The 43606-nt window shown below is 67.5% G+C and carries 40 protein-coding genes, 1 rRNA gene and 1 pseudogene (1 of these 42 only partly in view); 18 read left to right on the forward strand and 24 right to left on the reverse strand.

All coding sequences use genetic code 11. The features are described 5' to 3' along the window. On the reverse strand, positions 1-1854 hold the start of the coding sequence (locus AC1DOM_RS10360; protein ID WP_498962928.1) for a TcdA/TcdB pore-forming domain-containing protein. 9024 nt of this gene lie to the left of the window's left edge; the window shows 1854 of its 10878 coding nt (coding positions 1-1854); it begins with the start codon at positions 1852-1854; its stop codon lies off the left edge, out of view. A 216-nt stretch (positions 1855-2070) separates the two neighbouring features. Between AC1DOM_RS10360 and AC1DOM_RS10365 the strand changes: the two genes are divergently transcribed. Next, entirely contained in the window at positions 2071-3732 is a 1662-nt protein-coding gene (locus AC1DOM_RS10365; RefSeq protein ID WP_498962930.1) for a tetratricopeptide repeat protein, read from the forward strand. Between the two features lie 3 nt (positions 3733-3735). Here the strand turns inward: AC1DOM_RS10365 and AC1DOM_RS10370 are convergent, their stop codons facing one another. Both AC1DOM_RS10370 and yihA read right to left on the reverse strand, forming a co-directional pair. Continuing rightward, positions 3736-5112 (reverse strand): glutamate--cysteine ligase, encoded by a 1377-nt coding sequence (locus tag AC1DOM_RS10370; RefSeq protein WP_498962931.1) that lies wholly within the window; start codon positions 5110-5112, stop codon positions 3736-3738. Positions 5113-5238: 126 nt separating this feature from the next. Next, positions 5239-5838 (reverse strand): ribosome biogenesis GTP-binding protein YihA/YsxC, encoded by a 600-nt coding sequence (yihA, locus tag AC1DOM_RS10375; RefSeq protein ID WP_498962933.1) that lies wholly within the window; start codon positions 5836-5838, stop codon positions 5239-5241. 155 nt (positions 5839-5993) lie between these two features. On the opposite strand from yihA, the gene AC1DOM_RS10380 reads away from it, so the two are divergent. The 6 genes from AC1DOM_RS10380 to AC1DOM_RS10405 all read left to right on the forward strand — a co-directional run bounded on the left by AC1DOM_RS10380 (position 5994) and on the right by AC1DOM_RS10405 (position 12542). Further along, positions 5994-6761 carry a c-type cytochrome gene (locus AC1DOM_RS10380; RefSeq protein WP_498962935.1) on the forward strand — a complete coding sequence of 256 codons (768 nt, stop codon included), beginning with the start codon at positions 5994-5996 and terminating at the stop codon, positions 6759-6761. Positions 6762-6870: 109 nt separating this feature from the next. Further along, positions 6871-7497: a thiol:disulfide interchange protein DsbA/DsbL gene (locus AC1DOM_RS10385; RefSeq protein WP_498962937.1), complete on the forward strand. Its 627-nt coding sequence runs from the start codon at positions 6871-6873 to the stop codon at positions 7495-7497. 61 nt (positions 7498-7558) lie between these two features. Next, positions 7559-8407: a thiol:disulfide interchange protein DsbA/DsbL gene (locus AC1DOM_RS10390; protein WP_498962939.1), complete on the forward strand. Its 849-nt coding sequence runs from the start codon at positions 7559-7561 to the stop codon at positions 8405-8407. 32 nt (positions 8408-8439) lie between these two features. Then, positions 8440-9177: an endonuclease/exonuclease/phosphatase family protein gene (locus AC1DOM_RS10395; protein ID WP_498963011.1), complete on the forward strand. Its 738-nt coding sequence runs from the start codon at positions 8440-8442 to the stop codon at positions 9175-9177. A gap of 112 nt (positions 9178-9289) precedes the next feature. Further along, on the forward strand, positions 9290-11305 hold the full coding sequence (locus AC1DOM_RS10400) for a lytic transglycosylase domain-containing protein (protein WP_498962941.1): 2016 nt from the start codon (positions 9290-9292) through the stop codon (positions 11303-11305). Between the two features lie 10 nt (positions 11306-11315). Next, complete coding sequence (locus AC1DOM_RS10405; RefSeq protein WP_498962943.1) at positions 11316-12542, forward strand: multifunctional CCA addition/repair protein; 1227 nt, start codon at positions 11316-11318, stop codon at positions 12540-12542. 7 nt (positions 12543-12549) lie between these two features. Here AC1DOM_RS10405 and AC1DOM_RS10410 read toward each other — a convergent pair whose 3' ends face one another. After that, a complete protein-coding gene (locus tag AC1DOM_RS10410; RefSeq protein WP_498962945.1) occupies positions 12550-12879 on the reverse strand; it encodes a VanZ family protein in 330 nt (109 codons plus the stop codon). Between the two features lie 71 nt (positions 12880-12950). Then, positions 12951-14168, reverse strand: coding sequence for a class I SAM-dependent methyltransferase (locus AC1DOM_RS10415; RefSeq protein ID WP_498962948.1), 1218 nt, complete (start codon positions 14166-14168; stop codon positions 12951-12953). A 41-nt stretch (positions 14169-14209) separates the two neighbouring features. Here AC1DOM_RS10415 and AC1DOM_RS10420 point away from each other — a divergent pair, with 41 nt between their 5' ends. Beyond that, a complete protein-coding gene (locus tag AC1DOM_RS10420; protein ID WP_498962950.1) occupies positions 14210-14950 on the forward strand; it encodes a pteridine reductase in 741 nt (246 codons plus the stop codon). On the opposite strand, the gene folK is transcribed toward AC1DOM_RS10420, so the two are convergent. From folK to tsaD, 3 genes are read right to left on the reverse strand one after another with little or no spacing between them, the layout of a single operon-like run. After that, complete coding sequence (folK, locus tag AC1DOM_RS10425; RefSeq protein WP_498962952.1) at positions 14947-15429, reverse strand: 2-amino-4-hydroxy-6-hydroxymethyldihydropteridine diphosphokinase; 483 nt, start codon at positions 15427-15429, stop codon at positions 14947-14949. The genes AC1DOM_RS10420 and folK overlap by 4 nt on opposite strands. Further along, positions 15426-15782 (reverse strand): dihydroneopterin aldolase, encoded by a 357-nt coding sequence (gene folB, locus AC1DOM_RS10430; RefSeq protein ID WP_498962954.1) that lies wholly within the window; start codon positions 15780-15782, stop codon positions 15426-15428. Before folB ends, folK begins: the two co-directional genes overlap by 4 nt. Beyond that, on the reverse strand, positions 15779-16819 hold the full coding sequence (tsaD, locus tag AC1DOM_RS10435) for a tRNA (adenosine(37)-N6)-threonylcarbamoyltransferase complex transferase subunit TsaD (RefSeq protein WP_498962956.1): 1041 nt from the start codon (positions 16817-16819) through the stop codon (positions 15779-15781). The genes folB and tsaD overlap by 4 nt, the downstream gene beginning before the upstream one ends. A 150-nt stretch (positions 16820-16969) precedes the next feature. Between tsaD and rpsU the strand changes: the two genes are divergently transcribed. The 3 genes from rpsU to dnaG all read left to right on the forward strand — a co-directional run bounded on the left by rpsU (position 16970) and on the right by dnaG (position 19529). Then, on the forward strand, positions 16970-17185 hold the full coding sequence (rpsU, locus tag AC1DOM_RS10440; protein WP_036170822.1) for a 30S ribosomal protein S21: 216 nt from the start codon (positions 16970-16972) through the stop codon (positions 17183-17185). Positions 17186-17327: 142 nt separating this feature from the next. Further along, positions 17328-17777 carry a GatB/YqeY domain-containing protein gene (locus AC1DOM_RS10445; protein ID WP_498962958.1) on the forward strand — a complete coding sequence of 150 codons (450 nt, stop codon included), beginning with the start codon at positions 17328-17330 and terminating at the stop codon, positions 17775-17777. A gap of 24 nt (positions 17778-17801) precedes the next feature. Continuing rightward, complete coding sequence (dnaG, locus tag AC1DOM_RS10450; RefSeq protein WP_498962960.1) at positions 17802-19529, forward strand: DNA primase; 1728 nt, start codon at positions 17802-17804, stop codon at positions 19527-19529. Positions 19530-19535: 6 nt separating this feature from the next. On the opposite strand, the gene AC1DOM_RS10455 is transcribed toward dnaG, so the two are convergent. The 5 genes from AC1DOM_RS10455 to AC1DOM_RS10475 all read right to left on the reverse strand — a co-directional run bounded on the left by AC1DOM_RS10455 (position 19536) and on the right by AC1DOM_RS10475 (position 24333). Continuing rightward, the gene (locus tag AC1DOM_RS10455; protein ID WP_498962963.1) at positions 19536-20489 is read right to left on the reverse strand and encodes an FG-GAP repeat domain-containing protein; all 954 of its coding nucleotides are present in this window, start codon (positions 20487-20489) and stop codon (positions 19536-19538) included. Between the two features lie 452 nt (positions 20490-20941). Further along, positions 20942-21883, reverse strand: coding sequence for a heme o synthase (gene cyoE, locus AC1DOM_RS10460; protein WP_498962965.1), 942 nt, complete (start codon positions 21881-21883; stop codon positions 20942-20944). Between the two features lie 5 nt (positions 21884-21888). Beyond that, positions 21889-23046, reverse strand: a complete 1158-nt coding sequence (locus tag AC1DOM_RS10465; protein WP_498962966.1) for a COX15/CtaA family protein — start codon at positions 23044-23046, stop codon at positions 21889-21891. A 4-nt stretch (positions 23047-23050) separates the two neighbouring features. Then, positions 23051-23629 carry a redox-active disulfide-containing membrane protein gene (locus AC1DOM_RS10470; RefSeq protein WP_498962968.1) on the reverse strand — a complete coding sequence of 193 codons (579 nt, stop codon included), beginning with the start codon at positions 23627-23629 and terminating at the stop codon, positions 23051-23053. Next, positions 23626-24333: an SURF1 family protein gene (locus tag AC1DOM_RS10475; RefSeq protein WP_498962970.1), complete on the reverse strand. Its 708-nt coding sequence runs from the start codon at positions 24331-24333 to the stop codon at positions 23626-23628. Before AC1DOM_RS10475 ends, AC1DOM_RS10470 begins: the two co-directional genes overlap by 4 nt. A 75-nt stretch (positions 24334-24408) precedes the next feature. Here AC1DOM_RS10475 and AC1DOM_RS10480 point away from each other — a divergent pair, with 75 nt between their 5' ends. Beyond that, a complete protein-coding gene (locus tag AC1DOM_RS10480; protein ID WP_498962972.1) occupies positions 24409-24633 on the forward strand; it encodes a twin transmembrane helix small protein in 225 nt (74 codons plus the stop codon). A 76-nt stretch (positions 24634-24709) separates the two neighbouring features. On the opposite strand, the gene AC1DOM_RS10485 is transcribed toward AC1DOM_RS10480, so the two are convergent. The 6 genes from AC1DOM_RS10485 to AC1DOM_RS10510 form a co-directional block, all read right to left on the reverse strand. Further along, positions 24710-25591, reverse strand: coding sequence for a cytochrome c oxidase subunit 3 (locus tag AC1DOM_RS10485; RefSeq protein WP_498962974.1), 882 nt, complete (start codon positions 25589-25591; stop codon positions 24710-24712). A gap of 28 nt (positions 25592-25619) precedes the next feature. Continuing rightward, the gene (locus AC1DOM_RS10490) at positions 25620-26207 is read right to left on the reverse strand and encodes a cytochrome c oxidase assembly protein (protein WP_498962976.1); all 588 of its coding nucleotides are present in this window, start codon (positions 26205-26207) and stop codon (positions 25620-25622) included. Further along, complete coding sequence (locus AC1DOM_RS10495) at positions 26204-26344, reverse strand: hypothetical protein (RefSeq protein WP_498962978.1); 141 nt, start codon at positions 26342-26344, stop codon at positions 26204-26206. The genes AC1DOM_RS10490 and AC1DOM_RS10495 overlap by 4 nt, the downstream gene beginning before the upstream one ends. Before the next feature lie 27 nt (positions 26345-26371). After that, positions 26372-27997, reverse strand: coding sequence for a cytochrome c oxidase subunit I (gene ctaD / locus AC1DOM_RS10500; RefSeq protein ID WP_498962980.1), 1626 nt, complete (start codon positions 27995-27997; stop codon positions 26372-26374). Between the two features lie 59 nt (positions 27998-28056). Then, complete coding sequence (gene coxB, locus AC1DOM_RS10505) at positions 28057-28971, reverse strand: cytochrome c oxidase subunit II (protein WP_498963013.1); 915 nt, start codon at positions 28969-28971, stop codon at positions 28057-28059. A 101-nt stretch (positions 28972-29072) separates the two neighbouring features. After that, positions 29073-29552: a DUF2244 domain-containing protein gene (locus AC1DOM_RS10510; RefSeq protein ID WP_498962982.1), complete on the reverse strand. Its 480-nt coding sequence runs from the start codon at positions 29550-29552 to the stop codon at positions 29073-29075. A 135-nt stretch (positions 29553-29687) separates the two neighbouring features. Between AC1DOM_RS10510 and putA the strand changes: the two genes are divergently transcribed. After that, positions 29688-32906, forward strand: coding sequence for a bifunctional proline dehydrogenase/L-glutamate gamma-semialdehyde dehydrogenase PutA (gene putA / locus AC1DOM_RS10515; protein WP_498962984.1), 3219 nt, complete (start codon positions 29688-29690; stop codon positions 32904-32906). 70 nt (positions 32907-32976) lie between these two features. On the opposite strand, the gene AC1DOM_RS10520 is transcribed toward putA, so the two are convergent. Continuing rightward, a complete protein-coding gene (locus AC1DOM_RS10520; protein ID WP_498962986.1) occupies positions 32977-34365 on the reverse strand; it encodes an OmpP1/FadL family transporter in 1389 nt (462 codons plus the stop codon). Between the two features lie 207 nt (positions 34366-34572). Between AC1DOM_RS10520 and AC1DOM_RS10525 the strand changes: the two genes are divergently transcribed. Then, entirely contained in the window at positions 34573-35265 is a 693-nt protein-coding gene (locus AC1DOM_RS10525; protein WP_498962988.1) for a rhomboid family intramembrane serine protease, read from the forward strand. On the opposite strand, the pseudogene AC1DOM_RS10530 reads toward AC1DOM_RS10525, so the two are convergent. The 3 genes and pseudogenes from AC1DOM_RS10530 to gpmI form a co-directional block, all read right to left on the reverse strand. Further along, positions 35151-36648: pseudogene (locus AC1DOM_RS10530) on the reverse strand (S41 family peptidase); the annotation flags it as partial. The gene AC1DOM_RS10525 and the pseudogene AC1DOM_RS10530 sit on opposite strands and share 115 nt — an antisense overlap. Positions 36649-36745: 97 nt before the next feature. Beyond that, on the reverse strand, positions 36746-37975 hold the full coding sequence (locus AC1DOM_RS10535; RefSeq protein WP_498962990.1) for a murein hydrolase activator EnvC family protein: 1230 nt from the start codon (positions 37973-37975) through the stop codon (positions 36746-36748). 11 nt (positions 37976-37986) lie between these two features. Next, the gene (gpmI, locus tag AC1DOM_RS10540) at positions 37987-39528 is read right to left on the reverse strand and encodes a 2,3-bisphosphoglycerate-independent phosphoglycerate mutase (protein WP_498962992.1); all 1542 of its coding nucleotides are present in this window, start codon (positions 39526-39528) and stop codon (positions 37987-37989) included. Positions 39529-39641: 113 nt separating this feature from the next. Between gpmI and AC1DOM_RS10545 the strand changes: the two genes are divergently transcribed. The 4 genes from AC1DOM_RS10545 (at position 39642) to AC1DOM_RS10560 (ending at position 43327) form a co-directional block, all read left to right on the forward strand. After that, entirely contained in the window at positions 39642-40325 is a 684-nt protein-coding gene (locus tag AC1DOM_RS10545; protein WP_498962994.1) for a DUF4097 family beta strand repeat-containing protein, read from the forward strand. Between the two features lie 84 nt (positions 40326-40409). Beyond that, a complete protein-coding gene (locus tag AC1DOM_RS10550) occupies positions 40410-42140 on the forward strand; it encodes a M28 family metallopeptidase (protein ID WP_498962996.1) in 1731 nt (576 codons plus the stop codon). A 25-nt stretch (positions 42141-42165) separates the two neighbouring features. Further along, positions 42166-42585 (forward strand): MAPEG family protein, encoded by a 420-nt coding sequence (locus tag AC1DOM_RS10555; protein WP_498962998.1) that lies wholly within the window; start codon positions 42166-42168, stop codon positions 42583-42585. Between the two features lie 22 nt (positions 42586-42607). After that, positions 42608-43327: a 2OG-Fe dioxygenase family protein gene (locus tag AC1DOM_RS10560; RefSeq protein ID WP_498963015.1), complete on the forward strand. Its 720-nt coding sequence runs from the start codon at positions 42608-42610 to the stop codon at positions 43325-43327. An 81-nt stretch (positions 43328-43408) separates the two neighbouring features. Here AC1DOM_RS10560 and rrf read toward each other — a convergent pair. Next, positions 43409-43521 (reverse strand): 5S ribosomal RNA (rrf, locus tag AC1DOM_RS10565). Between the last annotated feature and the right edge of the window lie 85 nt (positions 43522-43606).

A 43606-nucleotide genomic window follows, 5' to 3' on the forward strand; every position in this document is an offset into this window, starting at 1 on the left:
CGGGTCGAGCCGTGGCGCCAGGCCCGGCGCGGGCGTCACGTTGACGACGGCACCTGCTGCAGTCACGTGCGCCAGCCCCGGTGCTGCAATGGCCGGCCCCGTCGCCTGGGCGATCCATGCCGGCGTCCGTCCGGGTGCGGCGGGCACGAGCGGCCCGCCCGCATGCCGTACCAATGGCAATGGCCGCACACCCTCGACCTGGATCCGCTGGAGCTCGTTGAGATCCAGGTTCTCGAAGAACGTGTCCCCCGCCGAGTCGTATTCCAGTGTCGTCGTGAGCAGGCGCGACTCGTAGGCCCAGCCGCGCGGATCGCCGAATGCATCGCTGAGCACGAACCAGGCGCTGATGTTTTCCGGGCCGCCCTGGAACGTCACCACGGTCGCGTTGTGGACCGAAACATGGTCCACATGGATGCCATTGCGCCGCAATGCGCGGACCAGCGCCTGCGCATAGTCCACTTCGTCCTGCCCCAGGTTGCCCGCACTGCCTGCTTCGTAGTCGGCCTGGCAGCGCACGCCACAGGCAAGAAGATGCAAGTGCGTGATCCGCGGCATCTGCCCCCTGGCGATCACCGGTGCGATGTCGAGTTCGGGGTGCGTTGCGATCAGCGCGGCGAGTTGCCCCGGATGCAAGTTCCCGACGGTGTAGCCACCGTTGGGATGCACGCCACCGTGCGCCGAGACGGTCAATTCCACCAGGCCCGTATGCAGCGCTTGCTCTCCGCGCTGGTCGGGAAACGGGACTCCGTGCGAGAACGCCGAAATGCCTTGATCGATGACCGCCTGGCGCATCTGCGCATCGTTCATCCAGGCCGTCGTCGCCGCGAACCTGTTCACGACGTTGTCCGGCACCACGACCAGTGCCGAACGGTCCGGGTTGGTGTGGTGCTCGATCGTCGCTTGATCCTCCACGACGCCTGTCAACACCAACCGGAGTTGTGCGTCGTACGCCTGGACGTTGGCGAAATCGCCCATGCTGTAACGCGGTGGCGTGCCTGGCGCGAAGACGTGCGGAACCGGCCGGCCGTCGGGCCCGAAACTGCTGGTCCCTTCGAAGTTCGCGTTCGGCAGCGTGGAGAGAACGCCGGGAATGTTGCCGATCGGCACATAGTGGAGATGCGGATCTTCGGCGAGCGTTGTCGGCAGCTTGAGGGGCGCCGCATTCGGGGATCTGGGCAGGCGATCCATCCGGTCGACGTACCGCGTGTGATACGTCGGGTCGACGCGCTCGGTGACGCGAGGGTCCAGCAACGGGTTGCGATAGACGTTGACGCGATTGAACACGGCTTCGAACATCGGCAGTTCCACGGATTCATCGAGGCCGTGGCCGATCAGGATGATGTTGCGCACGCCCTGCAAGTGCGCGTCCAGGAACGTCGTGCCCTGGATCGCTGCCGTCAGGTACGCCGTTTCGGGGGCGCCGGTCCATGGGAATCCCGCATACAACGGGGTCACGTTGCGCATCGCGGCGTGCACTTCCGTGGGAAGCGCATGCTTTGGCGCAATGAGCGTCTGGCCCGGCGCAATGCGCGCAAGGGCGACGACACGCACGTTCTGCGAATCGACGAACGCCATGAACCTGACGAAGTTGTCGAAACGTTCCCGCGCTTCGGGCAGCAGGCTGTTCTTCTGGTCGTCTTCGACGTGCTTCAGCACGACCACGGTATCGTGCGGCGACTGGCGCAGCAGTGCTTCGAGCGTCGGATAGTTCGTCGGGTTCGCCGGCTTGGTCGGCAGGATGTCGGCCTGGCCGAGCGTGGCGTGTGCCAGGCCGCCTCCCGCGCCGATGGCGCCGATCACGGTCAGTCCGGCGAAGAGCAGCGCGACGGTGATGCACTGGAGAGGGAACCGCATGCGGGCGTGGACGGCCCGCAGGGCGCGCGCGAATCGGTCGGCGGTCGATGACATGGCAGATCCGTCTGCAAGTAAGGCGGCCATGATCGGAATTCGACGGCCGTCCACCGACGGCGAAAGCTCTTCCGCAGCTGGATGAATCCGAGCCCTGCACTCGCGACCTGTCGGCGTCAGCTCTTGCGTTCTCCCTCGTGACCCGACAGCAGGATCCCGACCATGCGTCCCTCGCTCGTTGCCGCGCTCTCGGCCGCTTTCGCCGCCACCGCACTCCTCGCCGCTTGCGAAGCGCCGGCACCTCGCGCCGACACGGCGGCGGCGCCCGCACCGCCGCTGTTCGAAACCTTCGGCGAGTTGCATCGCGACATCGCCACGCCCGTGCCCGGCGCACAGCGTTACTTCGACCAGGGTTTGCGGCTCGCCTACGGCTTCAACCACGAAGCGGCGGGTCGTGCGTTCGCCGAAGCGGCGCGCCTGGATCCGCAATGCGCGATCTGCGTGTGGGGGCAAGCGCTCGTGCTCGGGCCGAACATCAACCTGCCGATGCAGCCCGACGTCGTACCGCAAGCCGCTGCGCTCGCGAAGAAGGCGCTGTCGCTGTCCGACAACGCGAAGCCCGCCGACCGCGCGTTGATCGAAGCGTTGGTGAAGCGCTACGCCGATCCCGCGCCCGCCGATCGCGCGCCGCTCGACAAGGCGTACGCGGATGCGATGGCGAATGTCGTCGCGCAGTTTCCCGACGACGACGATGCGCAAGCCATGTATGCCGAAGCGTTGATGGACCTCACGCCCTGGAATTACTGGACGGCCGGCAAGCCGAACGCGGATACGCCGAAGATCCTCGGCGCGATCGAGACGGTGCTAAAGCGCAATCCGAAGCACATCGGCGCGATCCACTACTACATCCACGCGGTCGAAGCCTCCGACGATCCCGGTCGCGCCGAGGCGCTCGCCGACACGCTGGGCGGCCTCGCGCCCGGCTCTGGGCACCTGGTGCACATGCCCGCGCACATCTACATCCGCACGGGCCGCTACAACGACGCGACGCTCGCCAATTTCCGCGCCTCCACCGCCGACAAGGATTTCCTCGCGGTGTGCAGGGGCACCAACGGCATGTATCCGCTCGGTTACGTGCCGCACAACTGGCACTTCGCCACGCTGAGCGCGGGGCTGATGGGATCGCGCACGCTCGCCACGCAGGCCTCGGACCAGACCGCGCAGCACGCGGACATGGAGAAACTGGACGCGCTCAACTTCATGCAGCACTTCGTCGTCGTACCGATGCAGACACAAGTGCGATTCGGAGAATGGGATGCGATCCTCGCGCGCACGCAATCGCCGGCGCCGCAGCCCTATCCCACCGGCATCTGGCATTTCGCGCGCGGCATGGCGCAGTTGCGCAAGGGCAATACGGCCGAAGCGCAGCGCGAACTCGCGGCGCTGCAAACACTCGCGGACGATCCTGCGATGGCCAAGCTGATGCTCGGCACCACGAATTACGCCGGCGATTTACTGAAAGTCGGCGCCGGCGTGCTGCAGGGTGAGATCGCCTCGTCGCAGGGCAAACACGATCAAGCCATCGCAGCATTGCGCAAGGCCGGGGAGATCGAAGACAAGCTGACCTACAACGAACCCGCGGATTGGCCGCTGCCTGTCAGCAATTATCTCGGCGCGGCGTTGTTGAAAGCCAAACGCCCGGCCGATGCGGAGAAAGCGTTCGAAAACGACCTGCAGAAATTCCCGAAGAATGGCTGGGGCCTGTATGGTTTGGCGCAGGCGCAGGACGCGATGGGCGACAAACAGGCCGCGGCGGAAACGCGCAAACAGTTCCAGGCAGCGTGGCAGTGGGCCGATACGCCGTTGCAAGCCGCGGTGTTCTGACCCTCAGTACTGGAACTCGGAAAACACGCGGTCGATGTTGCCGGCCCACGGGCCTTCGTAAAGCGCGAGCTTGCGTTCGGCCGGCGTCTGGTTGGCTTCCGCGCTTTCGATCAGCGGATCGAGGAAGACGCGCTCGTCCACGCCGCTCTTGTTGCGGCGATCGCGGCGCGCGAGGCCCGCGGCGGAAATCTTCAGCACTTCGATCGCCAGCTCGCGCACGGTCGCCTGCGACTTGCCCAGGCGCGCGGGCAACTTCAACGCATGCTTCGGCACGCCGTCGCGCAAGGCGTGGCGTTCTTCGCGCGAGTAGTCCTTGACCAGGTCCCAGGCCGCATCCAGCGACGCATCGTCGTACAGCAGGCCGACCCAGAACGCCGGCAACGCGCAGATGCGATTCCACGGGCCCGAATCGGCGCCGCGCATTTCCAGGTATTTCTTCAGCCGCACTTCCGGGAAGGCGGTGGTCATGTGGTCCGACCAGTCGCGCAGCGTGGGCAGCGCCCCCGGCGTGACATCCAGCTTGCCGTCCATGAACTTGCGGAAGGACTTGCCGGACGCATCGAGGTATTCGCCGTTGCGATAGACGAAGTACATCGGCACGTCGAGCAGATAGTCGGTGTAACGCTCGAAACCGAAGCCGTCTTCGAACACGAAGTCGAGCATGCCCGTGCGGTCGGGATCGGTGTCGGTCCAGATGTGCGAGCGATACGAGAGAAAGCCGTTCGGCTTGCCTTCGGTGAACGGCGAATCGGCGAACAGCGCGGTCGCGATCGGCTGCAGCGCGAGCGAGGTGCGGAACTTCTTCACCATGTCCGCTTCGCTGGCGAAGTCGAGGTTGACCTGCACGGTGCACGTGCGCGTCATCATGTCCAGGCCCAGGTCGCCGCGCTTGGGCATGTAGTCGCGCATGATCTTGTAGCGGCCCTTGGGCATCCACGGCATTTCATCGCGGCGCCACTTCGGCTGGAAACCCATGCCGAGGAAGCCGATGCCGAGCTGCCCGGCGACGGCTTTCACTTCGTCCAGATGCGTGTTGGTCTCGCGACAGGTGTCGTGGATGGATTCGAGCTGGCCGCCGGAGAGTTCGAGCTGGCCGGCGGGCTCGAGCGTGACGCTCGCGCCGTCGCGTGCCAGCGCGATCGTGCGGCCGTGTTCGCGCACCGGTTCCCAACCGAAACGCACCAGGCCTTCGAGCAGGGCTTCGATGCCGCGTTCGCCGTCGAAGGTGGGCGGGCGCAGATCGTCGGTGCGGAAGCCGAATTTCTCGTGCTCGGTGCCGATGCGCCAATCGGTGCGCGGCCTGCTTCCGGACGCGAGGTATTCGACCAGCTCGCGCCGGTCGGTGATGGGAAGCTCGGCGACGTTGCTCAGGCTCGACATCGGTTCCTTCCGTTGCAGGCCCGGCACTATAGTCCCGGTAACGTCCACGCACTCCTCACGCGGACAGGACGCCGTCGTTCCAAAGTTGGCACTTGTGCGGGGCGTTCCCGCGCACGGGGCTTGCGGTCAGACGCCCAGCCAGCGCGAGACCACGGCGCGCGCTTCGTCCACGCCCTGCTTGGATTCGGCGGAGAAGGTCTGCACCGATACGGTCTCGCCGTACACGCGCGCGAGCTCCATGCGCACGGCCTGCAACGTGTTCGCCGCCGCGCCACGCGAGAGCTTGTCGGCCTTGGTGAGCACCGCATGTGCGGGAATGCCGCGCTGCGCGGCGTAGTCGATCATCTGCCGGTCGTAGTCTTTCAGCGGGTGCCGGATGTCCATGATGACCACCAGGCCCTGCAATGCATCGCGCGTGGAGAAGTACCCGTCGAGGAACTGCTGCCAGTGCGACTGCAGGTCCTTGGGGACCTTCGCGTAGCCATAGCCCGGCAAGTCGACCATGTGTTTGTGCGGGGCGACTTCGAAGAAGACCAGCTGTTGCGTCCGGCCCGGCGTCTTGGAGACGCGGGCCAGCGCATTCTGCTGCGCGATGGCGTTGAGGGCGCTCGACTTGCCGGCGTTGGAGCGACCGGCGAAGGCGACCTCGGCGCCGGCATCGGGCGGCAGTTGGCGGTAGTTGTGCGCCGAAAGGACGTAGCGGGCGCGGGCAAGGGGGTTGGCCATGGCGACAAGGATCGCACGCCGCGCAAGCCCGGCCGGCCTCCGGTTTGACCGGTCGGCGGCCCGCCGTCGATAATCCCGCGCCTTCGCGACCGAATTTCGGTCCGCGACCACCCGGCGGCCTGGTTTCGCCGGACCCAGCAATTTCGGAGCTTTGCATGCGCCACGCACGCGTCCTGCGCTACGCCGGTCTCGCGGCCACCTTTGCGGTCGCCGCCGTCGCTTTCGCCCAATCCCAGGTGACGCCCGTCGCCCCGGATGCCCAGGTGGAAACCAAGCCGCTGGTCGAGGCCAAGCCGGTGTGGGGCGACGTGAAGCGTGGCGACCAGAAGGCCGGTACGTGCGCGGCCTGCCACGGCCTGGACGGCAACCCGACCGACCCGCAGTACCCGCGCCTGGCCGGCATGCCGGAGCGCTACATCGCGCACCAGCTGGAACTCTTCAAGAGCGGCCAGCGCACCTCGGGCATGGCCGCGGTGATGAAGCCCTTCGCCGACGCCCTCACCGCGCAGGACATGCGCGACCTGGGTGCGCACTTCGCCGTGCAGAAGGCCGGCGCCGGCGTGGCCGACGACACCGCCATCGCCACCGGCCCCAACGCCGGCATGAAGTTCTACGAAGTGGGCGAGCGCCTGTTCCGCCAGGGCGACCTGGCGCGCGGCATCCCGGCCTGCATGTCCTGCCACGGCCCTGCCGGCGGCGGCAACCCCGGCCCGGCCTACCCGGCCATCGCCGGCCAGCAGTCGGCCTATGCGCAGCGTCGGCTCGAGGAATACCGCACGGGCACGACCACGCAGACCGACCCGCACCTGTTCAACATCATGGCCTCGGTCGCCAAGCCGCTGACGGACGAGGAAATCCAGTCGCTGGCGAGCTACGTGCAGGGCCTGCACAAGCGCTCGGACGAAGCCACCGCACAACAGTAATCACGGCGGAACCTGCGCCGGCGGAAGCTGTCGAAGCGTTCACGACCTTGATCAGCACGCCGGTCCCACACTGTGGACCGGCGTTTTTTTTGACCCCCGAAGGACCCGCATGATCCGTCGCATCGCGTTCCTCCTCCTCGCCCTGCTGCTTCCCCTCGCCGCTTCCGCGCAGGCCACGTCCGCGCCGGTCGAGGATGTCGACTACGAAGTGCTCGACACCCCCGGCACGTTCGACACCGTGCGCAAGGGCGAGATCGAAGTCGCCGAAGTGTTCGCCTACACCTGCCATCACTGCCACGACTTCGCGCCGAAGATCGAGGCCTGGCGCGCGACCCTGCCGAAGAACGTCAAGGTGCGTTACGTGCCGGCGGCCTACGACATGGACGACACCTTCGGCCGCGGGTACTTCGCCTCCGAACAGCTCGGTACCGTGGCGCGCACGCATGCGGCGACGTTCCGCGCAGTGCACGACGACCAGGTGCTGCCGATGAATCCCAGCGACGCCGAACTCACCGCGTATTACGCCACCCTCGGCGTGGATGCGAAGAAGTTCTCGGCGGCGATCGCCAGCCCGCAGGTCGCCGCGCGCATGAAGGCCGCGCACGACTTCGCGCTGCGCATCCAGCTCCAGGGCACGCCCACGCTCATCGTCGACGGCAAGTACCGCGTGATGGGCCGCTCGCTCGATGACATGCTGCGCATCGCCGGCGCGCTGATCGCGCATCCGCCCCGCTGATTTCTTCATTCCACCCATCCGCCCACCTGATATTCAGGCACTCCGCTGGAGGATCGACCCCATGACCCGACGCGTCCTGCTCCCCCTGGTTTCCTCGCTCCTCCTTCTCACCCTCGCCGCCTGCGGCAAGACCGAAGCGCCGACGGCTGCCACGCCGACCGCGCAGTCCACCGCCGCGATGCCGGCCAGCGCCGACGAACCCGCCGCGAGCACCTCCGCGGCACCGGTGGCCGCATCGACCGCCGCCCCGGCCGCCAACGCCGCCGCCGACGCCGCTGCGCAGAAGGCCCTGGCCTCCGCGAACGATCCCTCCGGCCTGGTCGAAGGCACCGACTACGTCACCATCAAGGGGGGCGAACCGTGGAAGCCGCTCGACGGCAAGATCGAAGTCGTCGAAGTCTTCGGTTACGTCTGCCCGGCGTGCGCCGCGTTCGATCCGCTGGTGTCCGCATGGAAGGCCAAGCTGCCGGCCGACGTGCGCTTCTCCTACGTGCCCGCGCCGTTCGGCCCGGAGTGGAACCCCTACGCGAAGGCGTTCTACGTCGCCGAATCGATGGGCCTGGTCGAGCGCTCGCACAGCGCGCTGATCAAGGAGATCCACATCACGCAGACGATGCCGGGCGAAGGCGATCCGGTCGACGAACAGAAGATCGCCAACTTCTACGGCAAGTACGGCGCGAACCCGAAGGAATTCCTGAGCACGATGAATTCGTTCTCGGTGAACGCGCAGGTCAGCAAGGGCCGCCAGTTCATGATCCGCTCGGGCGCGAACAGCACGCCCACGCTGATCGTCAACGGCAAGTACAAGGTCACCGGCAACAGCTTCGAGGACATGCTGCGCATCGCCAGCGGCCTGATCGCGAAGGAGCGTGCCGCCGACGGCGCGCCCGCCGCGGCGTCGCAGGGCTGATCGCCGGGCTGATGACCCACCGCCGCCTCAAGCTGCTCAGCGCGAACATCCAGGCCGGGTCGAGCACCCGGCGTTACACGGATTACGCGACGCGCAGCTGGTCGCACGTGTTGCCCGCGGGCAACAAGCGCGGCAGCCTGGATGCGATCGCGCAACTGGCGGGCGGCCACGACATCGTCGGCCTCAACGAAAGCGACCCCGGGAGCCTGCGCTCGGGGTTCACCAACCAGACGCATTACCTCGCGCAACGCGGGGGTTTCGCGTACTGGAGCCACCAGCCCAACCGCAACGTCGGCGGTTTCGCCTCCAGCGCGAACGGGTTGCTGTCGAAGCTCGAGCCCGTCGAAGTGCACGACCACCCCCTGCCCGGCCGCGTGCGCGGGCGCGGCGTGCTGGTCGCGCAATTCGGCAACGGCGACGACGGGCTGACGGTGGCCGTCGCGCATCTGTCGCTCGGCGCCGGTTCGCGTGCATCGCAACTGTCGTTCATCGCCGAACTGCTGCACGACCATCCGCACGCAATCCTGATGGGCGATTTCAATTGCGATCCGGACCGGCCGGAGATGCAGCAGTTGTACAAGCGCACGCGCCTGCAGCCGCCGGCCTCGTGCGTGCCGACCTTCCCGAGCTGGCGGCCGCAGCGCGCGATCGACCATATCCTCACCACCGGCGACCTGCGCATCGCGCGCATGGAAGCCTTCGCCGCGGCGTATTCGGATCACCTGGCGATCGCCGCGGAAATCGACGTTCCGGAACACGCGCTGCGTTGAGCGTGGCTTGAGGGATTCCCGACGTTCGTGCGGGTGGTTTCCTGACTGATCGATTCACGAGGCGTCGGCTATAGTCGGGCCCAGGTCGTTCGTCTCCCCCAACGGATCGTCCATGCTGCGACATACGCTGCCGCTTCTGTCCGCGCTTTTGTTGTGTTCGTCTTCGGCGATCGCACAGCAGGGCAAAACCGCGCCCGCCGGCAAGATCCTGCCGCCGCCGCTGCGCAACGCACCGATCATCGTCGTGCCGCAACGCGACCAGATCCGCGATGCGTTCACCGCTGCCGAGCGCGGCACCCTGTCGTCGGAACAAATGGCCGCGCTGGCCAACCATCCCTTGGTCGGGTGGGTCGAGTACGCGCAGCTCAAACGCGATATCGACACGCTGCCGGTGCCGCGCGGGCAGGCTTTCCTCGCGAAGTACAAGGGACAGGCGCTCGAAGGTGCGTTCCGTGAGCTCTGGCTCGCCGCGCTGTCGCGTCGCGAGGATTGGCCGGCGTTCCGCAGTGCGTGGTCGCCGTCGATCAAGGACGCCGCGTTGCGTTGCGCCGAACTCCAGTCGCGCGCGGCAACGGGCAACACCGATGCCACGTGGATCGCCGATGCGCAGGCGATGTGGCGCAGCACGGGCAAGGCCCTGCCGGTGGCGTGCGATGCGCCATTCGACATGCTCGCCGCGAAGGGCGGGTTGCCCGCGTCCTTGCGTTGGGAACGCATCGACGCCGCGGCGAACGAATGGGAACCCTCGGTCATGCGCAGCGCCGCGCGCGGGCTGCCTGCGGAAGACATGGCGCTGGCCAACGACTACGCCGCGTTCTTCGAAGCCGTGCACGATCGCGCGCTGACGTGGCCGAAAACGCCGCGCAGCCGAATGATGGCCTCGCAAGGGCTCGCGCGCCTGGCGAAGTCGGTGCCGATGCTCGTCGATACGCAACTGCCGAAGTTCGCGAGCGCGCTGCAATTCACCGATGCCGATCGCGCACGCCCGCTGTACCAGGCCGCGTTGTGGACGGTCGCCTCCTACGAACCCGATTCCGCACGGCGCTTGAACGCCGTGCCCGACAGCGCCTACGACGAACGCCTGCACGAGTGGCGCGCGCGCGAAGCGATGTCGCGCAGCGATTGGCCCGCCGCGCTGGCCGCCATCCGTAAGATGGGCGACAAGCAGCGCGGCGATTCGCGCTGGACCTACTTCCAGGCGCGCCTGACCGAACTGGCCGGCGACAAGGCGGGTGCGCAGGCGCTCTATCGCGATGCGGCACGCAAGCCGGAATTCCACGGCTTCCTCGCCGCCGATCGCATCGGGCAGCCGTATGCGCTGTGCCCGGTGGATGTTGCGCTCGGCACCGCGCAGCAGTCGGCGATCGCGAAGGATCCCGCCATCGTTCGCGCGATGGCGCTCTACCAGGCCGACCGTCCGGGCTGGGCGCAACGCGAATGGGACGATGCGCTGTCGCGCTTCGACGACACCCAGCGCCGCCTGGCCGTCGCGGTCGCGCAGGACTACGGGTGGTTCGACCGCGCGGTCTTCGCGCTCGGCAAGCAGCCCGAGGAGGCGCGCATGTACGGCCTGCGCTTCCCCCTGCATCACGATGCGACCATCCGCCGCGAGGCCACGAAGAACGGGCTCGATCCCGCATGGGTCGCCGCGGAGATCCGTGCCGAGAGCATCTTCAATCCGAATGCCCGTTCCGGCGCGAACGCGATGGGCCTGATGCAGGTCGTTCCCGCCACGGGCATGGCCACCGCAAAGCGCATCGGACTGCCGTGGAGCGGTGCGTCGACGCTGTACGACCCCGACGCGAACATCGCCATCGGCACCGCCTACCTGCGCCAGTTGTACGACAAATACGGCCCGCCCTACATGGTGCTTGCCGGCTACAACGCAGGCCCGGCGCCGCTTGCGCGCTGGCAGGCGCAGCGGCCGGGCATGGATCCGGATTTCTGGATCGAGACCATCAGCTACAAGGAAACCCGCGAATACGTCGCGCGCGTGCTGGCCTTCAGCGTGATTTACGACTGGCGCCTCAACGGCGACGCCGCGCCGGTCAGCGACCGCATGCGCGGGCGCGCCGGAGCGCGCAAGTCTTTCACCTGCCCGACGACGGTCGTCCTGAACACCCCCTAGAATCGCGACGATGGAGACCTTCCTCGTCGGCGGTGCGGTGCGGGATCGGCTGCTGGGGCTGCCGGCGGGCGATCGCGACTACGTGGTCGTGGGCACCACGCCCGAGGCGATGCTCGAGCAAGGTTTCAAACCGGTGGGCCGCGACTTCCCGGTGTTCCTGCATCCGACGACCGGCGAGGAGTACGCGCTCGCGCGCACCGAGCGCAAATCGGGGCGCGGCTATCGCGGGTTCGTCGTCGATGCCGACCCGGGCGTGACGCTCGAGGAAGACCTGCAGCGGCGCGACTTCACGATCAACGCGATCGCACAGCGCGACGACGGCACGCTGGTCGATCCCTGGCATGGCGAAAGCGACATCGCGCGACGCGTGTTGCGCCACGTGGGCCCGGCGTTCGTCGAAGATCCCCTGCGCGTGTTGCGCGCGGCGCGGTTCATGGCGCGCTTCGCCGACCTCGGGTTCACCGTTGCGCCTGAAACGATGGCGCTGATGCGCGAAATCGTGGCCTCGGGCGAGATGGGCGAACTGGTGCCCGAGCGCGTCTGGCAGGAACTGGTGCGCGCGCTCGCGTCGAACACGCCCTCGGCCTTCCTGCGCACCTTGCGCGATTGCGGCGCGCTGGCCGTCGTGCTGCCCGAGGTCGACGCCTTGTACGGCGTGCCGCAACGCGCGGAATATCATCCGGAAGTGGACACCGGCGTGCACATCGAACTGGTGTGCGACATGGCCGCGAAGCTCGCGCCGGGGGATGCGGTGGTCGGCTTCGCCGCGCTCGTGCATGACCTGGGCAAGGCGCTCACCCCGGTGGACGTGTTGCCGAAACATCTCGGGCATGAACACGCGGGCCTGGCGCCGCTGCGCGCGCTGTGCGATCGCATGAAGGTGCCTTCCCAGCATCGCGATCTGGCGAAGATCGCGTGTCGCGAGCACCTCAACGTGCATCGCCTGTTCGAACTGCGCGACAGCACGGTCCACGATTTGCTGCAACGCTGCGACGGGTTTCGCCAGCCTGCGCGCATCGCGCAGTTGGGCCTGGTGTGCGAAGCCGACAAACGTGGTCGCACGGGGTTGGAGGACCAGCCTTATCCGCAGCGCGAAGCGTTGGTTCGCCTGCTGGAAGTCGCGCAATCGGTGCGCGCCGCCGATGTCGCACGCGAAGGCCTCGAAGGCCCCGCGCTGGGCGAAGCGCTCGCAAAAGCCCGCATCCGGGCGATCCACCAGGCGCGCACGCCGGCCTGACGCTGCGTCAGCGCGTATCCATGCGCAGCAACGCATCCCGCACCGGCGTCAGCGCACTCGCGATGCCGAGCAGCACGCCGCACGTATTGGCGAGGGCATCCCAGGCATCCATCTGCCGCGTGGTCGTCAACACGTCCTGCGCGATTTCGATCCCGATGCCGAGCGCCACGAGGAACAACGCGGCAAGCATCAACACGCGTCGCGTCGCGAACACCTGCACCGCCATCGCCGCGAGAATCGCGTAACCGAGCAGGTGCTCGACCTTGTCGCTGCCTTCCGGCAAATCCGGCAGCAACAGCGCGGGCAGCAAGGACCCGACGACCACCACCGCGATCATTCCCCACCACAGCCCGAGCCAACGCTGCGGGCGAGCAAAGGGCTTCGCCGCCGCCGACCCAAGCCAACGAATCACAGGCGCCAGCTCAGGTCGCCGACGAGGAAGGCGGTGCCGAATTCGACGTCGCGCTGGAAACCCATGACCTGGAAGCGTTCGCCCATTTCGCCGGGCAAGGTGAGGTGCTTGGCTTCCTGGCGCAGGCGATAGCGCTGCGCTTCGTCGTGCGCGCGTTCTTCGGCGGCGGTCAGGTTGGGTTCCAGGCCGTTGCCGATGAGGAAACTCGCCTGCGTGCAGTAGCCCGCCAGGTCGAAGCCGGCGCCCGTRCCCGCTTCGGCCAGCGCGGTGAAATCCACCGAGGCGGTGATGTCCTGCAGGCCCGGCAGGTCGTACACGTTCTCGACCATGCGATGGCGGCGGAACGCGCGCAGCGTGCCGTTCGCGCGCTGCGGCGAGTAGAACTCGCGACGCGGATAACCGTAGTCGACGAACAGCATCGTGCCCTTGCGCAATCCGCCGATCACCGCCTGGACCCAGTACGGCAATTGCGGCAGCAGTTCGGAGCGATAACCGTCGGGGAACGGTTCGTCGCGCTGCCGTTCGACATGGCGGACCGCGGCGGCGAGCAGCGCATCGGCGGGGCGATCGGTGCGAATGAATCGGCCCTCCGGATCGAGCGCGACGTGCTCTTCGAACACTTCGCCATCGCGCAGCGTGAAGCGCGGCGTCGGCAATGCATCGATCACTTCGTTGGCGAACAGCACGCCGTTCCATGATTCCTGCGGCGGCGCATCCAGCCATTCGACCAGGTCGTAGAGCAACGGATTCAGGCGTTCGCGCAGGCGATCCTGCTGGCGTTGGCGCAGGTCGGCGCTGGGTTCGAGGATCGCGTAACGCGCGGGCAGCGCATCGGCGGCGAGCAGTTTCTTCAGCGCCACTTCCGCGAACGCACCGCTGCCGCCGCCGAGTTCGACGACATCCGCCTCCGGCCCGAGCTGTTGCAGCACCGGCGCGATGCTGTCGGCGACGCACGCGGCGAACAAGGGACCGAGTTCCGGCGCGGTGACGAAATCACCGCTCGCGCCGAACTTGGTCGCGCCCGCGCTGTAGTAGCCCAGCCCCGGTGCGTAGAGGCTCAGCTCCATGAAACGCGAGAACGGGATCGCACCGCCGGCGGCGTGGATCTGTTGCTGGATGCCCTGGCGCAGGCGTTCGCTGTGGGCGAGCGCGTCGGCGTCGGGCACGGGGATGGCATGGGGTTCCGGCGATGCGGACATGGACGGCAAATACATCGACAATGCCGACAGGATAGCCGCAAGGACCGCAAGCGCCCATGACGACCGCCCGATCCGTTGCCCTGGTCACCGGCAGTGCCCGTCGCTTGGGTGCCGCGATCGTGCGCCGCCTGCATGCCGACGGCTTCGACGTGGCGATCCACTGCCACGCCTCGCGGGGCGACGCCGATGCGCTGGCGGGCGAACTCGAGGCCGCGCGCGCCGGTTCGACCGTCGTACTGCAGGCCGATCTGGGGCAGTTCGATCGCTTGCCCGAACTCATCGCGCAGACCATCGGCCGCTTCGGCCGCCTCGATGCGCTGGTCAACAACGCCTCGTCCTTCTTCGCCACCCCGCTCGGCCAGGCCACGCCCGACCAGTGGGATGCGCTGTTCAACGCGAACGCGCGCGCGCCCTTCTTCCTCGCGCAAGCGGCGGCGCCGCACCTGCGCGCGACGCGCGGCGCGATCGTCAACATGGCCGACATCTATGCCGAGCGCCCGTTGCGCGGCCATGCGCTCTACGGCATGAGCAAGGCCGCGCTGGTGCACATGACGCGCGCGCTCGCGCTCGAACTCGGTCCCGACGTGCGCGTCAACGCGATCGCGCCCGGCGCGATTCTCTGGCCCGACAGCGGGAAGGACGACGCCGCGAAACAGGCGATGCTCGATCGCACGCCGCTGCATCGCACCGGCACCCCGGAGGAAATCGCGAACGCGGTGCATTGGTTGTTGCGCGAAGCCACGTACACGACCGGCCAGGTGCTGCGCCTGGACGGCGGGCGGATGCTCGAAGGCTAGAGCGTCACGGTTTCCAGAGTGTCATTGAACTCTGGGTGCGCGCGCCACAGTTCGGCCAGCGTCACCTTGCGCACCGGATCGACGAACGCGGGCGCGATATCCGCCAACGGGCGCAACACGAAGGCATGCCGCAACTCCGGTCGCGGTAATTGCAATTCCGGCAGGTCGAGCTCCAGATCGTCGAAATAAACCAGGTCGACATCCAGCGTGCGGTCGTTGAACTTCACGTCCCCGCGGATGCGGCCGTTGTCGGCTTCGAGCGCGTGCAACCACGCGACCAGTGCGAAGGGATCCAGGTCGGTGTCGATGATGGCCGCGGCGTTGAGGAAATCCGGGCCTTCGAAACCCACCGCCGGCACGCGATACACCGGGGACACGACGATTTCGCCGAAGCGCGCACGCAGCGCATCGATCGCCGCGCGCAGATGGCGCTCGGGTTCGAGGTTGCTGCCGAGGCTGAGGTAGGCCTTCGCCGTCACGCGCGGCTGCGCTCGATCGATACGCCCACCGCGCGCGCGCCGCGTACCGCGCCTGGCTTGCTCAGTTTCAGGCGCACCTGCGAAACGGCGAATTCGTCGAGGATCAATTCGGCGCAGCGTTCGGCGAGGGTTTCGACCAGGCCGAAGTCCGACGCCGACACGTAAGCAATCAGGCGCTTGCTCACTGCCTTGTAGTCGAGCGTGTCTTCGATGGCGTCGCTCGCCGCGGGCTTGCGGTTGTCGAAAGCCATCTCGATGTCGAACACGAGTGGCTGCCGGATGCGGCGCTCCCAATCGTAGATGCCGATCAGGGTCTCGATCTCGAGGCCTTCGATGAAGACTTTGTCGTTCATGCGGTCGCGGGCTGGACGGCGGGCAACGATGCCATATCCCAGCGCGGTTGCACGTGGACTTCGCGCCCGCTGCTCTGCCCGGCCTGCAGGCGAAGCGCGCCGGCGAAGGCGATCATCGCGCCGTTGTCGGTGCACAGCGCGGGGCGCGGGAAGCACACGCGGCCACCGCGTTTGGCGGCGATGGCCTGCAGTTTTTCGCGCAGGCGTTTGTTCGCGCCCACGCCGCCGGCGACGACGAGCGTGTCGCAGCCCGCGGCATCCAGCGCGCGCTGGCATTTGATCGCGAGCGTGTCGACGACGGCGTCTTCGAAGCCGCGCGCGATGTTGGCGCGCGTGGCATCGCTGCGATCGCTGTCGCGCCATGCGAGCAGCACCTGCGTCTTCAAACCGCTGAAGCTGAAGTCGAGCCCGGGCCGATCGGTCATCGGTCGCGCGAATTTGAAGACGCCGGGCGTGCCGGTTTCGGCGAGCTTCGCCAGCTGCGGGCCGCCCGGATACGGCAGGCCCATGAGCTTGGCGGTCTTGTCGAAGGCTTCGCCCGCGGCATCGTCGAGGGTCTCGCCGAGCAGCCGGTAGCGCCCGATGGCGTCGACGCCGACCAGTTGCGTGTGGCCGCCGGAGACGAGCAGCGCCACGAAGGGCGGCTTGAGGTCCGGATCTTCCAGCAAGGGCGCGAGCAGGTGCCCTTCCATGTGGTGCACGCCGATCGCGGGGACATCCAGGGCCCAGGCCAGGGAACGCGCCACGCCGGCGCCCACGAGCAGCGCGCCGACCAGCCCCGGGCCGGCCGTGTAGGCCACGCCATCGAGATCGGCGGTCGTGAGGCCGGCCTCGTCGAGGGTCTGGCGGATCAGGGGCAGGAGCTTGCGGACGTGGTCCCGACTGGCCAGCTCGGGCACCACGCCGCCGTATTCGGCGTGCAGGGCGATCTGGCTGTAAACGGCGTGCGCACGCAGGCCCTCGGGCCCCGGGCGCGCGGTGTCGTAGACGGCCACGCCGGTTTCGTCGCAGGAGGTTTCGATGCCGAGGACGCGCATGGGAGGCAGATGGGGCCTGCGGATGCTGAAATCGAGGCCGTCGCGCGGTTGCGTCGGCGGAAGGGTCGCGGCTATCATACGCGGCTCCCCGGGTCTGCCCGGTGGTCGTCCACTTGTGCAGCAACCCCAGACAGAAGACCGAGAAACCGTATGCCGAGCGTCAAAGTCCGCGAAAACGAGCCTTTCGAGTTTGCCCTGCGCCGCTTCAAGCGCACCTGCGAGAAGGCCGGCGTGCTCGCCGAGACCCGCAAGCGCGAGTTCTACGAGAAGCCGACGCAGGAACGCAAGCGCAAGGCCGCTGCCGCGGTGAAGCGCCAGGCCCGTCGCACCTCGCGCGACGTCACCAAGCGCCAGCGCCTGTATTGATCCCGCGCCGGCGGCGAGCTTCTCGCCCCGCGTCGAATCGATCAGCACCCCGCGAAGCCGGCCGCGCCACAAGCGCCGCCGGCTTTTCGCATTTCTGCGGTGGCCCGCCAGAACGGGCACCGGATCCCGCACGGAGCACGCCATGACCCTGAAGAACCAGCTGACCGACGACATGAAGGCCGCGATGAAGTCCGGCGAGAAGGAACGCCTGGGCGTCATCCGCCTGATCAATGCCGCGATCAAGCAGAAGGAAGTCGACGAGCGCATCAGCCTGGACGATGCCCAGGTCGTCGCCGTGCTCGACAAGATGGTCAAGCAGCGCCGCGATTCGGTGTCGCAGTACGACGCCGCCGGCCGCGAGGACCTGGCGGGCATCGAACGCAACGAGATCGCGATCATCGAGCACTACCTGCCCGCCCGCATGTCCGAGGCGGAGATCGAGGACGTGGTCGACGGCGCGATCCGCGACACCGGCGCCGCCGGCCCGGCCGACATCGGCAAGCTGATGGGCGTGCTCAAGCCGCGCCTGGCCGGCAAGGCCGACATGGGCGAGGTCTCGTCGATCGTGAAGCGCCGCCTCGCCGAAGGTTGACCGCCGCGTGGCATCCTGACGCCGATGGCCCGCATCCCCGACGCTTTCATCGACGACCTGCTCGCGCGCACCGACATCGTCGAGGTGATCGCCGCGCGCGTGCCGCTCAAGCGCCAGGGCAAGGAATTCGCGTCGCGTTGTCCCTTCCATGACGAACGCTCGGCGAGCTTCACCGTCTCGCCGACCAAGCAGTTCTATCACTGCTTCGGCTGCGGCGCGCACGGCACGGCGATCTCCTTCCTGATCAACTACGACCGCCTCGAATTCCTCGACGCGGTCGACGAACTCGCCAAGCGCGTGGGCATGGAAGTGCCGCGCGACACGCGGCAGTCGAACGAAAACCACGACACGACCGATCTGTTCGCCGCGCTCGATGCCGCGGCGAAATTCTTCCGCAAGCACCTGGCGGGCAGCGAGAAGGCGAAGGCCTACGTCGAGAAGCGCGGCATCGCGCCGGAGATCGCCGAGCGCTACGGCATCGGTTATGCGCCCGATGGTTTCAATGCGCTGCGCGATGCGCTCGGCACCGACCAACGCCGCATGCAACTGCTCGAACGCGGCGGGATGTTCTCGAAGAACGACAAGGGCCACATCTACGACAAGTTCCGCAATCGGCTGATGTTCCCGATCGCCGACCGTCGCGGGCGCACCATCGCCTTCGGCGGGCGCGTGCTGGATCCCGAGGATTCGCCGAAGTACCTCAACTCGCCGGAAACCCCGCTCTTCCACAAGGGCCGCGAGTTGTACGGCCTGTGGCAGGCGCGACAGGTCAACAGCAAGCTGGATCGGTTGATCGTCGTCGAGGGCTACATGGACGTGGTCGCGCTCGCGCAATACGGCGTGTCGCAGGCGGTGGCCACGCTCGGCACGGCGACCACGCCGGACCACGCGGAGTTGTTGTTCCGCAACGCCGCCGACGTGTTCTTCTGTTTCGACGGCGATCGCGCGGGCCGCAACGCCGCATGGAAAGCGCTCGAATCGGTGCTGCCGCGCATGAAGGACGGCCGACAGGCCTTCTTCCTGTTCCTGCCCGACGGCGAAGACCCCGACTCGATCGTGCGCAAGGAAGGCAGCGAAGGCTTCGATGCGCGCCTGCGCCAGGCCACGCCGTTGTCGGAGTTCTTCTACGGGCAGATGAGCCTGGATGTGAATCTGACGAGCCTCGACGGCAAGGCGCGCCTGGCCGAGCGCTGCAAACCCTTGCTCGCGCAGATTCCCGATGGCGCCTTCGGCGATCTGATGAAACAGCGCCTGACCGAACTCACCGGCGTCGGTGCGCGTGCAAGCACGCCGGAAACGCACGTGCCCGCACAGCGCGCGCGCAACGCGCCGAGCGTGCCCGCGCCCAAGCGCAGCCTGGTGCGCAGTGCGATCGCGTTGTTGCTGCAGCAGCCTTCGCTGGCCCTGGCATTGCAACCGCCCTATCGATTCGCCGCGCTGCGCCAGCCCGGCGTCGAGTTGCTGTCGGAACTCGTCGCGCTGGTGCGCGAGCGGCCCGACATCCGCACCGGCGGCGTGCTCGAACACTTCGGCGATCGCGAGGAAGCCGCGGCGCTGCACAAGCTGGCCACGCAATCGCTTCCCGGCGAACAGGAATGGGAACGCGAGTTCCTCGACGTGATGGTGCAACTCGAAGACCAGACGGTGCAGCAACGCATCGACGAGCTCAAGGCGAGCCAGGCACCGCTGGATGCCGTCGAGAAGGACGAACTGCGCGCGTTGCTGCTCGATCAACGCGCCGCGAAGCGCTGATCCCCGTTACGGATACGGGTAGGGATACGGCGGCGGCATCGGCGGCGGTTCGGGCGGCGGCGCAGGCGGTGGTGGCGGCGGATCGAGTTCCGCCGCGCCATCGACGTTCCACTGCGGGGCCACTGCCGCGCACGCGTGTGCCGTCGCGGCATTCGCCGAGCGCCAGACGATGTTCTGCCCGCTCGATGCATTCCGCCACAGCACGTCCGCGTGCAGGTCTCCATCGAAATCGCCGACGCCGGCGACCCGCCAGGCCGTACCGCCCACGGCCTTGACGGCCTGCGGCGTCGCCCGATTGCCCGAACGCCACATCACGTTCGCGCCGTTGGTCGCGTTGCGCCAGAGGATGTCGGCGGCGCCATCGCCGTTGAAATCGCCGACGCCGGCGACGTTCCAGGAAAGTGCCACGGTTCCCAGCCCCACCGCGGTCGCGGCGTTGCCCGATCGCCATGCGACCGCCTGCCCGCTGGTGCGGTTGCGCCAGAGGATGTCCGCAAAACGATCGCGATTGAAATCACCGACGCCCGCGACGCCCCACGCGACCTTGGCCGCGGCGATCGCGATCGGCGTCGCCGCATTGCCCGAACGCCAGATGCGGTTTTCGCCCGTCGTCGGATTGCGCCACAGCACGTCCGCGACGCCGTCGTAGTCGAAGTCGCCCGCGCCGGCGATATCCCACGGCGCGGCGAGCGACGCCATGAAAATCGGCAATCGCGAATCGCCCATGCGCCAGATGCGGTTCTGGCCACCGGAGGCGTTGCGCCACAACACGTCGGCCACGCCGTCGCCGTCGAAGTCGGCGAGTGCGGCGATGTGCCATGTGCCGGGCACCGATGTCAGCGCGGTCGCGTGCGTGGCATCGGCCGATTTCCACACCACCGTCTGGCCGCTGGCGGCGTTACGCCACACCAGGTCGGCTTGCCCTGCCTGTGACAGGAATGGCCACAGGGCGAGGGTCACGGCAGAGCTCCACAGTTGCGCGCGCATGACCCGCCTCCACCGTCGCACGAGGCGACGCGCGAGTGGATGCGTGGGTCCGCGGCAACGGTTCAAATGCCCCCGCGAAGGCAGGGGACGGACGAGAGCTGCGGCCATCTGCGCACGGTCGCGCGTCGGGCTTCCACCCCGCCATGCCCCTGCCTGCGCAGGAGGAGTCGATCAGGCCGGCGCGCTCGCCAGCGCCCAGGTCACTGCGGCACAGAGAGCGAAGAAAAGCAGCAGGCGCGCACTGCGCTCGCTGCGGTCGGCATTCTTGTCCTGGTGCATGGTGGAATCCCCAAATTCCGAGGGACCGATATGACGCGCGCCGCCGGCCGATGTTTGGGCAGCGCGTCACAACCCGCGCGTGCGCGGCGCGGAAGGTGTCGCGTTTGCGGATCAGGTCGCGATGTAACGCGACGGACGGCGCAGTTTCAGTGCCCCATCGCCATCGCGAGCGGCTGGAAATCCAGCGCCGGGGCCGGCGCCAGCCAGGGCATCAGCCAGTGGTCGATCAGCAGAAAGGCGAACAACGCCATCAAGTACACGACCGAATACTGGAACGTACGCATGGCGAAGAACTCGTCCGGCGGATCCAGCAGGCGCCAGGCGTACCAGAGGAACACGCACCCCAGCACCACCGCGCCGCCGATGTAGAACGTCCCGCTCATGTGCAGCGCCCACGGCAGCAGCGTGGCGAGCACCAGCAGCACCGTATAGAACAGGATCTGCCAGCGCGTGTAGGTCACGCCGTGCGTGACCGGGAGCATCGGGATCATCGCCTTGGCGTAATCCTCGCGGCGGAAGATCGCCAGCGCCCAGAAATGCGGCGGCGTCCAGAGATAGATGATCAGCACCAGCGTCAGCGCGTACGCCCAGTCGGCTTCGCCCGCCATGCCGGTGATCGCCGACCAGCCCAGCAGCGGCGGCGCGGCGCCGGCGATGCCGCCGATGACGATGTTCTGCGGCGTCGCGCGCTTGAGCCAACCGGTGTAGACGATCGCGTAGCCGATCAACGACCCGAAGGTCAGCAACGCGCACAACGGATTGACGAGGAAGACCAGGATCGCCATCGACGCCAGGCCCAGCGCGAGCGCGAACACCACGGCCTGCGACGTACGCAATCCGCCCGTCGGCAACGGACGATCGTGCGTGCGCGCCATCACCGCATCGATGCGTTGGTCGAGCACGTGGTTGATCGCGGCCGCCGAGGCTGCCGCGAGCCAGATGCCGAGCAATCCGAACACCGCCTTGTCGAGCGGCAGGTCCGACAATCTCGGCACCGCGAGGAACATGCCGACCAGCGCGGTGAACACGATCAGCGCGACCACGCGCGGCTTGGTCAGCGTCCAGTACGGGGAAAGTCGCGAGCGCACGTGCGTCAGGCGTCCGGCGCGCGCACGCGCGCGATGAGCGTGACCAGCACGAACAGCAGCAGCGCCGCGCCGGCGTTGTGCGCGACCGCCACGTGCAGCGGCAGCCCGAGCTTCACGTTTGCGATGCCGAGTGCGACCTGCGTGAGCAACAACGCACCGAGCGTGACGCCCCACGCGAGCATCCCCGGAATGCGCACCAGGCGCACCGCGAGGAAGCTCAGATACACGAACACGACGCCCGCCATGATCCGGTGCGCCATCTGGATCGCGATGCGCGACTGCCCGTCGAGCACGCCGCCTTCGTAATCCACGCCGATGCCGCGCCACAGCACGAAGCCTTCGCGGAAATCGGTGGGCGGCCACCACTGGCCGACGCACTTCGGGAAATCGTTGGCGCATGCGAGCGCCGCGTAGTTGGCGCTGGTCCAACCACCGAGCGCGATCTGCACCGCGAGCAGGCTGACGCCGATCACCAGCAACCAGCGGATGCGCCGGGCCTGTGCGAGGCGAATGGGCATGTCGGTCGCGCGCCACGCCATCCATGTCAGCAACGCGAAGGTCAGCAGGCCACCGAGGAGGTGCCCCATCACGACGATGGGTTTGAGCAGCCAGGTGACCGTCCACATGCCGAGCAAGGCCTGGACGACGATTACCATCAGCGTGAGTGTGGCGGTGCGCGCGAGATCCACGTTCGACCAGCGCAGCGCGGCGATGAGCAGCAGGATTTCACCGGCGATCGCGAACGCGGACGCGGCGACGTGCTGGCCATGCCTGTACAGCGGAATGCCGATGGCCACGAGCACCGCAGCGCACAGCACCTGCGCGATGCCCCACCGGCGGCGACGCGCGGCGAGCAACGCAAGCGACAACACGATCAGGCCGAGCGCCCCGGCAAGCATGCGATGCAATTGTTCGCGCCACGCCTTGTGCGGTTCGACGGCGCGGATCGAGGTGGCGGCATGATCGACCGCTTCGTTCGCATGTTGTGGCCACGCCACGCGGCCATAGCAGGTCGGCCAGTCGGGACAGCTCAGGCCTGCATCCGACAGGCGCACAAAACCGCCGAACACGATCACGCCCAGCGCGAGCACGACGGCGAGCCACGCCAGGCGATGGAAGTTGCGATGGATGCCGTGGCGGGCGACGGATGTGGCGCTGGACACCATCTCAGTTCACCTTGAGCAGGCGGGACAGGTCGGTCCGCACGTCCCCGGGATCGGAGCCCGGAGCGTAGCGCAGAACCACCCAACCGTTCGGATCGAGCAGATACACCGGCATGCCCTTCGGATCGTGCGCGCGCGGCAGTCCGTCGATCAGCGCATCGGTGGGACGCAGCACGCGCAGCGTCGAAGGGCGCGGGCCGTGCGGCGGCAGTGCGCCGACCCACAATACGTGCACGCGGTCGGCGTCCTTCCCCGCCAGCTGCCACACCTTGTCCAGGTCGGTGAGCAGGCGTTCGCATGCCGCGGCGTTGCTCGTATCGCAACGCTCGGTCACCGCGAGGATGCGCCACGTGCGTTCGGCGTCTTTCCAGCGATAGGCGCTGCCGTCGGCGAGCGTCGGCGTGAGCGCGCGCAGGTCGGCCGGCGGCTGCAGCAATTCGCCCTTGTTCTTCAAACCCTCGGGGCGCCAGCCGGAAAAACGCAGCAGGCCGGCGAGCACGAGGCCGCCGAAGAACAGCAGGAAGATGCCGACGAGCATCCAGCGATTGCGATTGCGCGTGGCGTTGTCGACGGGAGCGTTCATGCGCGGGGCTTTGCTTTGCGAATGGAAAGGACGAGCGCGGTGATGAAGACGGCGAGCGACAGCGCCCACCATTGGACCGCGTAGCCGAGGTGGCGTTCCGGCGGCAGCGTGTTGGGAAGCACGTCGAGGTCGCGTGCGTAGCCGACGGGCAGTTTGGGATCCAGGCGGATCACGCGCGCCGGCACGTCGATGTGCAGCGCCGCGCGGATCGCATCGACGTCCGCCCGCGCCATCAGCCAGCGGGTTCCGTCGATCTGCTGCATCGGTACGCCCACCTGCAGGCCGCTGGAGGGCAAAGCCGTCATTAAGCCGCGCACATGCAGCGGGCCTGCGGGGCACGCCGCATCGGGCATCGTGCGGTCGGGCTTCACCGCGAGCCAGCCCAGGTCGATCAGCCGGTCGGCGACACCCGAACGCGCGATGCAGTACACGTGCACGCCGGGCTTGCCGTCGCGCATCTGGTTGTCGAGCAGCAAGGTCCGCGCGTCGACGGTCGCCTCGCCTTCGACCCAGGCCATCTCGCGGATGCCGGCCGCATCGATGGCCACCGGCGGGGCGCGCAGCACGCGCCCGACGTCGGCGAGCATCGCCTGCTTCTCCTGCATCCGCCCGTATTGCCAGAACCCCAGGCGCGCGAAGCCCGCGATGGCAACCAGCGCGAGCGCCCAGGCGAACCAGAATGTTCCGCGACGGGTCACGCGCATGCCCCCGCGCGGCGCGATAATGCCGCCCGGAGTGCGTGCGGGAACCGCGCGCGCGACAGGCCAAGGACCGTCGCCATGAACGATTCGCTGAAGACCCTGTTGATCATCGCCGTCCTGATACTCATCGTCTGGAACCTCGGCGCGGGGCTGTACTACATGCTCGTGGACAAGGGCACGACCAAGCGCACCGTCAATGCATTGACCAAGCGCATCGCGCTGTCGGTCGCGTTGATCCTGTTCGTGGTCCTGGCCATCTACATGGGCTGGATCACGCCGCACGGCATCGGCCGCGCGCCCTGACCCCGGAGACGGCACGGGCCGGCGCATGGCCGGCCCGCGACGGGAATTGCTTGTGTCGTGACGGCGCGTTCGCGCCTTAGAGCACGTACACGAACAGGAACAGGCCCAGCCACACCACGTCGACGAAGTGCCAGTACCAGGCCACCGCTTCGAACGCGAAGTGGTTCTCGCGGTTGAAGTGCCCCGCGGCGCAGCGGAACCAGATGATCGCGAGCATGATCGTGCCCAGCGTCACGTGCGCGCCGTGGAAACCGGTGAGCATGAAGAACGTCGAACCGTAGATGCCCGAGCCGAGCGTGAGATTGAGCTCGTGGTAGGCGTGGATGTATTCCTTCGCCTGGAAGAACAGGAACGAGGCGCCCAGCAGCACGGTCATGCCGAGGAACAGCAGCAGTTGCTTGCGGTGGCCGGCCTTCAGCGCGTGGTGCGCGATGGTGACCGTGACGCCCGAGGACAGCAGGATCAGCGTGTTGAGCAGCGGCAGGCCCCACGCCGGGATGGTCTGGTATGCACCACCGATCGCGCCCGGGCCGTTGCTCGGCCAGCCGCCGGTGAAGTCCGACCACAGCACCGCGTGCGTGGCGACCTTGTGGCCTTCGCCGGTGAGCCACGGCAACGCGAACTGGCGCGCGTAGAACAGCGCACCGAAGAACGCGGCGAAGAACATCACCTCGGAGAAGATGAACCACACCATCCCCATGCGGAAGGAGGTGTCGACCTGCTTGTTGTAATAGCCGCGCAGCGATTCGCGGATCACGTCGCCGAACCACTTGAACAGGATCGCGGCGAGGAAGGCCAGGCCGAGGAAGAACACCGGCTTGCCCCAGCTGACTTCGTTGAGCCACTGCGCGAAGCCGATCATGGTGGTGAACAGCGCCACCGACGCGATCACCGGCCAGCGGCTGCCGTGCGGCACGTAGTAGACGTTGGTGTCGTGGGACTCGTGGGCTTGGGCCATGACGGGTTTTCCGGGTTTCGTATGAGGCTCAGGGAGCCGCGTGCGGCAGGTTCGATCCACCCTTGGGCGCGTTCAACTGCGCGGTCTGGGTCTCGTTCTTGTAGAAGGTATACGACAGCGTGATCGTGTTGACGTCGGCCGGCAGCGCCGGGTCGACGATGAAGCGCACCGGCATCGCGCGGCCTTCGCCGGCGTCGAGTTCCTGCGCGGTGAAGCAGAAGCATTCGGTCTTGCTGAAATAGCCCGAAGCGCGCGCCGGCGCCACGGAGGGCACGGCATTGCCGACGATCGCGCGCGTGCTGGTGTTGCGCGCGAAATAGCTGGCTTCGTATTGCTGGCCCGGGTGGACCTGCATCGTGGCCTGCTGCGGTTCGAAGGCCCACGGCAGCTTGGAGTTCACGCCGCCGTCGAACACGACGGTCACCGTGCGCTGCGTGTCCGCCTTGCCGCCGAGCGGCGCGGCGATGGCTTCCTTCTCCAGGCGCACGCCGAAGACTTTTTCGCAGGCGATGCGATACAGCGGCACGAGCGAGAAGGTGAACGCGAACGCGCCGAGCGTGACGCCCACCATCTTGCCGACGCCGAATTTCTTCTTGTCGTTGCCGGGCGCGTTCATTTGTTGAGCACCCCCGACAGCAGGAACGCCAGGTACACCGCGAGCGCGACCAGGCCGATGGCCCACGCGGTCACCAGCACGCGCTTGCGGCGGGCTGCGACCTGTTCGGGGCTCAAGGGCTTGGGGGCGTCTTGCATGGTGATCACTTCAGGCGCGAACGGCCGTCAGTCGAAATCCATGTGCGCGAAGTCGCCGTGCGCGAGGTCGCCGTCCTTGATGACCGGCGGCGTCGTGAACGTGTGGTGCGGCGCCGGGGAAGCCACCGTCCACTCCAGGCCGCGCGCGCTTTCCCACACGCGGTCGGTCGCCTTCTCGCCGCTCTTCAACGAGGACCACAGGATGAAGAACATGATGAAGGGCGTGGCGAACATGCCGAACGCGCCGATCGACGACACCAGGTTCCAGTCCGCGAACACCACGTTGTAATCCGGGATGCGGCGCGGCATGCCGGCCAGGCCCAGGAAGTGCTGCGGGAAGAACAGCAGGTTGACGAACACCACCGACCACCAGAAGTGGAACTTGGCGGCGGTCTGCGAATACATGCGGCCCGTCCACTTCGGCCACCAGTAGTACACCGCGGCGATGATGGAGAACACCGCGCCGGTCACGAGCACGTAGTGGAAGTGCGCGACGACGAAGTAGGTGTCGTGGTACTGGAAGTCCGCCGGCACGATCGCGAGCATCAGGCCCGAGAAACCGCCGATGGTGAACAGGATGACGAAGGCGATCGCCCACAGCATCGGGGCTTCGAAGGAGATCGAGCCCTTCCACATCGTGGTGACCCAGTTGAATACCTTCACGCCCGTCGGCACGGCGATGAGCATCGTGGCGAACATGAAGTAGATCTCGCCACCCAGCGGCATGCCCACCGTGAACATGTGGTGCGCCCACACGATGAACGACAGGAACGCGATCGACGCTGTGGCGTAGACCATCGCCTGATAGCCGAACAGCGGCTTGCGCGAGAAGGTCGGGATGATCTCCGAGGCCACGCCGAAGGCGGGCAGGATCATGATGTAGACCTCGGGGTGCCCGAAGAACCAGAAGATGTGCTGGAACATCACCGGGTCGCCACCGCCGGCCGCGGTGAAGAAGCTGGTGTCGAAGAAGCGGTCGGTGAGCAGCATCGTCACCGCGCCGGCGAGCACCGGCATCACGGCGATCAGCAGGAACGCAGTGATCAGCCACGTCCAGCAGAAGATCGGCATCTTCAGCAGGTCCACGCCCGGGGCGCGCATGTTGAGGATGGTGGCGATGATGTTGATCGCGCCCATGATCGAGCTGATGCCCATCATGTGGATGGCGAAGATCGCGAAGGCCAGGTTGCTGCCGCCCTGCAGCGAAAGCGGCGGATACAGCGTCCAGCCGCCGGCGGGCGCGCCGCCCGGCAGGAACAGCGTGCCCAGCAGCAGCGTGAAGGCGAACGGCAGGATCCAGAAGGACCAGTTGTTCATGCGCGGCAGCGCCATGTCCGGCGCGCCGATCTGCAGCGGCACCATCCAGTTGGCCAGGCCCACGAAGGCCGGCATCACGCCGCCGAAGATCATCACCAGCGCATGCATGGTGGTCATCTGGTTGAAGAACTCGGGGTTCACGTACTGCAGGCCCGGCTGCATCAACTCGGCACGGATGACCACCGACATCGCCGCGCCGATGATGAACATGCAGAAGGAGAACAGCAGGTACAGCGTGCCGATGTCCTTGTGGTTCGTGGAGAAGAACCAACGGTCAAGGAAACTCTGCTTGTGTCCGTGGTCGTCGTGGTGGACGGCGGCGTCGTACTGGGCCATGGCCTACCTCAGGTAATGCGCGTGATTCGGTGGGGAACGTCGGGGACCGGTGCGTGCGCTTACTGCGTCACGGGCTCGGCTGCCTCGGGCGTCGGCGTGGTGCTGGCGGTGGCCGGAGCGGTGGTGCTGGCGGTCGCCGGAGCGGCGGCCGGAGCTGTGGCGCTGGCGGCGGCGGGCGCCTGCACGCCGTCCTTCGCCTTCTGCTCGGCAAGCCAGCGCTGGAATTCGGCCTTCGGAACGGCCTTCACGACGATCGGCATGAAGCCGTGGTCCTTGCCGCACAGCTCCGCGCACTGGCCGCGGTAGATGCCGGGGGTGTCGATGTCGGTCCAGGCTTCGTTGATGATCCCGGGGATCGCATCCTGCTTCCAACCCAGCGAGGGCACCCACCAGGCGTGGATGACGTCGTCGGCGGTGATGACGAAGCGGATCTTGGTGTTCACCGGCACGACGAGCATGTTGTCGACGTCGAGCAGATAATGGCGGTCGGCTTCGTTGTTCCAGGACGGCACCTTGCCGGACTGGCGCATCGCGTCGCTGCTCTTGGCAAGGCGGCTGGTGAATTCCACGCCTTCGCCCAGGTATTCGTACTTCCACATCCACTGGTAGCCGGTGACCTTCACCGTCATCTGCGAATTGCGGGTGTCGTACATCGCAATCAGCTTGGCCGTGGCCGGCCATGCCATGCCCACCAGCAGGACGACCGGGACGAGCGTCCAGACGATCTCCAGCTTGGTGCTGTGGGTGAAGCTGACATCGGGCACGGCGCCCTTGGAATGGCGGAACTTCCACATCGCGTAGAACATCGCGCCGAACACCACGATGCCGATGACCACGCAGATCCACAGCGCGACCATGTGGGCGTCGTAGGCCATCCGCGAGGAGTGCGTGACGCCCTCGCGCATGTTGAGCTGCCACGGGTGCGGCGAGGTCGGCTCGACGGCCGGCGTCGCGAACGCGGCGGCCGAAGCCATGAGCGCGAACGCCGCGGCGGCGGCACGGACGGCGATTGCCTTGGCGCCGGAAGGATTGAAGCCTGCTTTCATCGGTACGAGCCCCGCAGCTGAATGCAATGTCATGTCGTCGGTGGGTTCCGGCTGGCCTCGAGCAGCGCCCTCAGGCGCGTGGCGAGTTGCCCGCGTTCACCCGGGCCGAGGAAGGCGCCGACCTCGCAGCGGACTCCGCTGGAGGACAGCACGATCGACTCCCCGTCGCCTTCCACGTCCAGGCGCACCCAAACCGGGTGAGCTCGAAACGCGGGCGCCGGCTGTGCCGACCGCCAAACCTCGACCGCTTCCGGCCCGACCGAAATGATTTCGCGACGCTCTCCCAGCCGCCACGCCCATCGCAGTGCCACCGCCACGAACACGCTGTCGAGCAGCGCGAACGCGGGGGCGAAGACGTTGCCGCTCCACCATCCCAGGCCCGCGACCAGCCACATTGCAGCGGCCAGCGACGCGAACAGGGCGAGGAACTGCCGGGCCGTCAAAGCCCGTCGCGGACGCAACCGCAGTTGCGCACCCGTCCCGACCCCCGACGACACCATCTCGATCATGCCGAACCGCAACCGGTGTGACGCAAAACCGGCTGCGGAAACGGGAAATGGTAGCCCCCGCCGACCATGCGGGGCAAGCCGCGCGGCGTACACGTCGCTACAATATGCGGCTCGCCACGTACCCACGCGGGCCCGATGAATTCGCTTCCCCTCCCCGCGACGGCCGAACGGCCGTTGCTCACGCCGGAATTGCCGGCGTCCCCCGATCCGCTCCGCGCCGCCATCACGGCCGCCTGGGTGCGCGACGAAACGCAACATGTGCGCGAACTGCTTGCGCAGGCCCGCCAGCCCGAAGCCGACAGCCAGGCCATCCAGGCCACCGCCGCCGACCTCGTGCGCCGCGTGCGTGCGCGCGCCGAAGACCAGGGCGCGATCGAAGCCTTCATGCGGCAATACGACCTCGGCAGCGAGGAAGGCGTGCTCCTGATGTGCGTGGCCGAAGCCTTGCTGCGCATTCCCGACCAGGACACCGCCGACAAGCTCATCCGCGACAAGCTGGGCGAAGCGGATTGGAAGCGGCACATGGGCCAGTCCGATTCGATCCTCGTGAACGCGTCGACCTGGGGCCTGATGCTCACCGGGCATCTGGTCGACCTCGCCGACGACACCAAGCGCGACGTCCACAACGCCTTCAAGCGGCTGGTCGGCCGCATCGGCGAGCCCGTCGTGCGCCTGGCCGTGCGCCAGGCGATGCGGATCATGGGCCACCAGTTCGTCATGGGCCGCACGATCGGCGAAGCGCTGTCGCGTTCGCGCAAGGGCGACAACGCGGCGTACCGCTATTCCTTCGACATGCTCGGCGAAGGCGCGCTGACGACGAAGGACGCATTGCGCTACCTCGAGGCCTATCGCGCCGCGATCCACGCGATCGGCACCAGCGGCAAGTTCGTCGGCACCGATGTCTTCGCCGCGCCGTCGATCTCGGTGAAGCTCTCGGCGCTGCACCCGCGCTACGAACTGGCCAAGCGCGCGCGCGTGATGGACGAACTCGTCCCGCGCGTGCTCGAGCTGGCGCAACTCGCGAAATCCCACGGCATCGGCTTCACCATCGATGCCGAGGAAGCCGACCGCCTCGAACTCTCGCTGGACGTCATCGGCGCCGCGTACGAAGACAAATCGCTCGACGGTTGGGAAGGCTACGGCCTGGCCGTGCAGGCCTACCAGAAGCGCGCGCCGTTCGTGATCGACTGGCTCGCCGATCTCGCGCGCCGCACCGGCCGCCGCATTCCCGTGCGCCTGGTCAAGGGCGCGTACTGGGACAGCGAGGTCAAGCGCGCGCAGGTCGATGGCCAGGCCGGCTACCCGGTGTTCACGCGCAAGCCGAACACCGACGTCAGCTACCTCGCCAACGCGCGCCGCATGCTCGCCGCATCCGATGCGATCTATCCGATGTTCGCCACGCACAACGCGCACACGATCGCGGCGATTCACCGCCTCGCGCGCAACGGCGAAACGCGGAAGAACTTCGAGTTCCAGAAACTGCACGGCATGGGCGACGACCTGTACGCCGAAGTCGTGCCGGCCGATCGCCTCGACGTGCCGTGCCGCGTGTACGCGCCGGTCGGTTCGCATGAAGACCTGTTGCCGTACCTGGTGCGCCGACTGCTCGAAAACGGCGCCAATTCCAGCTTCGTCAACCGCATCACCGACGAAAACGTGGCCATCGCCGACCTCGTGAAGGATCCGGTCGAGATCGTCGACGGGTTCGAAACCATTCCACATCCGCGCATTCCGCTGCCGCGCGACGTGTATCGCAGCCAGGCGCACGACATCGCAGACGAACGGGACAATTCCATGGGCCTCAACCTCGCCAACGACGCGCAACTGCGCGCGCTCGCCGAACAGCTCAACGCCGCCGTGACCGGCGACTGGCGCGCGCTTCCGCTCGTTCCGGGCATCACTGCAGGCGGCGCCGACATCGCCGTGACCAATCCCGCCGACCGCCGCGAACAAGTCGGCACGTGGCGCGCCGCGGATGCGGCGACGGTCGAACAAGCGCTGCGCAACGCCGTCGATGCACAGCCGAAGTGGGATGCCACGCCGGCCGCCTCGCGCGCGGCGATCCTCGAACACGCCGCCACGCTGCTGGAAGCGCGCATGCCGCAGTTCATGGCGATGTGCACGAAGGAAGCGGGCAAGACGATTCCCGACGGCGTCGCCGAAGTGCGCGAAGCGGTCGACTTCCTGCGTTACTACGCCGGGCAGGCGCGCAAGCTGTTCGCGCATCCGGAAAAGCTGCCGGGCCCGACCGGCGAATCCAACGAATTGCATCTCGGTGGCCGCGGCGTGTTCGTGTGCATCTCGCCGTGGAATTTCCCGCTCGCGATCTTCCTCGGCCAGGTGGCCGCGGCGCTCGCCGCCGGCAACAGCGTGATCGCCAAGCCCGCCGAACAGACCAACCTCATCGGCTACTACGCGGTGAAGCTGCTGCACGAAGCCGGTGTTCCCGAAAAGGTCGTGCAATTCCTGCCGGGCGACGGCGCGACCGTCGGCGCGGCGCTCACCAAGGATCCGCGCGTGGCGGGCGTGGCCTTCACCGGTTCGACCGACACCGCGCGCGCGATCAATCGTTCGCTCGCCGCGCGCGATGCGGCGATCGGCGTGCTGATCGCAGAAACCGGCGGGCAGAACGCGCTGATCGGCGACTCCTCGGCGTTGCCGGAGCAGTTGATCAAGGATGCGTTGTCGTCGGCGTTCACCTCCGCGGGCCAGCGTTGTTCGGCCGCGCGCGTGCTGTTCGTGCAGGACGACATCGCCGACAAGACGATCGCGATGCTCGCCGGTGCGATGGCGGAGCTGCAGGTCGGCGACCCTGGGTTGTTGTCGACGGACGTCGGCCCGGTGATCGACAAGGACGCGTACTCGATGCTCGAATCGCACGGCAAGCGCATGCGCAGCGAAGCCAAGCTGATCGCCGAAGCGAAGATGGATGCGTCGACGGCGCACGGCACGTATTTCGCGCCGGTGGCCTTCGAGATCGACTCGATCGATCGCCTGCACAAGGAAGTCTTCGGCCCGGCGCTGCACGTCGTGCGCTGGAAGGCCGACGAGCTGGACAAGGTGATCGATGCGATCAACGCGACGGGTTACGGCCTGACGCTCGGCATCCATTCGCGCATCGACGAGACGATCGAGCACATCGTGTCGCGGGTGAAGGTGGGCAATGCCTACGTCAACCGCAACCAGATCGGCGCGGTCGTCGGCGTGCAGCCCTTCGGCGGACAGGGCTTGAGCGGCACGGGCCCGAAGGCCGGTGGTCCGCACTACCTGCCGCGTTTCGGGACCGAGAAGACGGTGACGGTGAACACGACGGCGGCGGGCGGCAACGCTTCGTTGTTGACGCTCGGCGAATGAACGCCGAGCAGTCTGGATAAAAAAAGCCCCGCTTTCGCGGGGCTTTTTCTTTGTTGCGTTGTCGCCTGGATCAGAACTTGTACTGGCCGCTGAGGCCCCACAGGTTCACGTTCGCGTTGTAGCTGCCGAACAGCGTCGTGCCGCTGTTGGCGAGCGACGGGCTCAGCGCGATCTTCGGATCGTCGGTCTTGATGCGCGAGTAACCGGCGGTGACTTCCCAATGTTCGCTCGGGGCCCAGGTGGCGCCCAGCGAGAACCACTGGCGGTCAGCGTCGGGCAGGCGCGGCGTGCGCGTTTCGACGTGCGTCGGCGACTGGTCCTGCGCGTAACCGGCGCGGAAGGTCCACTGGTCATTGAACGCCCACTCGGCGCCGACCGACCAGAACGAGGTGTCTTCCCACGCGAAATCCTCGACGGCCGGGTTCGGCTGCTGCGCCGGGTTCTTGAACTGGATCGCCACTTCCTTGAGCGAAGACCACTGCGTGTACGACCAGTCGCCCATCAGCGTGATGCTGTCGGTGAGGCCGTAGGTGACCGAGACCGTGTCGACCGCCGGGGTCGTCAGCGAAGCCAGCGCGCCGGCATCGATGAACTGGCCCGGGGCGGCGCCGGCGAGCAGCGTGGCGATGCTCGGCGGCAGGGTGAAGTCGGCCGTGCCTTCGATGTCGTGGTCGATTTCCGAACGGTGCGAGAAGCCCAGCGAGAAGTTCTCGTTCGGGTGGATGTGCATGCCCGCGATCCAGCCGATGCCGGTGTCGTCGCCGTTGACTTCGACCGTGCCGTCGTTCTTCTGCGGACCGAACGCGGCGGTCTGCGGGGTCGGCAGGATGCACGCCTGGATGTTGATCTGGCAGACGCGCGAACCGAAGTCGATGGCCTTCGACAGCGTGGCTTCGGCGCGCTCGTACACCAGGCCCATGCCGAAGGAGACTTGGCTGCCGAAGTCGAAGGACGCGGCCAGCGTCAGGTCGTAGGTCTTCACTTCCGACTTGATGGCGGTGTAACGGCCCACCCAGTTGGAGTCGTATTCGGTCTTCAGGCCGAAGGGCGCGCTGACCATGGCGCCGAGCGTAACGCCCGAGTCGCCCATCGGGAACACGGCCGACAGGGCCGGGACCGCGGTGCTGTCGCCGGCGTCGCCGCCGTTGCCGCCGGTCAGGGGCTGCTGCAGGGGCGTGCCCGCGGCAGCGGAGCCGCCGCCGGAGAAGTCGGCCGACAGGTCGATCATGGTGACGTCGGCCTGGATCGCGGCCTTCTTGAACGTCGACATCGCAGCCGGGTTGTTGGCGACGACCGAGGTATCGCCCTTGGCTGCCGCGCTACCCGCGAAGGCACGACCCATCGCCTTGACGCTGTTTTCCTTGAGCTGGAAGCCCGACGCGTGCGCCTGGCCGATCGCAAGACCGCCCGCGACAGCGAGCGCGAGTGCGGAGATGCGAATGACGGTGTTCGTTTGCATTGCGAGTTGTCTCCGGTGACGAATTTTTGGTTTTGGGCTCGGGAGGCTCTGCGGCCTGCACCGGCGCGTGCCGGAACCCCTCCCGACGTACGACGCCGTAGGGAAGATACACAACTCGTTAACTTGTTGCTAACGCCAAACTGCCTATTCCGTAACGAACGCTCGTTCGCTTTTTTGCCCGCGGCATCCCGGTAGGATCGGCCGGCCATGTTCGTCTCCCTCCCCACCCGCCAGAAGCGCGGCCTGCGATGGGCCACGCCCCTGCTGGTCGTCCTGCTGTCGTCCGCCTTCCTGTGGGCGACGATGGGCACGAGCGGCGAGCAGCGGGCGCTCGTGATGGGCTGGGGCGCGCTGTCGGGCGGCTTCATGTCGCCCGACGCCTGGCCCGCCGCGCTGCAGGATGGTCGGGCGCTGCGGCTGGTGACGGCCCTGTTCCTCCACGCCGACTGGGCCCACCTGGTCGGCAACCTGGTGTTCCTGCTGATCTTCGGGCTGCCCGCCGAGCGGGCGATGGGGCCCTGGCGGTTCCTCGGCCTGTTCCTGCTGGGCGGGGCCGTCGCCAACCTCGCCGCGGCGCTGACCATCGGCGCGCCGGACCGGATCATCATCGGTGCGAGCGGCGCGGTGTCGGCGGTGATCGGCGCGTACCTGGCCCTGTTCCCGCGCGCGAAACTCGGCGTGGTGCTGCCGCTGGGGTTGTTCCTCGAATTCGTGCGCGCGCCGGCCTCATTGCTGATCGGCATCTGGGCCTTGCTGCAGGTCGTGTTCGCTTACATCGGGCCGACGCTCGGCTCGGTGGCCTGGTGGGCGCACCTGGCGGGCTTCGCCTTCGGCATTCTCTTCGCCGTGGTGGTGCGTGCGGCGATCGCCCGCCGGCTGCGGCGGCAGCGCGGCTTCTGAGCCGCGCCGGTCGCGTCAGTTTTTCTTCGGCGCCGACGGCGAGGGCGAGGTCACCGCAACGTTCTTCTTCAGTTCGGTCAGCGCGGCCGTGATCGGCGCATCGCCATCGAGCACTTCGCCGGCATTGGAGCCTGCGATTTCCCCATCGCCGTGCAGGTGGCCCGGCAGCGAGGCTTCGCTGTAACCGGCCTTGCCGCCGTTCACTGCATCCTTCGACGGGTGCAACACCACGTCGGGCTGGATGCCGAGCGCCTGGATCGACTTCCCGCTCGGCGTGAAATAGCGCGCCGTGGTGAGCTTGACCGAATCGCCGTTGTCGAGCGGGAGCAAGGTCTGCACCGAACCCTTGCCGAAGGTGCGGCTGCCGACGACGCGCGCGCGATTGTTGTCGCGCAACGCACCGGCCAGGACTTCCGATGCGCTCGCCGAACCAGCGTCGACCAACACGACCACAGGCGCGCCGTTCAATCGATCGCCCGGCGTCGCGCTGAACTCGGCATCGCTCAGCGCCACGCGGCCGCGCGTGCTGACGATCTTGCCCTTGTCGAGCAATTCGTCGGCGATCTGCACCGCGGCGGTGAGCAGGCCGCCCGGGTTGCTGCGCAGGTCGAGCACGAGCCCGCGCAATTTTCCCTTGGCTTCCAGCGTGTCGAGTGCGCGCGAGAAATCGGCGGCGGTGTCGGCCTGGAAGGTCGCCACGCGGACGTAGCCGTAACCGGGTTCGAGCATGCGCGAACGCACGCTGGTCACGCGGATGCGTTCGCGCGTGAGCGTGACATCGAAAGGCTTGGGCTTGCTTTCGCGCACGATGGTCAACACGACCTTCGTGCCCGGCGCCCCGCGCAGCGGCGCGGTGTTGCCATCGGCATCGTCGTCGTCGGCGCTTTCGTCGGAGGGCGAATCGCTCACCGACTTGCCGTCGATGGCGATGATGATGTCGTTGGCCTGGATGCCCGCGCGCGCGGCCGGCGTTTCGTCGATCGGCGAAACCACCTTGAGCGTGCGATCGGGCAGCGTCATCAACTCGACGCCGACGCCGGTGTAGGCGCCCTGCGTCTGTTCGTCGAAGGCGCGCGCGTCGCGCTTGGGCAGGTAGGCGCTGTGCGGATCGAGATCCAGCAGCAGGCCGCGCACCGCCGAATCCATCAGCTTCTTGTCGTCGACCGGATCGACGTAGGCTTCCTTCACCGCGTTGTAGACCCACACGTAACGACGGATTTCGTCGAGCGGAATCCTGGTGGCGCTTTCGGCGGCATCGGGGTCGTCGCTGGTGGAGACCTCTTTTTCCGCCTGTTGTTCCGGCGCCGCGGCCGCAGGTGCCTGTTGCGCGAGTGCGCAGCCCGAAGCGAGCAGCAGCAGGAGGGCGTAAGTCGGAGTGCGCATGTCGGGTTCCGGTGCGTGGGGGCGCGAGAGGTGCGTCCTGATTATGCAAGCGTGGCGCGTTGGCGCGTTAAGAGCGCGTGGCGTTGGTCATCCGGCGTCACTGGCGTTTCAGCCACGCGTCGGGATCCACCGGTTGGCCGTTGCGCCGCAGTTCGAAATACAGCGCCGCGCGGCCCTGCGCGCCGGAGTTGCCGACGCTGGCCAGGCCATCGCCGCGGTGCACGGCGTCGCCGGCATCCTTCAGCAGCGCGTCGTTGTGCGCGTACAGGCTCATGTAGCCATTGCCGTGGTCGACGATGAGGATCAGGCCGTAGCCATTCATCCAGTCGGCGAAGACCACGCGGCCATCGGCGACGGCCTTGACGGTCGTGCCGGCGGGCGCGGCGATCAGCACGCCCTGGCTGGTGCGGCCATCGGGCATCGGGCCGCCATAGCGTGCGAGCAGGCTGCCCGAGACCGGCCAGCTCAGTCCGCCGACCTGGAGTGCGGGGCCGGTGGTGGTGTTCTTGCGCAGCGGCGTGCCGGCACCCGCGGTCGTCTTGTTGCCCGCGGCCTTGGCGGCCTTCGCGGCGGCGCGATCGGCCGCGGCTTTCTCGCGCGCGGCCCGCGCCGCGGCGGCGCGCAATTGCGCGAGCAATTGCTGCAGCGCCTTCGCGTCCTGGCCGAGTGCGCGTTCGCGGCTCGCGCGATCCTTGTATTTCGATTCGATCTGCTCGACCAGCTTCGCGCGGTCGGTGCGCGCGTCCTGCAACGCGGCCAGTTGCGTGCGCTGCGCCTGGCGCGCCGTGTCGAGCGCGGTGCGGCGTTCGACGATCTGCTGCTGGAGCGCGTCGACTTCCTGGATCTGCGCGGTCAGCTCGGAAATGCGTTTCGCGCGATCGCGTTGCGCGTAACGGTGATAGGCGAGCGTGCGCTGCGCCTCGTCCACGGTGTCCTGCGCGAGCAGCGCCTTGAGCGCGGAATCGTCGCCGACCGTGTAGGCCGACCGCACGAGTTGTCGAAGTTCGGTGCGTCGCGCGGCGAGGCCGGCGTCGAGTGTGTCGCGGCGCTGCTGCAGGTCGGCGAGCGCGGCCTGGTCGCGCGCGAGTGCATGTTCGGTGTCGCGCACCGCACGGCCGACGCGCCCCACGGCTTCGTCGGCATCGCGCAACTTGCGCGACGCATCGCCGCGCTGCCCTTCCAACATCCGGCGTTCGGCCGCGACGTCCTTGAGCTCGCTGCGCACTTTCTTCAGTCGTTGCTCGGCGTCCTTGCTGTCCTGCGAAGACGCGGCCCCGGCCGTCAGCGACAGCGCAAGGGCGAGGAGGAACGCGGATGCGTGCTTCAAGCGCGGCGCATTCAATGCGAGCCGATCAGGCTGGCGCCTGTCATTTCGGCCGGTTGCGGGAGGCCGAGCAGGGCGAGCATCGTCGGCGCGACATCGCGCAACGCGCCACCACTGCGCAGCGACGCGATGTGCGGGCCGACGAAGATCAGCGGCACCGGGCCCACGGTATGGGCGGTGTGGGGCTGGCCGGTGTCGGGATCGCGCATTTGCTCGAGGTTGCCGTGGTCGGCGGTGATCAGCAAGGCCCCCCCGGTGCGGCGCACCGCGGCTTCGACCGCACCGATCGCGACGTCCACCGCTTCGGCGGCTTTGATCGCGGCCGCGATGTTGCCGGTGTGGCCGACCATGTCGGGGTTGGCGATGTTGCAGACGATGACATCGAAGGCCTGCGAATCGATCGCCTCGACGAGTTTGGCCGTCAGCTCGGGGCAGCTCATTTCCGGTTGCAGGTCGTAGGTGGCGACTTTGGGGCTCGGGATGAGGATGCGCGATTCGCCCGCATAGGGATCTTCGCGGCCGCCGCTGAAGAAGAACGTGACGTGCGCATATTTTTCGGTTTCGGCGATGCGCAGTTGCGTCAGATTGTTCTCCGCGAGCAGTTCGCCGAGTGTGTGGCGCAGGTCGTCTGGTGCGAACGCGACGGGTGCGTCGAGCTTCGCGTCGTATTCGGTCAGGCACGTGAAGCGCGCCAGTTGCGGGCGGCGCGCGGTGAAGCCGGTGAAGTGCGGATCGACGAAGGCCGCGGCGAGCTGGCGCGCGCGGTCGGCGCGGAAGTTCATGAACACCACGGCATCGCCGTCGTGCATCGGCGTCGCGCCGGCGAGCACGGTCGGCGCGACGAATTCGTCGGTCTCGCCGCGTTCGTAGGCATCGGCGAGTGCTGACAGCGCATCGGTCGCGCGATGGTCGGCGCGCGCTTCGACGATCGCATCCCACGCGCGGCGCACGCGGTCCCAGCGCTTGTCGCGGTCCATCGCCCAATAGCGACCGCCGATGGTGGCGATGCGCGCGTTGCCGAGCGCATCGCACCTGGCCTGCAATGCGACGAGGCTGGCGTGTGCCGATTGCGGCGGCGTGTCGCGGCCGTCGAGGAAAGCGTGGACGCGCACGCGTTCGACGCCGGCCTGTTTGGCCAGGTCGAGCATCGCGAAGATGTGCGTTTCGTGGCTGTGCACGCCGCCCGGCGAGAGCAGACCCATGACGTGCAACGTGCCGCCTCCGGCGCGCACGGCGGCGCAGCTGGCCAGGAGTTCGGCGTTGGTGAAGAAGCTGCCGTCCTCGATGGCGGCGTCCACGCGCGTCAGGTCCTGGTAGACGATGCGGCCGGCGCCGAGGTTCATGTGCCCGACTTCCGAATTGCCCATCTGCCCGTCGGGCAGCCCGACGTGACGGCCTTCGGTGTGGATGAGCGTGTGCGGTTGCGTGGACCAGAGGCGGCGCCAGTTCGGAATGTCGGCCTGGGCCAGGGCGTTGTCGGTGGGGTCCTCGCGATGGCCCCAGCCGTCGAGGATGAGCAGGACGACGGGCTTGGGACGGGAGGGGGCGGCAGGCACGGCAACTCCGGCTGGAACGAAGGACTGTCGAGGATTGTAACGAAGGGGGTTAAACCGAATCCCCCTTCGCCGCATCTGTTCCCGGACACCTGCCCATTTCCAGGATCCGCCCCATGAAGCACGCCCGCCTCACCCTCGCCCTGGCCTTCGCCGTCGCGGCCCTTCCCGCCTTCGCGCAGCACCACGAGGAAATCGACAAGGTCAACGGCAGCATCACGGCGGAGCCGGGCCAGGTCTACGACGACCTGAGCACCGTCAACGGCAGCATCAAGGTCGAATCCAACGCGCAGGCCGACGATGTCGAAACCGTCAACGGCAGCATCGCCGGCGGCGACGGCATCCGCGTGCGTTCGCTCAGCACGGTCAACGGCGGCATCCGCGTCGGCGCGCAGGCGCAGGTGGCCGACACCATCGAAACCGTGAACGGTGGCATCTACGTCGACACCGGCGGCCACGTCGGCGAAGGCATCTCCACGGTCAACGGCGCGATCGGCCTGGTCCAGACCGAGGTCGGCGGCGGCATCGAAACGGTCAACGGCGACGTGACCGTCGGCGTCGGTTCGCACGTGCACGGCGGCATCCACGTGGAAAAGAACAACAACCACGGCTGGTTCCAGATGGGCAAGCAGAAGCCGCCGCGGATCGTGATCGGCCCGAATGCGCGCGTCGATGGCGCGCTGGTCTTCGAACGCGAAGTCGTGCTTTACGTGCACTCCACCGCGAAGGTCGGCCGCATCAGCGGCGCCACGCCGATCGCCTTCAGCACGCAGACCGCGCCGGACGACCGCCGCGACTGATGTTTCCCGCATCGCGGGCCGGCACGGGCCGGCCTGCGATGGGCGTGCTTAAATCCCGGGGTTGCCCTTTCCCGGAGACGGCGGATGCCGAGCACGCAGGTTCGACCCTTGGTGATCGTGTTGGCTGGCGCGATGGCGCTGGCCGGTTGCAACCGCGCGCCGGAGAGCGCCGCTCCTCCTCCGTCCACGCCTCCTGCGGCATCCACCGCGACGGCGCCCGCGCCCGCCTCCACCCACGCGTTCGTCCCCGAGATCGCCGCCGGCGATTTCGCCGAACACGTGCGCGTGCTGTCGTCCGATGCGTTCGAGGGCCGCGCGCCCGGCAGCCCGGGTGAGCAGAAGACCGTCGATTACATCGTCGCGCAGTTCAAGGCGATGGGCCTGCAGCCGGGCAACGCCGGCGAGTGGACGCAGGTCGTGCCGATGACCGAGACCACGGCGAGCGACAAGACGACGATGCAGGTCGTCGTGAAGGGCAAGCCGCACACGCTGAAGTTCGGCCAGGACATGGTGATCGGCACGCGCACGGGGCAGAAGCACGTGAGCGTGCAGGACAGCGACGTGGTGTTCGTCGGTTACGGCGTCGATGCGCCCGAGCAGCAGTGGAACGATTACGCAGGGCTCGACGTGAAGGGGAAGACGGTCGTCATCCTCGTCAACGATCCGGGGTTCCATGCGAACGATCCGACCTTGTTCGAAGGGCGTCGCATGACCTGGTACGGGCGCTGGGTCTACAAGTTCGAAGAAGCCGCGCGCAAGGGCGCGGCGGCGGCGTTGATCGTGCACGACGATGCGGGCGCGTCGTATGGCTGGGATGTCGTGCGGGGTTCGTGGTCGGGCGCGCAGTTCGACTTGCGCGCGAGCGACGATCCGGCGCCGCGTTTGCCGGTGCAAGGCTGGATCACGGGCGAGCAGGCGAAGGCCTTGTTCGCTGATGCGGGCCTGGATTTCGACAAGCTCCGCGCGGCGGCCAACAAGCGCGGCTTCAAGGCCGTGCCGATGGAGGCGAAGGCGTCGGTGGCGTTGGACAGCACGATCGTCGAGAAAACCTCGCGCAATGTGGTGGCGAAGCTGCCGGGCACGGAGCGGCCGGACGAGGCCGTGGTGTACCTGGCGCACTGGGATCACCTGGGCAAGCATCCCGACGAAACCGGCGACAACATCTACAACGGCGCCATCGACAACGCGACCGGCGTGGCGGGCATCATGGAGATCGCAGGGCAGTTCGCGAAAGCGCCGCCCAAGCGCAGCGTCCTGTTCCTCGCGGTGACGCTGGAGGAATCGGGCCTGCTCGGTTCGAAGTATTACGTCGCGCATCCGGCCGTGCCGCTGAAGGACACGGTGGCTGCGATCAACATCGATGCGATGTCGACCTTCGGGCCGTCGAAGGACATCGTGGTGACCGGCCTGGGCAATTCGGAACTCGACGATGTGCTCAAGACGATCGCCGACAAGCAAGGCCGCAAGCTGCATGCCGAAGCGACGCCGGAGAGTGGGTTCTACTTCCGCTCCGACCATTTCAACTTCGCCAAGGCCGGCGTACCGGCGCTGTATGCCGAGGGCGGCGAGGATCTCGTCGCAGGCGGCACCGCGGCGGGGCGCAAGGCGGCGGAGGAATACACCGAGCAGCGGTATCACAAGCCGGCCGATGAATTCGACGCGAACTGGAACCTGAAAGGCACGATACAAGACCTGGACACGCTGTATACGGTGGGCCGCGTGCTCGCCGATGGCACGACGTGGCCGAACTGGCGCGCAGGCAATCCGTTCCGAGCGGCGCGCGATGCGATGCGCGCGGATGCGAAGGCCCCCTGATTCAACCTTCACCGGAGACGCAACGATGACGATGGCCCTGGCGTATTGGTGCGTGTTGGCGGCGGCGTTGTTGCCGTACGTGTGGACGACGGTCGCGAAGTCGGGCGGCGCGCACTACGACAACCGCGATCCGCGCGGTTGGGTCGCGCGGCAGACCGATCCGAAAGTGCATCGCGCGAATTCGGCGCAGCTGAATGCGTTCGAAGCGTTCGCGCCGTTCGCTGCGGGCGTGGTGATGGCGCAATTGGCGGGCGTGCCGGAAGCGCATGTTGCGTGGCTTGCGGTGATCTTCGTCATCAGCCGCGCGCTGCACGGGATCGTGTATTCGCTCGGGATGAAGCATTCGTTGCGCAGCCTGGCGTGGTTCGTCGGGTTCGCGTGCGCCATGGCGTTGATCGTGCTCGCGGCGTTGCATGTCGGCGGCGCGGCACCGGCGGCGGCCTGATGCCGTGAGCGGCACGTTCGCCATGGATGCGGAAGGCGCGCGTTGCGTCGACGTGGTGCGCGAACAGGGGTTCTGCTTCGTGCATGGCGATGCGATGCAGGCGACGCTCGCGGGCGTCGGCGGGCTGGAGGATTGGGCAGGGTTCGCCGCCAGTTGGGAGCAGCTCGGGCCCGATCCTTATCTCGCGCGCACGGGGCGTGCGCGGCGGCGGCGGCATGCGGTGTTCGATGCCACCGCCGATGGCGCCGTGGTGCGCGCGCCGAACCAACCGCATTTCCAGACGTCCGAATACAACGCGCTGCAGGGCGATATCGAGCGGTGGTTCGAGCCGGTGACCGAAGCTGTCGCCGGCGGTGCGTGCTTGCAGACGATCCTGCGCTATTGCGTGGGGTTCTTCGGTGGGCTTGCACCGGATGTCCCGCAATGGCGGATCGAAGTGCATCAGTTCCGCATCGAAGCGCGGCCGGGGGAAGCCGGCGAGCCGACGCCGGAAGGCGTGCACCGCGATGGCGTCGATTACGTGCTCGTGCTGATGGTCGATCGGCGGAACATCGAAAGCGGCACCACGACGATCCACCTGGCCGATGGGACGGAGCTCGGGTCGTTCACGTTGCGCGATGCGTTCGACGCGGCGCTTGTCGACGATGCGCGCGTCTTCCACGGTGTGACGGCGGTGACGGCGCTGGATCCGGCCGAACCCGCGCATCGCGATGTATTGGTGGTGACGCTCAAAGGCGCCTGAAACGAGGGGGTGTTAGTTCCCCGTAAGTTCCAACCGCCCAAAGAAAAACCCCGCCATTGCTGGCGGGGTTTGGGTATAAGGCCCTGGCGATGACCTACTCTTGCATGCGGATGCACACTACCATCGGCGCGGCTGCGTTTCACTTCCGAGTTCGGAATGGGATCGGGTGGTGCCACAGCGCTATTGTCACCAGGGAGAGGGTGGAGGGTCGCGGTTCAATCGAAGGGATTGATCGCGCTCACGCTCTCAAGGGGTGGGACGTAGCGAGTTTTGGTGGAG

The organism is Lysobacter sp. P5_B12, from assembly GCF_056400425.1.

What these genes read in the sequence shown, in the direction of transcription:
- AC1DOM_RS10365 (WP_498962930.1), top strand. Translation starts at nt 2,071, where the DNA reads ATGCGTCCCTCGCTCGTTGCCGCGCTCTCGGCCGCTTTCGCCGCCACC.
- AC1DOM_RS10370 (WP_498962931.1), bottom strand. Translation starts at nt 5,112, where the DNA reads ATGTCGAGCCTGAGCAACGTCGCCGAGCTTCCCATCACCGACCGGCGC.
- yihA (WP_498962933.1), bottom strand. Translation starts at nt 5,838, where the DNA reads ATGGCCAACCCCCTTGCCCGCGCCCGCTACGTCCTTTCGGCGCACAAC.
- AC1DOM_RS10380 (WP_498962935.1), top strand. Translation starts at nt 5,994, where the DNA reads ATGCGCCACGCACGCGTCCTGCGCTACGCCGGTCTCGCGGCCACCTTT.
- AC1DOM_RS10385 (WP_498962937.1), top strand. Translation starts at nt 6,871, where the DNA reads ATGATCCGTCGCATCGCGTTCCTCCTCCTCGCCCTGCTGCTTCCCCTC.
- AC1DOM_RS10390 (WP_498962939.1), top strand. Translation starts at nt 7,559, where the DNA reads ATGACCCGACGCGTCCTGCTCCCCCTGGTTTCCTCGCTCCTCCTTCTC.
- AC1DOM_RS10400 (WP_498962941.1), top strand. Translation starts at nt 9,290, where the DNA reads ATGCTGCGACATACGCTGCCGCTTCTGTCCGCGCTTTTGTTGTGTTCG.
- AC1DOM_RS10405 (WP_498962943.1), top strand. Translation starts at nt 11,316, where the DNA reads ATGGAGACCTTCCTCGTCGGCGGTGCGGTGCGGGATCGGCTGCTGGGG.
- AC1DOM_RS10410 (WP_498962945.1), bottom strand. Translation starts at nt 12,879, where the DNA reads ATGATCGCGGTGGTGGTCGTCGGGTCCTTGCTGCCCGCGCTGTTGCTG.
- AC1DOM_RS10420 (WP_498962950.1), top strand. Translation starts at nt 14,210, where the DNA reads ATGACGACCGCCCGATCCGTTGCCCTGGTCACCGGCAGTGCCCGTCGC.
- folB (WP_498962954.1), bottom strand. Translation starts at nt 15,782, where the DNA reads ATGAACGACAAAGTCTTCATCGAAGGCCTCGAGATCGAGACCCTGATC.
- tsaD (WP_498962956.1), bottom strand. Translation starts at nt 16,819, where the DNA reads ATGCGCGTCCTCGGCATCGAAACCTCCTGCGACGAAACCGGCGTGGCC.
- rpsU (WP_036170822.1), top strand. Translation starts at nt 16,970, where the DNA reads ATGCCGAGCGTCAAAGTCCGCGAAAACGAGCCTTTCGAGTTTGCCCTG.
- AC1DOM_RS10445 (WP_498962958.1), top strand. Translation starts at nt 17,328, where the DNA reads ATGACCCTGAAGAACCAGCTGACCGACGACATGAAGGCCGCGATGAAG.
- dnaG (WP_498962960.1), top strand. Translation starts at nt 17,802, where the DNA reads ATGGCCCGCATCCCCGACGCTTTCATCGACGACCTGCTCGCGCGCACC.
- AC1DOM_RS10470 (WP_498962968.1), bottom strand. Translation starts at nt 23,629, where the DNA reads ATGAACGCTCCCGTCGACAACGCCACGCGCAATCGCAATCGCTGGATG.
- AC1DOM_RS10475 (WP_498962970.1), bottom strand. Translation starts at nt 24,333, where the DNA reads ATGCGCGTGACCCGTCGCGGAACATTCTGGTTCGCCTGGGCGCTCGCG.
- AC1DOM_RS10480 (WP_498962972.1), top strand. Translation starts at nt 24,409, where the DNA reads ATGAACGATTCGCTGAAGACCCTGTTGATCATCGCCGTCCTGATACTC.
- AC1DOM_RS10485 (WP_498962974.1), bottom strand. Translation starts at nt 25,591, where the DNA reads ATGGCCCAAGCCCACGAGTCCCACGACACCAACGTCTACTACGTGCCG.
- AC1DOM_RS10490 (WP_498962976.1), bottom strand. Translation starts at nt 26,207, where the DNA reads ATGAACGCGCCCGGCAACGACAAGAAGAAATTCGGCGTCGGCAAGATG.
- AC1DOM_RS10495 (WP_498962978.1), bottom strand. Translation starts at nt 26,344, where the DNA reads ATGCAAGACGCCCCCAAGCCCTTGAGCCCCGAACAGGTCGCAGCCCGC.
- ctaD (WP_498962980.1), bottom strand. Translation starts at nt 27,997, where the DNA reads ATGGCCCAGTACGACGCCGCCGTCCACCACGACGACCACGGACACAAG.
- coxB (WP_498963013.1), bottom strand. Translation starts at nt 28,971, where the DNA reads ATGGCTTCGGCCGCCGCGTTCGCGACGCCGGCCGTCGAGCCGACCTCG.
- AC1DOM_RS10510 (WP_498962982.1), bottom strand. Translation starts at nt 29,552, where the DNA reads ATGATCGAGATGGTGTCGTCGGGGGTCGGGACGGGTGCGCAACTGCGG.
- putA (WP_498962984.1), top strand. Translation starts at nt 29,688, where the DNA reads ATGAATTCGCTTCCCCTCCCCGCGACGGCCGAACGGCCGTTGCTCACG.
- AC1DOM_RS10520 (WP_498962986.1), bottom strand. Translation starts at nt 34,365, where the DNA reads ATGCAAACGAACACCGTCATTCGCATCTCCGCACTCGCGCTCGCTGTC.
- AC1DOM_RS10525 (WP_498962988.1), top strand. Translation starts at nt 34,573, where the DNA reads ATGTTCGTCTCCCTCCCCACCCGCCAGAAGCGCGGCCTGCGATGGGCC.
- AC1DOM_RS10545 (WP_498962994.1), top strand. Translation starts at nt 39,642, where the DNA reads ATGAAGCACGCCCGCCTCACCCTCGCCCTGGCCTTCGCCGTCGCGGCC.
- AC1DOM_RS10550 (WP_498962996.1), top strand. Translation starts at nt 40,410, where the DNA reads ATGCCGAGCACGCAGGTTCGACCCTTGGTGATCGTGTTGGCTGGCGCG.
- AC1DOM_RS10555 (WP_498962998.1), top strand. Translation starts at nt 42,166, where the DNA reads ATGACGATGGCCCTGGCGTATTGGTGCGTGTTGGCGGCGGCGTTGTTG.
- AC1DOM_RS10560 (WP_498963015.1), top strand. Translation starts at nt 42,608, where the DNA reads ATGGATGCGGAAGGCGCGCGTTGCGTCGACGTGGTGCGCGAACAGGGG.